At 71.9% G+C, this 57,671-nt stretch carries 51 protein-coding genes; 22 read left to right on the top strand and 29 right to left on the bottom strand.

Features of this window, described 5'->3' with window-relative positions:
• The coding region (locus KDL01_RS05675; RefSeq protein ID WP_212527266.1) for an SGNH/GDSL hydrolase family protein at window positions 1-679 on the top strand (679 nt) is incomplete at its 5' end.
• Window positions 680-798: 119 nt separating this feature from the next.
• Here the strand turns inward: KDL01_RS05675 and KDL01_RS05680 are convergent.
• The 3 genes from KDL01_RS05680 to KDL01_RS05690 all read right to left on the bottom strand — a co-directional run bounded on the left by KDL01_RS05680 (window position 799) and on the right by KDL01_RS05690 (window position 3,986).
• Window positions 799-1,626, bottom strand: a complete 828-nt coding sequence (locus KDL01_RS05680; RefSeq protein WP_212527267.1) for an enoyl-CoA hydratase/isomerase family protein — start codon at window positions 1,624-1,626, stop codon at window positions 799-801.
• Between the two features lie 290 nt (window positions 1,627-1,916).
• A complete protein-coding gene (locus KDL01_RS05685; protein WP_034269519.1) occupies window positions 1,917-2,135 on the bottom strand; it encodes a helix-turn-helix domain-containing protein in 219 nt (72 codons plus the stop codon).
• Between the two features lie 252 nt (window positions 2,136-2,387).
• A complete protein-coding gene (locus tag KDL01_RS05690) occupies window positions 2,388-3,986 on the bottom strand; it encodes an ABC-F family ATP-binding cassette domain-containing protein (protein ID WP_212527268.1) in 1,599 nt (532 codons plus the stop codon).
• Window positions 3,987-4,205: 219 nt separating this feature from the next.
• On the opposite strand from KDL01_RS05690, the gene KDL01_RS05695 reads away from it, so the two are divergent.
• Window positions 4,206-5,147, top strand: a complete 942-nt coding sequence (locus KDL01_RS05695; protein ID WP_212527269.1) for a terpene synthase family protein — start codon at window positions 4,206-4,208, stop codon at window positions 5,145-5,147.
• On the opposite strand, the gene KDL01_RS05700 is transcribed toward KDL01_RS05695, so the two are convergent.
• Window positions 5,134-6,567, bottom strand: a complete 1,434-nt coding sequence (locus KDL01_RS05700) for a cytochrome P450 (RefSeq protein WP_212527270.1) — start codon at window positions 6,565-6,567, stop codon at window positions 5,134-5,136. The genes KDL01_RS05695 and KDL01_RS05700 overlap by 14 nt on opposite strands.
• Before the next feature lie 176 nt (window positions 6,568-6,743).
• Here KDL01_RS05700 and KDL01_RS05705 point away from each other — a divergent pair, with 176 nt between their 5' ends.
• From KDL01_RS05705 to KDL01_RS05715, 3 genes are all read left to right on the top strand, one after another.
• Entirely contained in the window at window positions 6,744-8,435 is a 1,692-nt protein-coding gene (locus KDL01_RS05705) for a SpoIIE family protein phosphatase (protein WP_212527271.1), read from the top strand.
• Window positions 8,436-8,505: 70 nt separating this feature from the next.
• Entirely contained in the window at window positions 8,506-9,267 is a 762-nt protein-coding gene (locus KDL01_RS05710) for an SDR family NAD(P)-dependent oxidoreductase (RefSeq protein WP_212527272.1), read from the top strand.
• 47 nt (window positions 9,268-9,314) lie between these two features.
• The gene (locus KDL01_RS05715) at window positions 9,315-9,905 is read left to right on the top strand and encodes a pyridoxamine 5'-phosphate oxidase family protein (protein WP_212527273.1); all 591 of its coding nucleotides are present in this window, start codon (window positions 9,315-9,317) and stop codon (window positions 9,903-9,905) included.
• A gap of 44 nt (window positions 9,906-9,949) precedes the next feature.
• Here the strand turns inward: KDL01_RS05715 and KDL01_RS05720 are convergent, their stop codons facing one another.
• Window positions 9,950-10,447: a rhodanese-like domain-containing protein gene (locus tag KDL01_RS05720; RefSeq protein ID WP_212527274.1), complete on the bottom strand. Its 498-nt coding sequence runs from the start codon at window positions 10,445-10,447 to the stop codon at window positions 9,950-9,952.
• A 71-nt stretch (window positions 10,448-10,518) separates the two neighbouring features.
• Between KDL01_RS05720 and ftrA the strand changes: the two genes are divergently transcribed.
• Window positions 10,519-11,505, top strand: a complete 987-nt coding sequence (gene ftrA / locus KDL01_RS05725; RefSeq protein ID WP_212527275.1) for a transcriptional regulator FtrA — start codon at window positions 10,519-10,521, stop codon at window positions 11,503-11,505.
• A gap of 9 nt (window positions 11,506-11,514) precedes the next feature.
• Here the strand turns inward: ftrA and KDL01_RS05730 are convergent, their stop codons facing one another.
• Complete coding sequence (locus tag KDL01_RS05730) at window positions 11,515-12,039, bottom strand: GNAT family N-acetyltransferase (RefSeq protein WP_212527276.1); 525 nt, start codon at window positions 12,037-12,039, stop codon at window positions 11,515-11,517.
• A gap of 169 nt (window positions 12,040-12,208) precedes the next feature.
• Between KDL01_RS05730 and KDL01_RS05735 the strand changes: the two genes are divergently transcribed.
• Complete coding sequence (locus KDL01_RS05735; RefSeq protein ID WP_212527277.1) at window positions 12,209-13,486, top strand: glycosyltransferase 87 family protein; 1,278 nt, start codon at window positions 12,209-12,211, stop codon at window positions 13,484-13,486.
• Window positions 13,487-13,505: 19 nt separating this feature from the next.
• Here KDL01_RS05735 and KDL01_RS05740 read toward each other — a convergent pair whose 3' ends face one another.
• Genes KDL01_RS05740 through KDL01_RS05775 form a run of 8 tightly spaced genes read right to left on the bottom strand, consistent with a single transcriptional unit; the run spans window position 13,506 to window position 20,183 of the window.
• Window positions 13,506-13,856: a metal-sulfur cluster assembly factor gene (locus KDL01_RS05740; RefSeq protein WP_212527278.1), complete on the bottom strand. Its 351-nt coding sequence runs from the start codon at window positions 13,854-13,856 to the stop codon at window positions 13,506-13,508.
• Complete coding sequence (gene sufU, locus KDL01_RS05745) at window positions 13,853-14,332, bottom strand: Fe-S cluster assembly sulfur transfer protein SufU (protein ID WP_212527279.1); 480 nt, start codon at window positions 14,330-14,332, stop codon at window positions 13,853-13,855. The genes KDL01_RS05740 and sufU overlap by 4 nt, the downstream gene beginning before the upstream one ends.
• A gap of 26 nt (window positions 14,333-14,358) precedes the next feature.
• Window positions 14,359-15,642 (bottom strand): cysteine desulfurase, encoded by a 1,284-nt coding sequence (locus KDL01_RS05750; RefSeq protein ID WP_246576005.1) that lies wholly within the window; start codon window positions 15,640-15,642, stop codon window positions 14,359-14,361.
• A gap of 1 nt (window position 15,643) precedes the next feature.
• Complete coding sequence (gene sufC / locus KDL01_RS05755) at window positions 15,644-16,426, bottom strand: Fe-S cluster assembly ATPase SufC (protein WP_212527280.1); 783 nt, start codon at window positions 16,424-16,426, stop codon at window positions 15,644-15,646.
• A 3-nt stretch (window positions 16,427-16,429) separates the two neighbouring features.
• Window positions 16,430-16,783 carry a non-heme iron oxygenase ferredoxin subunit gene (locus KDL01_RS05760; protein ID WP_212527281.1) on the bottom strand — a complete coding sequence of 118 codons (354 nt, stop codon included), beginning with the start codon at window positions 16,781-16,783 and terminating at the stop codon, window positions 16,430-16,432.
• Entirely contained in the window at window positions 16,780-17,994 is a 1,215-nt protein-coding gene (gene sufD / locus KDL01_RS05765; RefSeq protein ID WP_212527282.1) for a Fe-S cluster assembly protein SufD, read from the bottom strand. The genes KDL01_RS05760 and sufD overlap by 4 nt, the downstream gene beginning before the upstream one ends.
• A 54-nt stretch (window positions 17,995-18,048) precedes the next feature.
• Complete coding sequence (sufB, locus tag KDL01_RS05770) at window positions 18,049-19,458, bottom strand: Fe-S cluster assembly protein SufB (protein ID WP_212527283.1); 1,410 nt, start codon at window positions 19,456-19,458, stop codon at window positions 18,049-18,051.
• Window positions 19,455-20,183, bottom strand: a complete 729-nt coding sequence (locus tag KDL01_RS05775; RefSeq protein ID WP_212527284.1) for a helix-turn-helix transcriptional regulator — start codon at window positions 20,181-20,183, stop codon at window positions 19,455-19,457. The genes sufB and KDL01_RS05775 overlap by 4 nt, the downstream gene beginning before the upstream one ends.
• A 153-nt stretch (window positions 20,184-20,336) precedes the next feature.
• On the opposite strand from KDL01_RS05775, the gene KDL01_RS05780 reads away from it, so the two are divergent.
• From KDL01_RS05780 to KDL01_RS05810, 7 genes are all read left to right on the top strand, one after another.
• A complete protein-coding gene (locus KDL01_RS05780) occupies window positions 20,337-21,266 on the top strand; it encodes an ABC transporter ATP-binding protein (RefSeq protein WP_212527285.1) in 930 nt (309 codons plus the stop codon).
• The gene (locus KDL01_RS05785; protein ID WP_212527286.1) at window positions 21,266-22,072 is read left to right on the top strand and encodes an ABC transporter permease; all 807 of its coding nucleotides are present in this window, start codon (window positions 21,266-21,268) and stop codon (window positions 22,070-22,072) included. Before KDL01_RS05780 ends, KDL01_RS05785 begins: the two co-directional genes overlap by 1 nt.
• Window positions 22,073-22,076: 4 nt before the next feature.
• On the top strand, window positions 22,077-23,063 hold the full coding sequence (locus tag KDL01_RS05790) for a COX15/CtaA family protein (RefSeq protein ID WP_212527287.1): 987 nt from the start codon (window positions 22,077-22,079) through the stop codon (window positions 23,061-23,063).
• A 23-nt stretch (window positions 23,064-23,086) separates the two neighbouring features.
• Window positions 23,087-23,257, top strand: coding sequence for a hypothetical protein (locus KDL01_RS05795; protein ID WP_212527288.1), 171 nt, complete (start codon window positions 23,087-23,089; stop codon window positions 23,255-23,257).
• A gap of 308 nt (window positions 23,258-23,565) precedes the next feature.
• The gene (locus KDL01_RS05800; RefSeq protein ID WP_212527289.1) at window positions 23,566-24,600 is read left to right on the top strand and encodes a hypothetical protein; all 1,035 of its coding nucleotides are present in this window, start codon (window positions 23,566-23,568) and stop codon (window positions 24,598-24,600) included.
• Window positions 24,597-26,441, top strand: a complete 1,845-nt coding sequence (locus tag KDL01_RS05805) for an HSP90 family protein (protein WP_307846123.1) — start codon at window positions 24,597-24,599, stop codon at window positions 26,439-26,441. The genes KDL01_RS05800 and KDL01_RS05805 overlap by 4 nt, the downstream gene beginning before the upstream one ends.
• Window positions 26,438-29,380 (top strand): tetratricopeptide repeat protein, encoded by a 2,943-nt coding sequence (locus KDL01_RS05810; protein WP_212527290.1) that lies wholly within the window; start codon window positions 26,438-26,440, stop codon window positions 29,378-29,380. Before KDL01_RS05805 ends, KDL01_RS05810 begins: the two co-directional genes overlap by 4 nt.
• Window positions 29,381-29,388: 8 nt before the next feature.
• On the opposite strand, the gene KDL01_RS05815 is transcribed toward KDL01_RS05810, so the two are convergent.
• Window positions 29,389-29,592 carry a hypothetical protein gene (locus KDL01_RS05815; RefSeq protein ID WP_212527291.1) on the bottom strand — a complete coding sequence of 68 codons (204 nt, stop codon included), beginning with the start codon at window positions 29,590-29,592 and terminating at the stop codon, window positions 29,389-29,391.
• A 125-nt stretch (window positions 29,593-29,717) separates the two neighbouring features.
• Here KDL01_RS05815 and KDL01_RS05820 point away from each other — a divergent pair, with 125 nt between their 5' ends.
• The gene (locus tag KDL01_RS05820; RefSeq protein WP_212527292.1) at window positions 29,718-32,552 is read left to right on the top strand and encodes a tetratricopeptide repeat protein; all 2,835 of its coding nucleotides are present in this window, start codon (window positions 29,718-29,720) and stop codon (window positions 32,550-32,552) included.
• On the opposite strand, the gene manA is transcribed toward KDL01_RS05820, so the two are convergent.
• On the bottom strand, window positions 32,549-33,757 hold the full coding sequence (gene manA / locus KDL01_RS05825; RefSeq protein WP_212527293.1) for a mannose-6-phosphate isomerase, class I: 1,209 nt from the start codon (window positions 33,755-33,757) through the stop codon (window positions 32,549-32,551). The genes KDL01_RS05820 and manA overlap by 4 nt on opposite strands.
• A gap of 116 nt (window positions 33,758-33,873) precedes the next feature.
• Window positions 33,874-34,845 (bottom strand): heme o synthase, encoded by a 972-nt coding sequence (locus tag KDL01_RS05830; RefSeq protein WP_438801948.1) that lies wholly within the window; start codon window positions 34,843-34,845, stop codon window positions 33,874-33,876.
• A 346-nt stretch (window positions 34,846-35,191) separates the two neighbouring features.
• Between KDL01_RS05830 and tkt the strand changes: the two genes are divergently transcribed.
• From tkt to KDL01_RS05865, 7 genes are all read left to right on the top strand, one after another.
• Entirely contained in the window at window positions 35,192-37,297 is a 2,106-nt protein-coding gene (gene tkt / locus KDL01_RS05835) for a transketolase (RefSeq protein WP_212527294.1), read from the top strand.
• Window positions 37,298-37,323: 26 nt separating this feature from the next.
• A complete protein-coding gene (tal, locus tag KDL01_RS05840) occupies window positions 37,324-38,436 on the top strand; it encodes a transaldolase (protein ID WP_212527295.1) in 1,113 nt (370 codons plus the stop codon).
• Between the two features lie 53 nt (window positions 38,437-38,489).
• Window positions 38,490-40,037, top strand: a complete 1,548-nt coding sequence (gene zwf / locus KDL01_RS05845; protein ID WP_246576014.1) for a glucose-6-phosphate dehydrogenase — start codon at window positions 38,490-38,492, stop codon at window positions 40,035-40,037.
• On the top strand, window positions 40,034-41,143 hold the full coding sequence (gene opcA / locus KDL01_RS05850) for a glucose-6-phosphate dehydrogenase assembly protein OpcA (protein ID WP_212527296.1): 1,110 nt from the start codon (window positions 40,034-40,036) through the stop codon (window positions 41,141-41,143). The genes zwf and opcA overlap by 4 nt, the downstream gene beginning before the upstream one ends.
• Window positions 41,140-41,919, top strand: coding sequence for a 6-phosphogluconolactonase (gene pgl, locus KDL01_RS05855; RefSeq protein ID WP_246576006.1), 780 nt, complete (start codon window positions 41,140-41,142; stop codon window positions 41,917-41,919). Before opcA ends, pgl begins: the two co-directional genes overlap by 4 nt.
• Window positions 41,920-42,035: 116 nt before the next feature.
• Entirely contained in the window at window positions 42,036-42,290 is a 255-nt protein-coding gene (locus tag KDL01_RS05860; protein WP_212527297.1) for a type II toxin-antitoxin system Phd/YefM family antitoxin, read from the top strand.
• Complete coding sequence (locus tag KDL01_RS05865) at window positions 42,291-42,593, top strand: type II toxin-antitoxin system RelE/ParE family toxin (protein ID WP_212527298.1); 303 nt, start codon at window positions 42,291-42,293, stop codon at window positions 42,591-42,593.
• 87 nt (window positions 42,594-42,680) lie between these two features.
• Here KDL01_RS05865 and KDL01_RS05870 read toward each other — a convergent pair whose 3' ends face one another.
• From KDL01_RS05870 to uvrA, 12 genes are all read right to left on the bottom strand, one after another.
• Window positions 42,681-43,829 carry a DUF2332 domain-containing protein gene (locus tag KDL01_RS05870; protein WP_212527299.1) on the bottom strand — a complete coding sequence of 383 codons (1,149 nt, stop codon included), beginning with the start codon at window positions 43,827-43,829 and terminating at the stop codon, window positions 42,681-42,683.
• 168 nt (window positions 43,830-43,997) lie between these two features.
• The gene (locus tag KDL01_RS05875) at window positions 43,998-44,333 is read right to left on the bottom strand and encodes an RNA polymerase-binding protein RbpA (RefSeq protein ID WP_212527300.1); all 336 of its coding nucleotides are present in this window, start codon (window positions 44,331-44,333) and stop codon (window positions 43,998-44,000) included.
• Window positions 44,334-44,483: 150 nt separating this feature from the next.
• A complete protein-coding gene (secG, locus tag KDL01_RS05880; protein ID WP_307846128.1) occupies window positions 44,484-44,711 on the bottom strand; it encodes a preprotein translocase subunit SecG in 228 nt (75 codons plus the stop codon).
• A 178-nt stretch (window positions 44,712-44,889) separates the two neighbouring features.
• A complete protein-coding gene (gene tpiA / locus KDL01_RS05885) occupies window positions 44,890-45,681 on the bottom strand; it encodes a triose-phosphate isomerase (RefSeq protein ID WP_212527302.1) in 792 nt (263 codons plus the stop codon).
• A gap of 6 nt (window positions 45,682-45,687) precedes the next feature.
• A complete protein-coding gene (locus KDL01_RS05890) occupies window positions 45,688-46,884 on the bottom strand; it encodes a phosphoglycerate kinase (protein ID WP_212527303.1) in 1,197 nt (398 codons plus the stop codon).
• Window positions 46,885-46,992: 108 nt separating this feature from the next.
• Window positions 46,993-48,018 (bottom strand): type I glyceraldehyde-3-phosphate dehydrogenase, encoded by a 1,026-nt coding sequence (gap, locus tag KDL01_RS05895; protein WP_212527304.1) that lies wholly within the window; start codon window positions 48,016-48,018, stop codon window positions 46,993-46,995.
• Between the two features lie 372 nt (window positions 48,019-48,390).
• The gene (whiA, locus tag KDL01_RS05900) at window positions 48,391-49,386 is read right to left on the bottom strand and encodes a DNA-binding protein WhiA (protein ID WP_212527305.1); all 996 of its coding nucleotides are present in this window, start codon (window positions 49,384-49,386) and stop codon (window positions 48,391-48,393) included.
• Between the two features lie 325 nt (window positions 49,387-49,711).
• Window positions 49,712-50,626 (bottom strand): gluconeogenesis factor YvcK family protein, encoded by a 915-nt coding sequence (locus tag KDL01_RS05905; RefSeq protein ID WP_212527324.1) that lies wholly within the window; start codon window positions 50,624-50,626, stop codon window positions 49,712-49,714.
• A gap of 107 nt (window positions 50,627-50,733) precedes the next feature.
• Window positions 50,734-51,627, bottom strand: a complete 894-nt coding sequence (gene rapZ / locus KDL01_RS05910) for an RNase adapter RapZ (RefSeq protein ID WP_212527306.1) — start codon at window positions 51,625-51,627, stop codon at window positions 50,734-50,736.
• A gap of 135 nt (window positions 51,628-51,762) precedes the next feature.
• Window positions 51,763-53,844: an excinuclease ABC subunit UvrC gene (gene uvrC / locus KDL01_RS05915; protein WP_212527307.1), complete on the bottom strand. Its 2,082-nt coding sequence runs from the start codon at window positions 53,842-53,844 to the stop codon at window positions 51,763-51,765.
• 119 nt (window positions 53,845-53,963) lie between these two features.
• Entirely contained in the window at window positions 53,964-54,431 is a 468-nt protein-coding gene (locus KDL01_RS05920) for a Rieske (2Fe-2S) protein (protein WP_212527308.1), read from the bottom strand.
• A 293-nt stretch (window positions 54,432-54,724) separates the two neighbouring features.
• Window positions 54,725-57,595: an excinuclease ABC subunit UvrA gene (uvrA, locus tag KDL01_RS05925; RefSeq protein WP_307846126.1), complete on the bottom strand. Its 2,871-nt coding sequence runs from the start codon at window positions 57,593-57,595 to the stop codon at window positions 54,725-54,727.
• Window positions 57,596-57,671 lie beyond the last annotated feature (76 nt).

Genomic DNA, 57,671 nt, shown 5'->3' on the forward strand with positions numbered 1-57,671 from the left:
GGTGGCGCTGCGGCTGGCCGGGGGCGAGCCGGGGCTGCGGTATGCGAACCTGGCGGTGCGGGGCAAGCTGATCGGGCAGATCAGGGCCGACCAGCTGGCTCCGGCGGCGGCGATGCGGGCGGATCTGACCAGTTTGGCCGGGGGGCTCAACGACATCATGCGTCCGGGGTGCGACGTGGAGGCGGTGTGCGCGCACATCGCGCACTGCGCCTCGGTACTGGCCGGGGCGAGCGGGCGGCTGGTGCTGTTCCACCCCATCGACTTCCGCCGCCGGATGCCCTCGTCCGCGCGGCTGTGGCCGAAGGTGGAGCGGCTGATCGAGACGGCGGATCAGCTCGCTGAGAAGCACGGTGCGGCGCTGGTGCGGCTGGACGAAGAGCGGGTGTTCGACGACGCGCGGCTGTGGGCGGCCGACCGGATCCACCTGACCGGCGAGGGGCACCGGCGGGTGGCCGAGGCCGTGCTCGAGGCGCTGGGATACGAGCCCTCATTCGACTGGCGCGCACCGCTGCCGGCCCCGCTTTCGTCTTCGCCGCTGGCCCGCCGGGCGGCGAAGACGTGGTCCGATATACGTTGGCTGGTCGGCTTCCTGGCGCCGTGGATCAAGCGGCGGCTGACCGGGAAGTCCTCCGGGGACGGGATGACGCCGAAGCGGCCGGAGCTGGCGCCGGTCGACTGAGTGCGGCGGCACCACAGCGCCACAGCACTACGGGGCTACCGACAGGGCTCGTCGGCCGAGGGGGTCGACGAGCCCTGCTGCCGCACCGCGATCCGCTGCGGCGCACCGCGATCCGCGGCTCAGCGGCCGGCCAGGGCCCTGATACGACGTACCTGGGCGGCGCGCTCGGCGGCGCGCTGGGAGTCGTAGTCGCGCTCCACCGCGCCCTGCACCAGGGCCTTGGTCTCGATCAGCGCGTCGCGGTCGGCGGCGAGCAGTTCGCGGACGAACACCTCGGCGTCGATGGCCAGGTCGGCGGTGCGGCAGACGCGGTTGACCAGGCCGAGTCGCTCGGCCTCGGCCGCGTCCACCCAGCGGCCGGTGGCGCAGATCTCCAGCGCGCGGGCCGGGCCGACCAGGTCCACCAGCGGCTTGGAGCCGCCGAGGTCGGGCACCAGGCCGAGGGTGATCTCACGCATCGCGAACCGCGCGTCCTCGGCCGCCAGCCGCAGGTCGCAGGCCAGCGCGAGCTGGAATCCGGCGCCGACCGCGTGCCCCTGCACCGCCGCGACGGTGATCAGGTCGGGGTTGCGCCACCAGGTGAAGGCCTCCTGGAAGGCCTCGATGGTCATCTCGGCGTCGGCCTGCCCGGCGTGGGCCAGGTCGAGCAGCGTCTTGGCGCCGCCCTCGCCGCCGATCAGCACGGAGCGGTCGAGCCCGGCGCTGAAGGAGGGGCCCTCGGCCCGCAGCAGCACCGCGCGCACGCTGCCGGGCAGCGCGCGGCCGACCTCGGCCAGGTGCCACCAGGTGCTCGGGGTCATCGCGTTGCGCTTGTCCACCCGGTCCAGCACGACCGTGGCCAGTTCCCCGTCGATGTGCAGCCGCACCCCGGCCTTGGCCGCCGCGGCCGCCTTGGCCTCAGGCCACGCCTGCTCGCCCGCATCCGTCGCAGAGTTCGAACTGGTCATGGCTGCGCCCCTACTCGTTCCGATCCCACCGGCGCCTGCCGGCCGGTGTCACGGACTTTACCGCACGGTAGTGAAGGGTCCGCGGAGCAGGGAGTCCGTCCGGGCCCACCGCCCGGCCGGACTCCCGCCACCCGCCCGGCGGCCCCGGACGCGACCCCGTCCTCGCGGGTGCCGCGGCCGGGGCCGCCGATCACTTTCGTCCTTCGTACTGCTCGCAGTGTTACCTCGCGGCCACCGACGACCGTGGTTCGGACGGCCGTGATACCGTGGTCCGGCCAGGCACGTTCCGATTAAGCGGTACGCGCCTTGCCGCGGGTGGCGCCACCGCGCCCGCGGAGCGTGACACCGGACTCGCTCAGCATCCGGTGTACGAACCCGTACGAACGCCCGGTCTCCTGGGCGAGGGCGCGGATCGATTCTCCGGCCTCGTACTTGGTCTTCAGATCGCTCGCGAGCTGCTCTCTCGCGGTGCCGGTGACCCGGCTGCCCTTCTTCAGGGTCTCGGCCACTTGCGCCTCCTAGAGGGGGTGTGGGGTAACTCCCACCTTGCACAGGGAATGTGCGCTCTGGCCTCCCATGATCACCCCTCGGGGCCGAGTTGACCACTGCTTCGTCGGAGAAACTCAAGCGGTATTCCCGGGTCCCCTGTCTGATTCGTGCCGGAAAATCACGGCATGTCAGGATAAAACTTCCGCTCCGTTATCAGACTGTAACGGAGGGCAATCGACGTTCTGTCGGATACCGGGCACCGGCGCCCGTTCTCAGGCCAGTGCTACAAGGTCCCGGTAGCCCTCGTTCCACAGGTCCTCGACCCCGTCCGGCAGAAGGATCAGCCGTTCCGGGTTGAGCGCGTCCACGGCGCCCTCGTCGTGTGTGACGAGCACCACCGCACCCTCATAGCTACTCAACGCGCCGAGGATCTCCGCGCGGCTGGCCGGATCCAGGTTGTTCGTGGGCTCGTCGAGCAGCAGCACGTTCGCGCTGGAGACCACCAGCGTGGCCAGTGCGAGCCGGGTCTTCTCACCGCCGGAGAGCACGGCGACGGGCTTGTCCACGTCGTCGCCGGAGAACAGGAAGGAGCCGAGGGTCTTGCGCACCTCGACCAGGTCGAGGTCCGGGGCCGCGGTGCGCATGTTCTCCAGCACCGTGCGCTGCGGATCGAGCGTCTCGTGCTCCTGCGCGTAGTAGCCGAGCTTGAGCCCGTGGCCCGGCTCGACCGCGCCGGTGTCGGGCTTCTCGACGCCGCCGAGCAGGCGCAGCAGTGTGGTCTTGCCGGCGCCGTTGAGGCCGAGGATGACGACCCTGGATCCGCGGTCCACGGCCAGATCCACGTCGGTGAAGATCTCCAGCGAGCCGTAGGACTTGGACAGGCCGCTGGCCATCAGCGGGGTCTTGCCGCAGGGCGCGGGCTTGGGGAAGCGCAGCTTGGCCACCTTGTCCGAGGCGCGATGGGCCTCGAGGCCACTCAGCAGCTTCTCCGCCCGGCGGGCCATGTTCTGCGCGGCCACGGTCTTGGTGGCCTTGGCCCGCATCTTGTCCGCCTGGCTGAAGAGCGCGTCGGCCTTCTTCTCCGCGTTGGCCCGCTCGCGCTTGCGCCGCCGCTCGTCCGCCTCGCGCTGCTCCAGGTAGGCCTTCCAGCCGACGTTGTAGACGTCGATGACGCTGCGGTTGGCGTCGAGGTGGAAGACCTTGTTGACGCAGGACTCGACCAGGTGCACATCGTGCGAGATGACGATGAACCCGCCCTTGTAGTTCTTCAGGTAGTCGCGCAGCCACACGATCGAGTCGGCGTCGAGGTGGTTGGTGGGCTCGTCGAGCAGCAGCACCTCGTTGTCCCCGAACAGGATCCGGGCCAGCTCGATCCGGCGCCGCTGTCCGCCGGAGAGGGTGCCGATCGGCTGGTCGAGCACGCGGTCGGGCAGGCCGAGGCTGGCCGCGATCACGGCGGCCTCGGACTCGGCCGCGTAGCCGCCGGCCGCGAGGAACGCGGTCTCGGCGTTGGCGTAGCGGCGCATCGCCCGGTCGTGCTCGGCCGGGTCCGTGCTGCCCATGTTCTTCTCCGCGGCGCGCATCCGGCGCACGGCCTCGTCCAGGCCGCGGGCCGCCAGGACGCGGTCGCGCGCAATCACGTCGAGGTCGCCGGTGCGCGGGTCCTGCGGCAGGTAGCCGACCGGGCCCGACTTCGAGACCGAGCCCGAGGCCGGCTGCCCCTCGCCGGCCAGGATCTTGGTGAGCGTGGTCTTCCCGGCGCCGTTGCGCCCGACCAGACCGATCCGGTCGCCCGGGCCGACGCGGAAGGAGGCGTCCTCCAGCAGCACGCGGGCGCCGACGCGAACTTCGAGATGGGAAGCGGTGATCACCTCCCCATGGTACGGGACCGGGGCCCCGGGCTCCGACGGCATTTCGCCCGCCGGGATCCGCCGGCCCGGGCGGGGCCGGGCGCCGCGGAGCGCCGGACCGGCGCGCGAAGGCGCCCGAAGGGCGTGCGGAAGGGCACCCCGCGCGCCGTTCGGGCCCGTATCCAAGCGGAGAGGGGGCTACTAAAATCCTGATTCGAAGACCCTCAGGAGGGCAGCGCCATGACCGTCGCTCTACCTTCGATCGATCCCCCTTTCTCCGCGCGCCTGCATCCGCTCACCTCCGTCGCCTCGGCCGCCACCGCGAAATGGGCCGCGGAGTGGGGGCTGACCGAGCGCCCCGAACTCGCGCTGCGGCTGCGCGAGACCGATCCGGCCCGGCTGGCCGGCCGGGTCTGCCCCAGCGCCAGTCTCGAGGGCCTGACGCTCAACTCGGACTGGCAGGCCTGGCTGTTCCTGTTCGACGACGCGTACTGCGACGAGTCGGAGATAGGCTCCGACCCGGCCGCCACCACCGAGGTCACCATCTGGATGCTCGGCGCGCTCGAGGCCGGCGAGGCCGGACCGCACGACGTGTTCGCCGGTGCGCTGGCCGACCTGTGCGCGCGGCTGGACGCGATGGCCTCCCCGGTGCAGCGCACGCGCTTCCGGCAGGAGGTGACCGCGTACCTCTACTCCCTGGTGTGGGAGGCGGCCCGGCGGCGGCAGCGGATGCCGGCCCAGCTGGCCGAGTACATCAGGATGCGCCGACACTGCAGCGCGGTGCCGACCTGCCTGGCGCTGATCGACGTGGTCAACGGCTTCTCGCTGAGCCAGGAGCTGTGGTGCTCCCCGGCCGTGCGCGCCGCGGCCGACGCGGCCACCGACATCACCTGCTGGACCAACGACGTGCTGTCCCTGGCCAAGGAGGAGACGCGCTCGATCGAGCTGCTCAGCCTGCCCGCGGTGCTCAGCCGCCGGCAGGGGCTGAACCAGGCCGAGGCGCTGCGGGCGTGCACCGCCATGATCGACGCGCGCATCCGCGACTATCTCGAGGCCCAGCAGCCGCTGCTGGCCTCCGGCGACCCGGTGCTGGCCCGCTTCTGCGCGGACCTGCGGCACTGGATCGCCGGGAACCTGGCCTGGTCGCGCGAGACCGGGCGCTACCGGGTCACGGCCCGCTGATCCGGGTCACCCGCAGCGGCACCGTGTCCGGGTGCAGGGTCGTACGCGCGACCGGGCGCACCACGGTCCCGGGTACCGGTTCTATCCGGTACCCGGCCAGGATCGCGCACAGCGTGCAGAAGATCTCCGCCATGCCGTACGACTCGCCCAGGCACACCCGCGGCCCGCTGCCGAAGGGCAGGTAGTACGGGCCGGCCGCAGCCATGTCCATGCTCTTCCACCGGTCCGGGTCGAACGCGTCCGGGTCGGGGAACGCGCCGGGGTCGCGCTGCAGGGCGTAGAAGTTCACCAACACCTGGCTGCCGGCCGGTATCCGGGTCGCGCCGAGCCTCGTCTCCTGCACCGCGCGCCGTCCGACGAGCCAGCCCGGAGGATAGAGCCGGAGCACCTCCTTCACCACGCGCTCGGCGAGCTCGAGGCCCCGCAGGTCGGCCGGCTCGAGCCGCTTCCCGCCCGTCACCTCGGCGATCTCGAGGCGAAGCCGTTGCTGCAGCTCGGAATCGCGCGCCAGCACGTGCAGGCACCAGGCCAGCACCCCGGCGGTGGTCTCGGTCCCGGCCAACAGCAGGGTCATGATCTCGTCGTGCGCCTGCGCGTCGGTCATGCCCGCGCCCTCCTCGTCCACCGCGGCCAGCAGGGCGGCCAGCAACCCGGCGGAACCCGGCGATCCCTGCCGCGCGGCCCTGGCCCGCTCCCGGGCGACCATGTCGTCGGCCACCGCGTGCACCCGCCGCAGCGAGTGGTCGAAGCGCCGGTTGCCCGGCGTGGGCACCAGGTCGAGGGCGCGGATCGGCAGCAGGGCCCTGCGGCCGATGCCGGAGAGCAGGCCGGGCAGCGCGCGCATCACCTCGTCCGCGGCGAACTCGGAGCCGGACATGGAGCGGGTGATCAGGCGCATGGACAGCACGCGCATGTCCACCGCGGCGTCCACCGTGCGCGCACCGTCCGGCGCCGCATGCCCGCGCGGCGCCGAGGCCGGATCCCACTGGGCGCCGAGGAAGTGCTCGATCTGCGGCGTCATGTCCACCGCGTGCCCGCGCGAGGCGGTGCGGTCGAAGGCGGGGCGCAGCATGCGCTTGTTGCGCCGGTGCTTGGCCCCGCGCGAGGTGCCGACGCCGTCGCCGATCAGCCGCCGCAGCACGTCGAACTGGAAACCCTTGTCGTAGCCGGCCGCGTCGGTCACCAGCACCTGGTGGACCAGGTCGGGCCCGGTGACCACGTAGGCCGCCGCCGGGCCGAGGCGCACCCGGGTGAGCGGGGCCGCCCGCCCCGCCCGGACGAGCAGGGCCAGGGGGTCGCGCAGCAGCGCGGGCGCGTGTCCGAGCAGCGGCCATGCGCCCGGCAGGAGCGGTGCGGGAACGTCGACCTGCTCCTCCGGGGCGCCGCACTCGGCCGCGGAGAGCGTGGTGTGATCCGTCATCAGTTCTGGACGGTAGCGCGTCAGCCACGCTGCGCAAGGCGCTTCGGAAGCACGGCGAGCGGCTCCGTACGCCGCCCGATTTTCCACGGCCGCACCACATTTCTTCCCTAAAAACACCACCAGAGGGCGACGATACGACTACCGTATGGGTGTCGGCGGAAGGAATGGAGGCGTTCATGTCGCCATCCGTGCGTGTCTCCGGCGAGGCCGGGGCGCTCGCACCGCTCCCGGACGGAAGGCTGTGGCCGATGAGGAGTGAGGACAGGAACGGCGGCTGGGACGAGTTCGGTTTCACCCCCAGCGGTTTCGACGCGGACGCGGGCTTCTACAACTGGCTGCTGCCGACCAACGAAGTCATCTGCGACGATCGGACCTACCAGCTGCACGGGCTGATGCCGGACGCGGGCCTGCGGTTCGAGGCGTTCCTCGGACAGGTGCCGCCCGAGGACCTGCCGGACCTGCTCGAGGTGCTCGAGCCGCTGCTGGCGCGAGTGGGCGATTTCGCCATCGAGTACCGGATCAAGCGGCCGGACGGGCGGATGAGCACGCTCGAGACCCGCGGCCGGGTGGTGGCCGGGCCCGGCGGCACGCCGGAACGGGCCATGGGCATCATCATCGACGTCACCGAGCGGCGCGAGGCCGAGCTCGAGACGCTGCGCCGGGCCGCCGTGGCCGCCCGGATGCAGGAGCTGACGGCGGGTCTGGCCGCCGCCGGCACCCTCGGCGAGGTGCGCGACGCGGTCACCTCCTCGCTGCGCGCCCTCGGCGCCAGCGGGGTGCTGGTGGCCGACGCCGGGCAGTCCCCCGAGGTGCTGCTCGAGTGCGGGGACCTGGGCATGGCGGCCGGGCGGGTGCGGATCGGCACGGACGGCCCGGTGCGCACGGCCGCGGTGACCGGCGATCCGCTGTTCTTCCCGGAGACCTCGGAGCTGCGCCGGCGCTTCCCGCAGTCGGTGGAGGCGATGAAGGAGACCGGCGCGGTCGCGGTGGCGGTGATACCGATCGGCGGCGTGCCCCGGATGAGCGGGGTGTGCATGATCGGCTTCGACGGCCCGCGCGCTTTCGACGCGGCCGAGCGCGCCTTCCTGGTGCTCGCCGCGAGCGCGATCGGCCAGGCCGTGCACCGGGCCAGGATCCACGACGTGGAGTTCAACCTGGCCATGGCGCTGCAGGGCGGCATGCTCCCGCGCACCCTGCGGATCGGCACCGGCGTGGAGATCGCCCGGCGCTACGAGGCGGCCACCACCGGCATACAGGTCGGCGGCGACTGGTTCGACTCGGTGCAGCGCGCGGACGGCTCCACGCTGCTGATCATCGGCGACGTGGAGGGCCACAACGTGCAGGCCGCGGGCATGATGTACCGCGTGCGCACCACGCTGCTGGCGTACGCCAACCGCACCGCCGACGTGGCCGAGCTGCTCGCCCAGACCAACGCGTTCGTGTGCGAGGTCAACGAGGAGGCCGACAACCCGCTGTTCGCCACCTGCCTGCTCGCGCTGATCGACCCGGTCGCGCGCACCGTCACGTTCAGCCGGGCCGGGCACATCCCGCCGCTGCTCGCGCTGCCGGGCAAGCCCAGCGAGGTGCACCACCACGAGGTGGGCGTGCCGCTCGGCGTGGAGGACGAGTCGGCCTACCCGGTGTGGCAGCAGGCTTACACCCCCGGCACGGTACTGCTGCTGTGCACCGACGGGCTGCTCGAGTCGCTCGACAACGACCTGGACCGGGGCCTGATCCGGTGCCGCGGCGTGCTGGACGGGCAGCGGGACGAGAAGCTGGAGACGGTCGCCGACGACATCCTCTCCGCCAACCGTCCGCAGGGCCCGTGGAAGGACGACGTCGCGCTGCTGCTGGCCCGGCTGACCTGACCCGGCTGCCCGAGCCCGGCTAGAATATTCGAGGTCGGATATTCGTCGAGCAGAACAGCGGGGACGGGTGATGGCGAACACGCTCGAGGGCACCGTGGCGCTGGTGACCGGCGCCTCCAGCGGCATCGGCCGGGCCAGCGCGCTCGCGCTGGCCGCCGAGGGCGCGCGGGTGGCCGTGGTGGCGCGGCGCAAGGACCGGCTCGAGGAGCTGGTGGCCGCGATCGAGGCGGCGGGCGGCGAGGCGCTGGCGATCGAGGCCGACCTCGGCGTGGAGCAGGACGCCGTGGGCGCGGTCGCGCGCACCGTCGAGCACTTCGGCCGGCTGGACACCGTGCTCAACAACGCGGGCCTGATGCTGCTCGGCCCGACCGCCACCGCGAGCACCGCGGACTGGCGCCGGATGGTCGACGTCAATGTCATGGGTCTGCTCTACTGCGCCCACGCCGCGCTCCCGCACCTGCTGGCGGCGGCCGAGGACGGTGCGCGCCGGGTGGCCGACCTGGTCAACGTGAGCTCCATCGGCGGGCGCACGACCCGGCCGGGCAGCCAGGTTTACAACGCCACCAAGTGGGGCGTGGTGGGCCTGAGCGAGTCGATGCGCCAGGAGCTCGCGGGCCGGCACGTGCGCGTGTCCGTGGTCGAACCCGGTGCCGTGCGCACCGAACTGGCCGAGGCCAACCGGCCCGAGATCCGCGCGCAGATCCTCGGCCGGCAGGAGGGCGTCGAGGTGCTCGACCCCCAGGACGTCGCGGAGGCGATCGTCTTCCTGGTCACCCGCCCCCGCCATGTGAACATCAACGAGATCATGGTCCGGCCGACGGAGATCGCATAGCCGCAGCGGCAGCCGCCCTGGGAGCGGCCGCAGGAGCAGGAGGAGTCATGGCCAAGCGCTTCACCGAGATCACCCCGAGGATCCGCGCCTTCATCGCCAAGCAGCCGATGTTCTTCGTGGCCACCGCGCCCGTGGGCGAGGGCCGGGTGAACGTCTCGCCCAAGGGATACAAGGACACCTTCGAGGTCCTGGACGAGCACACCTTCGCCTACCTGGAGCTGTTCGGCAGCGGCATCGAGACCAAGGCCCATCTCGCCGTGGATCCGCGGATCACGATCATGTTCTGCTCCTTCGACCGCGAGTCCAACATCGTCCGGCTCTACGGCAGGGGCCGCCACCTGCGCCCGGACGACCCGGAGTTCGACGGCTTCGCCGAGCACTTCAACCTGGCCCACCCCAGCCCGCGCGGGATCGTGGTGGTGGACGTGGAGAGCACCCAGACCTCGTGCGGCTACTCGGTGCCCTATATGGAGCTGCGCGACGAGCGGCCGGTGCTCGACACACTGCACGGACGCCGCACGGATCAGGAGTGGGCGCAGCGGGTGGCCGAGGTCAACAACCGGAGCATCGACGGCCTGCCCGGCCTCGAACCGGACCACCCGCTGCCGACCACGGTGCGCAGGCTGCCTGCGGCCTGACCGTGTCGGCGGCGCGCCGCGGGCAGTGCGGGCGGGGTCGCGGCTCAGCACGCGCAGGCGGTGCCGTCCGCCGGGGCGGTGAGCGGGTCCGCCACGGGCTCGCGCCGACCCCAGGCCGTGTCGTACGCGAAGCCCTCGCGCACCCAGTACTCGAAGCCGCCGATCATCTCCTTGACCGGGTAGCCGAGCTTGGCGAACTCCAGGGCCGCGCGGGTGCCGCCGTTGCAGCCGGGCCCCCAGCAGTAGGTGACCACCGGTGTTCCGGCCGGGATCAGCGCGGCGGCCTCGGCGGCGATCCGGCGGGTGGGCAGGTGCACCGCGCCGGGGACGCGGCCCTGGTCCCAGGCCTGCTCGGACCGGCTGTCCACCAGCACGAAGCCGGGGGCCGCGGACGCGAACGCGGCGTGCACGTCCGAGACGTCGGTCTCGAAGGCCAGCTTGGCCGAGAAGTGCTCGATCGCCGTGCTCGGCTGCGGGGTCCCGGCCGCCGCGGTCATCGGGGTCGGCTGCGTCGTCTGCGTCGGCTGCGTCGTCTGCGTCATGGCACGAGCATGCCGGGGCGGGCCCGCCCGCCGACAGTGGCGAGAACGCCACGGTTCGCTAAGATCACGCCATGCTGCTGCTCGATCCGCCGCGCCGCCGCGAGGAGGCGCGACCGACCGTCGCGGTCTACCTCTTCGACGGGATATCCGTGTTCGAAGTCGGCTGCGCCACCGAGGTCTTCGCGCTGCCGCGGCCGGAGCTCGACGTGCCCTGGTACGAGTTCAAGGCCTGCGCCGAGACGCCCGGGCCGATGCGCGCGATGGGCGGGATCGGCCTGACCGCGGAGCACGGCATGGACGCGTTCGCGGCCGCCGACACCGTGATGGTCACCGCGGTGCCGAACGTGCGCGGGGAGGTCTCGCCCAAGCTGGTCGAGGCTCTGCGCGCGGCGTATGACCGGGGTGCGCGGGTGGTGTCCATCTGCTCCGGGGCGTTCGCGCTGGCCGAGGCCGGGCTGCTGGACGGGCGCCGCGCCACCACGCACTGGCGGTACGCGGAGCTGTTCGCGGCGCGCTACCCGAAGGTGCGGGTGGACCCGGACGTGCTCTACGTCGACGAGGGGCAGGTGCTCACCAGCGCCGGGAGCGCGGCGGGGCTGGATCTGTGTCTGCACCTGGTCCGCCGGGACCACGGTTCGGCCGTCGCCAACACCGTGGCGCGCCGGCTGGTGCTGCCGCCGCACCGGGAGGGCGGGCAGGCGCAGTTCATCGAGGCGGCGGTGCGTCCGGTGCCGCAGGACGACGGCGTGGCCCGCTCGCTGGACTGGGCCCTCGACCATCTCGCGGACCCGATCTCCGTGTCGCAGATGGCTGCGATCGCGCGGATGTCCACCCGCAGCTACATGCGCCACTTCGCCCGCACCACCGGCACCTCGCCGCTGCGTTGGCTGGTCAACCAGCGCCTGGCCGCGGCCCGGGCCATGCTCGAGACCGGCGACGGGTCGATCGAGCAGGTCGGCGCCGCCGTGGGCTTCGCCGACCCGGCCACCTTCCGCCACCACTTCACCCGCGCCGTCGGCACCGCGCCCTCGGCCTACCGCCGCACCTTCCGCGGATAGGTCGCGTCGTCAGACCTCGGCCGCGCCGCCGGTGCGCAGTCGGTAGTAGCAGTGGTCAGGGCCCTGCTTCACCAGCCGGCCGCCGCACTTCTCGATCACCCGGCGCGAGCCGTGGTTGTCCGGGTCCGTGGTCAGCAGCGCGTCGTCGATCCCGACCGCGTAGGCCAGCGGCAGCACGGCGCGCAGCAGGGCGGTCGCGTGGCCCTTGCCCTGGGCGCCGGGCCGGATCGCGTAGCCGATGTGGCCGCCCATGACCTCGAGCCGCTCGTTGAGCCGGTGCCGGACCGCTATCCGGCCCAGGAATTCCTCGCCCTCGATCCAGAACAGGGTCGACTCCGGCACGGACCGCTCCGCACTGGCGACGCGCCGCAGGTCCAGATCCCGGACATACGCGGCGAATCCCTCCTGACCGCGCACCGCCTCGTAGTCGACGTGGGCGGCCCAGTCGGAGAGTGGACCGGCCGCGCGGAACTCCTCGATCGCGGAAAGGAAGGAGGCGTGGAAACGGGGGTGCGGCGGGATCAGTTGCGGCATACCGGGATCCTCGCAGCCCGGCTCGGTGTGATCAACATATCCGCACGGGCGCACCATACGTCGGCACCCGGCACGCGGGTAACGGTTACACACCAGCACACGACACGTGTCGGTTACATGCGCACCCGTTGAAGTCGCGGTGTCGGCGGCCCGGGATACGCTGCCCGTTATGACCGACGTGACCGCCTCTGGCACTCGTATCCCGTCAGCCCGGCCCGCGCCGAGCGCGGAGTCGGGGCCACGGGCGCCACGGCGGATCCCGGTGCCCCGGCTGCCCGTCGCCGCCGCGCTGTACGCGGTCTCGATGCTGGTGCTGTTCCTGACACCGATGGGGCACCACTGGAATTTCGTGGACATCTTCGTCTACCGCCAGGGCGGCCTGGCGGTGGTGCACGGCCAGGGGCTCTACGTCGCGTCGTTCAACCACGGCCAGCTGCCCTTCACCTATCCCCCGGCCGCCGCGCTGCTGTTCACCGGGCTCGGCCTGCTGTCGAACTATCTCGCGCAGATCCTCGCGACCGTGTGCAGCCTCTGCCTGCTCCCGCTGGCGCTGCGTTTCGCCCTGCGGCTGACGCCGTTCTGCCAGTGGTTCGACGCCGGCGAGGCGACGCGGCTCGCGCTGGCCTGCGCGGCCGGAGCGCTGTGGTTCGAGCCGGTGTGGACGACGCTGCGCTACGGCCAGATCAACGTGCTGATCGCGGCGCTGATCCTGTTCGACCTCGGCCGGGCTGAGGGGCGCCGGACCAAGGGCATGGGCATCGGCATCGCGGCCGGGCTGAAGGTGACGCCGCTCATCTTCGTGGTCTACCTCGCCGCCACCGGCCGGCTGCGCTCGGCCGCGACCGCCCTGGCCACGCTGGCCGGCACGATCGCGCTGTCCTTCGCCGTGGTGCCGCACGACGCGTGGACGTACTGGGTGCACGACGTGCTCGACTCGGGCCGGCCCGGCAAGGTGGAGAACGCGGCGGACCAGAACCTGCGCGGCGCGCTCTCCCGGATCCTGCACACCGAGCAGGTCGAGGGCGTCTGGATCGTGGCCGCCCTGGTCACGGCGGCGGTCGGGCTCACGCTCGCGGTGCGGGCCTGGCGGCGTGGGAACGACGAGGCGGGCGGATACGCCCTGTGCTCGCTGACCGGCCTGCTCGTCTCGCCGATCTCGTGGACGCACCACTGGGTCGAGGCGGTGCCGGCGCTGATGCTCGTGCTGCTGCGCGCCTACCGCCACCGCAGGACGGCGGTGCTGGTCGGCGGCGCGCTCGCGGCGGCGCTCGGGGTCTCGCAGATCACCTGGCGGGTGCCGGTGAGCGGATTCGCGGGCACCCTGGAGCTGCACGAGCACGGCGCGGCGTTGCTCGCCTCGAACGCGTACGTCATCGCGGGCGTGATCGCGCTCTGCTGGGCGGCTTATCCGCCCGAGCAGGCGCGACCCGTCCTCGCCCGCGAGTGAATCGGGGCCGGAGAGTGAATCAGACGTTGAAGCCGAGGGCGCGCAGCTGGTCCCGGCCGTCGTCGGTGATCTTGTCCGGGCCCCACGGCGGCATCCAGACCCAGTTCACCCGGAAGTCGCTGACCAGGGAGGAGGTGGCGGTGCGGATCTGGTCCTCGATGACGTCCTGGAGCGGGCAGGCCGCCGAGGTCAGCGTCATGTCGATGATCGCGACGTTGCCCTCGTCCACGGTCAGGCCGTAGATCAGGCCGAGGTCCACGACGTTGATCCCGAGTTCGGGGTCCACGACGTCGCGCAGGGCCTCCTCCACGTCCTCCACCGCGGCGGCCGCGCCCGTCGAACCCTGCTCGGTCGTCTGCTGCTCGCTCACTGCTCTGTCTCCTTCTGCGTGCTGCGCGCCAGCGCCTGCGCGGTGGCGTCCTTCAGGGCCATCCACGAAAGCAGCGCGCACTTGACCCGGGCCGGGAACTTCGAGACGCCGGCGAACGCGACGGCGTCCTCGAGCACGTCCTCGTCGCCCTGCGCCTCGCCCTTGGACTGCATCAGCTCGAGGAACGCCTCGTGCACCGCGAAGGCCTCGGCCACGTTCTTGCCGATCACCAGGTCGGTGAGCACGGAGGCCGAGGCCTGCGAGATCGAACAGCCCTGCGACTCGTACGAGACGTCCTTGATGATCGCCTGCTCGCCCTGGGACTCGTCGTCCAGGTGCACGCGGAGGGTCACCTCGTCGCCGCAGGTCGGGTTGATGTGGTGGACCTCGGCGCCGAACCCGTCGCGCAGGCCCTTGTGGTGCGGGCTGCGGTAGTGGTCCAGGATGATCTCCTGGTACATCGACTCCAGCTTCACGCCCTCATCCTCCTTTCCCTCTTCCGTCAGGCTCCGAAGAACCGCTTCACGTGTTCGAGCCCGTCGACCAGCGCGTCGATCTCGGCCCTGGTCGTGTAGACCGAGAACGAGGCCCGGGTGGTGGCGGGGATGCCGTAGCGCACACACACCGGCCGGGCACAGTGCTGGCCGACGCGTACCGCGATGCCCTGCTCGTCGAGGACCTGGCCGACGTCGTGGGGGTGGATCTCGCCGAGGCCCTCCACCGACAGGATGAACGAGATCGCGGCCCCGTGCTGTTCCGGCTCGGTCGGGCCGATGATGCGCAGCCCGTCCACGGCGCCGAGGCGCTCGAGCGCGTAGGAGACGATCTCGTGCTCGTGCCGGGCGACGTTGTCCATGCCCAGCGCGGTGAGGTAGTCCACCGCCGCGCCGAGCCCGACCGCCTCGGCGATCGGCATGGTGCCCGCCTCGTACTTGTGCGGGATCGGGGCGTAGGTGGAGCCCTCCATGTTCACCACGCCGACCATCTCGCCGCCGCCGAGGAACGGGGGCAGCTCGTTGAGCAGCTCGGCCCGGCCCCACAGCACGCCGATGCCGGTGGGCCCGAGCATCTTGTGGCCGGTGAAGGCGACGAAGTCGGCGCCCAGGGTCTGCACGTCCAGGGGCAGGTGCGGGGCGGACTGGGAGGCGTCCACCACCACCACGGCGCCGACGTCGTGGGCCCGGCGCACGATCACCTCGAGCGGGTTGACCGTGCCCAGGATGTTCGAGACGTGCACCACCGAGACGACCTTGGTGTGCTCGTTCACGACCTCGTCGAGGTTGGACAGGTCGAGCCGGCCGTCGTCGGTCAGGCCCAGCCAGGCCAGCTCGGAGCCGGTGCGCTGGGTGGTCAGCTGCCACGGGACGATGTTGGAGTGGTGCTCCATCTGGGTGATCACCACGCGGTCGCCCGGGCCGAGGCCGTAGGGCTCCCCGGCCCAGCCGAGCACGCTCGCGACCAGGTTGAGCGCCTCGGAGGAGTTCTTGGTGAAGATCACCTCGTTGCGGTCCGGCGCGTTGATGAACGCCGCGACCTTGTCCCGCGCGCCCTCGTACAGCGCGGTGGCCTCCTCCGCCAGCGCGTGCACGCCGCGGTGCACGTTGGAGTGGTGGTGCGCGTAGTAGTCGGACATCGCCTCGATGACCTGGCGCGGCTTCTGCGAGGAGGCGGCCGAGTCGAGGTAGACCAGCGGACGCCCTTCGCCGACCGTCCGCTCGAGGATCGGGAAGTCCTTGCGGACGCGCTCGACGTCGATCGCCGCGGTGCGGGTGAGCTCCGCCGTCATATCAGGCTCCTGCCTTGATGTCATCCTCGGCCTGCACCCCGGTGTACTTCTCGTAGCCCTCGTCCTCGAGCACCTGGGCCAGCTCGGCGCCGCCGGACTCGACGATGCGGCCGGCCGCGAACACGTGCACGAAGTCGGGCTTGATGTACTTGAGGATGCGGGTGTAGTGGGTGATCAGCAGGGTGCCGACCTCGCCGCTCTCGCGCACCCGGTTGACGCCCTCGGACACGACGCGCAGCGCGTCCACGTCCAGGCCGGAGTCGGTCTCGTCCAGCAGCGCGATCTTCGGCTTGAGCAGCTCGAGCTGCAGGATCTCGTGCCGCTTCTTCTCGCCGCCGGAGAAGCCCTCGTTCACCGAGCGCTCGGAGAAGGCCGGGTCCATCTGCAGCTGGGCCATCGCGGAGTTGACCTCCTTGACCCAGGTGCGCAGCTTCGGGGCCTCGCCGCGGATCGCGGTGGCGCTGGTGCGCAGGAAGTTGGCCACCGACACGCCGGGGACCTCGACCGGGTACTGCATGGCCAGGAACAGCCCGGCCCGAGCCCGCTCGTCCACGGTCATGGACAGCACGTCCTGGCCGTCGAGCAGCACCTGGCCGCCGGTGACGGTGTACTTCGGGTGTCCGGCGATGGAGTAGGCCAGCGTCGACTTCCCAGAGCCGTTCGGGCCCATGATCGCGTGCGTCTCGCCCTGGCGGACCGTCAGGTCGACGCCCTTGAGGATCTCCTTGGGCTCGCCCTCGGCGTCGACGGAGACGTGCAGGTCGCGGATTTCCAGAGTAGCCATGGGTTAGAGCTCCACACGCTTCGAGTTGTCACGGTCGGCGACGTACACGATGTCGCCTTCGATCTTGGTGGGGTAGACGGGCACGGGGTCGACCGCCGGGAGGCAGGACGGCTTGCCGGTGGTGAGGCTGAAGGTCGAGCCGTGCAGCCAGCACTCGATCTCGCCGTCGACGATCTCGCCCTCGGACAGCGGGACCTCGGCGTGCGAGCACATGTCGTGCAAGGCGTGGACCTCGCCGTCGGCGGTCTTGACGACCATGACGGTGATGTCCCCCAGCTCACACCTCTCGGGTTTGTCCTCTTCGAAGTCCGCGAGGCTCCCGACGGCGTGCCACTCGGGCTCGGAGTGACGCGTCATCGGGCCAGCTCCTGCTCGACCTTGGTCATCAGCGCCTGCTCGAGGTCCGGCACCCCGATCCGGCGCACCACGTCGGCGAAGAAGCCGCGCACGACCAGGCGGCGGGCCTCGTCCTCGGGGATGCCGCGGGCCTGGAGGTAGAACAGCTGCTCGTCGTCGAAGCGGCCGGTGGCCGAGGCGTGGCCGGCCCCGACGATCTCGCCGGTCTCGATCTCCAGGTTGGGCACCGAGTCGGCGCGGGCGCCGTCGGTCAGCAGCAGGTTGCGGTTGAGCTCGTAGGTGTCCGTGCCCTCGGCGGCCGCGCGGATCAGCACGTCGCCGACCCACACGGTGTGCGCCGCGTCGCCCTGCAGCGCGCCCTTGTAGGTCGCGCGCGAGCGGCAGTTGGGCACCGAATGGTCGGCGAAGAGCCGGTGCTCGAGGTGCTGGCCGTCGTCGGCGAAGTACAGGCCGAGCAGTTCGGCGTCGCCGCCCGGCGCGGTGTAGCGCACGTTCGGGGTGATCCGGACCAGGTCGCCGCCGAAGGTGACGTTCACCGACTTCACCGTGGCGTCCCGGCCGACCAGGGTGTTCTGCTGGGCCAGGTGGACCGCGTCGCGCTCCCAGTCCTGGACCGAGACGAAGGTCACCTTCGCGCCGTCGCCCACGATCAGGTCCACGTTCGCCGCGCGCACGCCGGTGCCGGTGTGCGCGAGCACGATCACGGCCTCGGCGAAGGGCTTGACGTCGAAGACCAGGTGCGCGTACGCCGTGCCGCCCTCGCCGTGCACGTCCACCCGGACCGGCTCGGTCAGCACCGACTCCTTGGCCACGGTGATGACCGTGGCCTGCTCGACCGCGGCGTACGCCAGGGCCGCGACCAGGTCGATCGGCGCGCCGGCCTTGGCGGTGCGCGGGTCGTCGTGGCCGACCTGCTCGGCCGTGACGCCCTCGGGCAGGCTCAGCTCGACCTTGTCGGTGCCGTCCGCGGGCACGCCCTGGTGCAGCTTGCCGATCCGCTTGAGCGGGGTGAAGCGCCAGTCCTCCTCGCGCCCGGTCAGGGCGGCGAAGTCGGCCGGGTCGTACGAGGTGGGCCGCTCGCCGCGGGAGGCGAGGACCTCGGAGTGGGTACGTCCGGTGCCGGGGCCGGCGAGCGGGGCACCGGCGCCCGGGCCCGCGACGGACACGGCCGCCGCGGTGGTCGCGCCCTTGGACTGCTCAGGCTGTGACATCTGTGATCTTTCTCGGAGCGAGAGGGGCCGGGGAGCTGGGATGCGGGTCGGGGCTCAGCCGACCGCGCCTTCCATCTGCATCTCGATCAGCCGGTTGAGCTCCAGGGCGTACTCCATCGGCAGTTCCTTGGCGATCGGCTCGACGAAGCCGCGCACGATCATCGCCATCGCCTCGTCCTCGGTCAGGCCGCGGCTCATCAGGTAGAACAGCTGGTCCTCGGAGACCTTCGAGACGGTGGCCTCGTGGCCCATGGTCACGTCGTCCTCGCGCACGTCCACGTAGGGGTACGTGTCGGACCGGGAGATCGTGTCGACCAGCAGCGCGTCGCACTTCACGCTCGACTTGGAGCGGTGCGCGCCCTCCTGGATCTGCACCAGGCCGCGGTAGGAGGTGCGGCCGCCGCCGCGCGCCACCGACTTCGAGACGATGTTGGAGGAGGTGTTCGGCGCGGCGTGCACCATCTTGGACCCGGCGTCCTGGTGCTGGCCGGGGCCGGCGAACGCGATCGAGAGGGTCTCGCCCTTGGCGTGCTCGCCGAGCAGCCAGACGGCCGGGTACTTCATGGTGACCTTGGACCCGAGGTTGCCGTCGATCCACTCCATGGTCGCGCCCTCGTGCGCCGCGGCGCGCTTGGTGACCAGGTTGTAGACGTTGTTCGACCAGTTCTGGATGGTCGTGTAGCGGGCCCGGGCGCCCTTCTTCACGATGATCTCGACCACGGCGGAGTGCAGCGAGTCCGAGCTGTAGATCGGCGCGGTACAGCCCTCGAGGTAGTGCACGTAGGAGCCCTCGTCCGCGATGATCAGCGTCCGCTCGAACTGGCCCATGTTCTCGGTGTTGATCCGGAAGTAGGCCTGCAGCGGGATCTCCACGTGCACGCCCTTGGGGACGTAGATGAAGGACCCGCCGGACCACACGGCCGAGTTGAGCGCGGAGAACTTGTTGTCGCCGGACGGGATCACGGTGGCGAAGTGCTCGCGGAACAGGTCCTCGTGCTCCTTCAGGGCCGTGTCGGTGTCCAGGAAGATCACGCCCTGGCGCTCGAGGTCGGCGTTGATGGAGTGGTAGACCGTCTCCGACTCGTACTGCGCGGCCACGCCCGAGAGCAGGCGCTGCTTCTCGGCCTCGGGGATGCCGAGCTTGTCGTAGGTGTTCTTGATGTCCGCAGGCAGGTCGTCCCAGGAGGTGACCTGCTTGTCCGTGGCGCGCACGAAGTACTTGATGTTGTCGAAGTGGATGCCGCTCAGGTCCGCGCCCCAGTTGGGCATGGGCTTGCGCTCGAACAGGCGCAGCGCCTTGAGCCGGAACTCGAGCATCCACTCCGGCTCGTTCTTCAGGGCCGAGATCTCCCGGACCACGTCCTCGCTCAGCCCGCGCTTCGCGGTGGCGCCGGCAACGTCCGGGTCGGCCCAGCCGAACTCGTAGTTGCCGAGACCGGCGAGCTCATCGTGCGTGGTGGTCATGCGGAGGCATCTCCTTCGGACTGGGTCGGCTCCGGCTCGTGCGTACGCTGGCGCGCAACGGCGGGCGTCGGGATGAACGTGGTGCAGACGCCGTCGCCGTGGGCGATCGTGGCCAGGCGCTGGACGTGGGTGCCGAGCAGTTCGGCGAAGACCTGCGTCTCCGCCTCGCACAGCTGCGGGAACTGCTCGGCGACGTGTTGGACGGGACAGTGGTGCTGGCACAGCTGCTCGCCGGCGATGGCGTCCTGTTCCCGGGTGGAGGCGGCGTAGCCGTCGGCGGTGAGCGCCTCGGCCAGCAGCCGGGAGCGCTCGCCCGGGTCGGCGGCCGCGACCGCCTGCTGGTAGCGGGCGGCGAGGCCGGCGAAGCGGCGGCGGGCGAAGTCGGCCACGGCCTGCTCGCCCGCGGTCTCGGCGACGAAGCGCAGGGCGTCGACGGCGAGCACGTCGTAGTCGTGGTGGAACACGGCCCGGCCCGCGTCGGTCAGCGCGAACACCTTGGCCGGGCGGCCGCGGCCGCGGTGGCCGTAGACCCGCTGCTCCCTGGCCTCGACCAGGCCCTCGGCCAGCAGCGCGTCGAGGTGGCGGCGGATGCCCGCCGGGGTCAGGCCCAGGCTGGCGGACAGCTCGGCCGCGGTGCGCGGACCCTCGGACAGGATCGAACGGGCCACCCGGTTGCGAGTGGCCTGCCTCTCTTCCTGCTCGTCGAGGACACGCACGTTTTTCACAACACCATAGTGAGCTTATTCCTTCCGCAGGGCAACTAAGGCTAGCCTTAGCCGCGCCGCGCGCGTGACCTGCGGCGGCCTCCGTAGGGCCGCGCCGCGCAAACCGGCGCCCGGGTGCGGGCGCGCTCAGGCCGCCCACGTAGACTCGCGGCCATGCACGAGTCCGATCCCGCCGTCCAGATCGCGGGCCTGGTGAAGCGGTACGGGGACAAGACCGCCGTTCAGGGCCTCGACCTGATCGTCGACCACGGTACTCTCACCGCGGTCCTCGGCCCGAACGGGGCCGGCAAGACCTCCACCATCGAGTGCTGTGAGGGATATCGCAGGCCCGACGGGGGCACCGTGCGCGTGCTGGGCCTCGACCCGGTCGCCGACGCGGCCCGCCTGCGCCCGCGCATCGGGGTGATGTTGCAGTCCGGCGGCATCTATCAGTCCGTTCGGGCGATGGAGATGCTCCGGCACGTGGCCGGCCTCTACGCGAATCCGCTGAACGTGGACGAGCTCGCCGCCCGGCTCGGGCTCGACTCCTGCGGCAAGACGACCTTCCGGCGGCTCTCCGGCGGCCAGCAGCAGCGGCTCTCGCTCGCGCTCGCCGTGGTCGGCCGGCCCGAGCTGATCTTCCTGGACGAGCCGACCGCGGGCCTCGACGTGCAGGCCAGGCACGCGACCTGGGAGCTGATCGAGCAGCTGCGCGCGGACGGGGTGACCATCGTGCTCACCACGCACCTGCTGGACGAGGCCGAGCGGCTGGCCGACAAGGTCGCGATCATCGACCAGGGCCGGGTGATCGCCTACGACAGCCCGCAGCGGCTGGCCGACACCTCGCGGGAGCAGGACGCGATCCGCTTCGAGGCCCCGGCCGGGCTCGACCTGACCGCGCTGTCCATCGCGGTCGCGCCCGCGGCGAAGGCCTCGGAGCCGACCGCGGGCAGCTATCACGTCACCGGGGAGATCACCCCGGACACGCTGGCCGCGACCACCGCGTGGTGTGCCAGCCTCGGGTTGATGCCGCGTAACCTGCAGATCGAGCAGCGCAGCCTGGAGGACGTCTTCCTCGATCTGACCGGAAGGGAGCTGCGCTGATGAGCGAGCTCGCGAGCCCGTCGGTCCGGCCGCTCTCGGCGCCCGGCACGTTCCGGCCCGACCCGCGCCCGGCGCCGGCGGTGCGGATGGTGCTGGCCCAGGCCCGCTTCGAGACGCGGCTGCTGCTGCGCAACGGCGAGCAGGTGCTGCTGGCGATCGTGATCCCGGCGCTGATGCTGATCGCGTTCTCGGCCGAGCCGATCGGCACCATCAGCGGCGGCGGGAGCCGGATCGACTACTACGCGCCCGGCATCATCGGCGCGGCGGTGCTCTCCACCGCGTTCACCAGCCAGGCCATCGCCACCGGCTTCGAGCGGCGCTACAGCGTGCTCAAACGGCTCGGCGCCACGCCGCTGCCGCGCTGGGGGCTGCTGGCCGGCAAGTCGCTGAGCATCCTGATGGTCGAGTGCGTGCAGATGATGCTGCTGATCGGGATCGCGCTGGCGATGGGCTGGTCCCCGCACGGCGACCCGCTCGCGGTCCTGCTGCTGCTGGCCCTGGGCACGGCCGCGTTCAGCGGCCTGGCGCTGTGGCTGGCCGGCTCGCTGCGGGCGGAGGCGACGCTGGCGGTGGCCAACTTCGTCTTCCTGATCTTCATCGGGGTCGGCGGCGTGGTCGTGCCGCTGGACAAGTTCGGGCACGGGGCGCAGGAGTCGCTGCAGTTCCTGCCGATCAGTGCCCTGACGGACGGGCTGCGGGACGTGCTCCAGCACGGCTCGGCGATGCCCTGGGGGCCGCTGGGCATCCTGGCGGCCTGGACGCTGGTGGCGGTCGCGGGCGCGGCCCGGTCCTTCAAGTGGGAGTGACAGCGTGACGCAGCAGGACACCGGCATCCCGACGGCCCGCGCGGCGAGCGAGCACCCGAGCGCTCAACCGGTCGTGCGGGCAAGCCCGGCCGGCACCGGTCGGCGCCGGCGCGACTGGACGCCGACGCCGCGGCAGGTCGAGCTGGCCTGCCTGATCGCGCTGGTGGCCAACACGCTGATCGTGGTGACCGGCGGCGCGGTGCGGCTGACCAACTCGGGCCTCGGCTGCCCGACCTGGCCGGAGTGCACCGGCGGTTCGCTGGTGCCGGTCTCCACCCTCGGCTACCACTCGGTGATCGAGTTCACGAACCGGATGCTGACCTACGCGGTCTCGGCCGGCGTGGGCCTGGCCATCCTGGCCTCGATGTTCCAGAAGCCGCGCCGGCCGGTGCTGGTGAAGCTGTCCTGGGGACTGTTCCTCGGGGTCGTGCTGCAGGCCGTGATCGGCGGGATCACGGTGCTCACCAAGCTGGCGCCGGAGTGGGTCGCGGTGCACATGTGCGTGTCCATGGGCATGATCGCGGTCTCGTTCGTGCTCTGGCACCGCTCGCGCGAGGGCGACGGGCCGGTGCGGCTGCTGACCCGGCGCGAACTGCTCTGGCTCGGCCGGCTGCTGGTGATCGCCACCGGCGCGGTGGTCGCCGCGGGCACGCTGGTGACCGGCACCGACCCGCACGCGGGCGCCGAGGACGCGAGCAAGCGGCTGCCGTTCAAGGCCATGGACATCACCCAGGTGCACGCCGACCTGGTGTTCATCGTGGTCGGGCTGACGGCGGCGCTGTGGCTGGCGCTCAAGGCCACCGACGCGCGGCCGCGGGCGCTGCGCGGGGTGCGCGACATGTTCGCGGTACTGCTGCTGCAGGCCGCGATCGGCTACACGCAGTACTTCACCGGCCTGCCCGCCTGGATGGTGCTGCTGCACATGACCGGCGCGTGCCTGACCTGGCTGGCCGCCTGGCGGGTGCTGATGTCGCTGCGCGAGCGGGCCTGACCGGTCCGGAGGGAGCAACGGCCTTGGCGAACACCACGGGGTATCGCAGGTATCTGCTGTACGTGCTGTACGCGCTGCTGCCGGCCGGGGCGGTGGTGGCGCTCGCCGCCTCGACCGCGGTCGGCACGATCATGCTGGTCGCGGCCGTGCTCGGGCTGGTCGGGGTGTCCGTGACAGGCCGCTCGGACGGCTAGACGGCTGATTCGGGGGTAGGCCGGTAACCCGGGCACGCTGGAACGTGTGGAGACGCGTGGAGTCTCGGGGCTGGGCAAAACGGCTCAGCGGCAAGTCCGGGCGTGCGCCGGGCCCGTCCTCATGCTTGGTCGCCTGTGGACGGGCCCGGCGTGCGGCCGGGCGCCGCCGATCGGCCGTTTCGCCCCGGCATACCCCCGAATCAGCCGTCTAGGCACACGGAGCGGACGTCGCACGGCGCTGTCAGCCGATTGCTGTACGGTGGGGCCCTCGACAGGATCAGGCGATCGTGTGGTGGAGGGGATGCCCCATGCCGATGTTCGGGCTGGGCAAGAAGAAGAGCGCCGCGACGCCGGTGCAGACCCCGTCGTCGGCACCCCGCCCCTCGCCCGCGCCCGACCTCGCGACCATACGCGGCCTGCCCAAGGCCCACACCCTCGCCGACCACGGCGATCCGGTCCTGGCCGAGCTGCTCGGCCTCGCCGAGGCGCACGACTGGACCGCGCTGCGGGCGAACCTGGCCGGGTACGACGGCCATGATCTCAGCTCCCTGGTCTCGAACGTCTGCGCCCAGACGCGCGACGTCGGGCAGTGGGTGCCCGCGGACGCGGCCGACCCGCTGGCCCAGGCCGTGCTCGGCGCGGACGCGATCGAGCGCGGCTGGGAGGTGCGCACCTCGATGCGGGCGCAGCACGTCTCGCAGGACCAGTTCCAGGAGTTCCACCGGATGCTGCGGGTGGCCGAGGACCACCTCTACGCCGCGGTGGAGCTCGATCCCGAACTCGCGGCCCCGTGGTACTCGCTGATGATCACCTCACGCGGCCTGCAGTACGACCTCGACGTCAAGTGGCGCCGCTTCGACGCCCTGCTCCGGCGCGCCCCCGGCCACCTCGGCGGGCACCGGCAGATGCTGCAGAACCTGTGCGCGAAGTGGTCCGGCTCGCACGAGCAGATGCACGCCTTCGCCGCCGAGGCGATGAGCGGCGAGCACGGCGGACAGCTCGCGGAACTGGTGGCGGACGGCCACATCGAGCACTGGCTCCACCTCGGCGACCGCAAGGGCGGCCGGGAGTACATGCAGCAGCCCGAGGTCCGGGCCGAACTCCAGAAGGCGGCCGAGCTGACCGTCTTCCGGCCCGGATACAGCTCGCCGCGCACGCCCTACCTGGCACCGAACCTGTTCGCCATGGCCTTCGGCCTCGCCGGCCTGTGGACGCAGTCCGTGCGGGCCTTCGAGGCCAGCGCGGGCGTGGTGACCGGGCGCTGGATCTACATGAGCGGCAAGGAACCGGAGAAGTTCTACACGAACTGGCGCAACCACGTCATCCAGAAGGCAAGCCCGTGACCGAACCCGAAGCCTCGCACACCTTCCAGGTCGACCTGCGCGGCATGGTCGACCTGCTCTCCCACCACCTGTACTCCAGCCCCCGGGTGTTCATCCGGGAACTGATGCAGAACGCCGTCGACGCCCTCACCGCCCGGCGCAGGCTCGACCCGGCGGCGCCCGCGACCGTGACCATCCGCACCGGCGCGCAGCTGACCGTCACCGACACCGGCGTGGGCCTGACCGAGGACGAGGTGCACCGCTTCCTCGCCACCATCGGCCGCAGCTCCAAGCGGGACGAGGCCGGGCTGATCCAGACCAGGTCCGACTTCGTCGGCCAGTTCGGGATCGGGCTGCTCGCCTGCTTCGTGGTCGCCGACGAGATCACGGTCCTGACGCGCTCGGCCCGCGACCCGCACAGCCCGGCGGTGCGGTGGCACGGCTACGCGGACGGCCGGTACGCGATCAGGACCCTGCCGGGGCTTGAGATACCCTTCGGCACCACCGTGACGCTGGTGCCGCGCGCGGGCTCCGAGGAGTGGTTCGAGCAGGCCAGGCTGACCGAGCTCGCCCGCCACTACGGCAGCCTGCTGCGCTACGAGGTGAGCCTGGCCGGGCCGGACGGCACGCCGGTGCGGATCACCGACACCCCGCCGGTGTGGGACCGGCCGTACGGCTCGCCGATCGCCCGGCGCCAGGCGCTGGTCGAGCACTGCGAGCGGCAGTTCGGCTTCCGCCCGCTGGACGTGATCGACCTCGACCTGCCGCTGGTCGGGCTGCGCGGCACGGCGTCCGTGCTGCCCACCTCGGTGCCGGCCAGCCGCCGCAGCGGCCACCGGGTGCACCTCAAGGGCATGCTGGTCTCGGACCAGGCGAGCGAGCTGCTGCCGGACTGGGCGTTCTTCGTGCGCTGCGTGGTGGACGCGGACGGGCTGCGGCCCACGGCCTCGCGCGAGGCGCTGTACGACGACGAGACGCTGGCGGCCGTGCGCGACGCGCTCGGCGAGACGCTGCGCTCCTGGCTCGCCGGGCTGGCCGCGAGCGATCCGGCGCTGCTCGGCCGGTTCCTGGCCGCGCACCACCTCGCGGTCAAGGCGCTGGCCGCGTACGACGACGAGCTGCTGCGGGCGCTGCTGCCGTGGCTGCCGTTCGAGACCACGGACGGCTCGGTCACCCTGGACGAGTTCTCCCGCAGCCACCCCACGATCCTGGTCACCCAGTCCGTGGAGGAGTTCCGGCAGGTCTCCTCGATCGCGGCGGCGGCCGGGCTCGGCGTGGTCAACGGCGGCTACACCTACGACAGGGACCTGATCCGCCGGCTGCCGCAGCTGCGCCCGGGCGTGTCCGTGCTCGATCTCGACCCGGACACCGTCACCGCCCACCTCGACAGCGTGGACCCGGCCGTCGAGCTCGCCGCGGCGCGCTTCCTGGAGCTGGCCCGCAAGGTGGTGGACCGCTACGGCTGCGACACCGCGCTGCGCAGCTTCCACCCGGTGACGGTGCCGGCGCTGCTGATCGACCACCGCGAGGCCCGGCACGAGCGCGGCCGGGCCGAGCAGGAGGCGGCGGCCGACGGGCTGTGGGCGGACATCCTCGGCGCGCTGCGCTCCTCGGCCCCGCGGGCGCAGCTGGTGCTCAACCACCAGTGCCCGCTGGTGCGCCGGATCGCCGTGATCGAGGACCCCGACCTGGCCGCCTCGGCGCTGGAGGGGATCTACGGGCAGGCCCTGCTGCTCACCCGCCGGCCGCTGCGCCCGGCCGAGCACGCCCAGCTCAACCGGGCCTTCCTCGGCCTGCTGGAATACGCCACCCACGACGGGCCCGCCGGCGCCGGCGCGGCCGCGCGGGAGGACGGACGATGAGCGAGCCGGACGACAGCTGGAGCGAGCCGGAGATCCGCCAGGCCCTGGGCCGGCTGCGCGAGGAGCCCCACGGCGCGGCGCGCTCGGCCCGGACCGAGGAGCTGGTGGCGGCGGCCGAGCGCGGCGAGTACGACCGCACCCTGGTCCGGGCGCTGTTCGAACTGCTCAGCGCCTACGAGTACGGCGCGGAGTCGCGCAAGGCGCCGGTGCTCTACAACAGGATCCTGACGCTCTACACGGACCGGCCCGAGCTGTTCGACGAGCGGGCCGAGCACCGTGTCTTCTGGTGCTCGAAGTGGGTCACCTCCTCGCTGCTGGCCATCCCGGACGTGCCGCTCGGCGCCGTCGAGGGCTGGATCGCGCAGATGCAGGAGCGCTTCCTGGCCGCGGACAAGCCGCTGCAGGCCGTGCGCACCTCGCGGTACAAGCTGGCCGCGCACACCGGGATCGGCATGGACCTGGCCTACGAGCTGTGGGCGACCAGGCCGCGGGACGAGTTCAGCGACTGCGAGGCCTGCGAAGCCCGGGACCGCGGCCGGCACTGGGCCGGGCGCGGCGACGACGCGCGGGCCCTGCGGGAGTGGGCCCCGGTGCTCGAGGGCGGGCTCAGCTGCGCCGAGGAGCCCGCCTCGACGATCGCGCTGGCCCTGGTCCCGCTGGTGCGCGCGGGCCGGGCGCAGGAGGCCGCCTCGCTGCACCGGGCCGGCTACCGGGCCACCCGGGGCAAGGTGTCGATGGACGACGCGGTGGCCCGGCACCTGGAGTTCCTCGCCCTCACCGGCAACAGCGCGCGCGGCCTCGAACTGCTGGCGGAGAACCGGTACCGGTTCGACTCCACCGCCACCGCCGAGACCCGGCTCTCCTTTCTGCGCGGTGTCAGGATCCTGCTCGCGCGGCTGACGGCCGAGGGCAACGGCCGCGCGCCGGTCCCGGCTCCGGACGGACGCGAGGCGACCGCGGCCGAACTGCTCGCGGAGGTGACGGCGCAGACCGAGGAGCTCGCCCGCCGCTTCGACGCCCGCAACGGCACGGACTATCAGAGCACGCAGTTGCAAGGCTGGTGCGCGTTGGAGCCGCTGACCGCCCGCCCCCTGGAACTCGGGCTGCGCGCCAAGCCGTTGCCGGTACCGCCGCCCCCAGCCGTGGCCGCGGCCGCCGCCGTCCCCGAGGATTTCAGCACCCTGCTGGCCGAGGCCCGCGCGGCGCTGCGCGACGGGCGCCCGGAAAACCGCGCGCTGTGGGCGGCGGTGGCCGAGCGGGTACGCGAGGAAGACCTCGACGACGTGCTGCGGGCCGAGCTCGCCGGGCGCGGGGGCTTCGCGCTGCTCGAGGCGCGCCGGTGGGAGCAGGCCGAGGAGCCGCTGCGGCGTTCCGCGCGGCTGTTCGAGCAGGCGGGCGAGCCCGGCCGGGCCGCCGCGGTGCACGCGCGCGCCGCCTGGTGTGTCTTCCAGCGGCAGGCCGACGCGGGCGAGGTCTCCTGGGACGAGCTCGACGCGATCCTCGCGTCCGCGGACGCGCTGCTGGCCGCGGACGCCATCACGGGCGAGGACTACTGCGTCGTCAAGCACTGCCGGGCCTCGGCCGCGTGGCGGCTGCTCGGCGTCTTCCCGGACGACGACGAGGACGGCGACGAGCCGTCGAACCCGGCGGAGGCGGACGCGGCGGAGACCGCCGGGCGGCCCGAGGCGCCGGAGCCCGACGAGCGCTCCCTGCGCCGCTTCGAGCAGGAGGTGGCCGAGCTCGCCCGCGCGGCGGCGGAGCACGACCTGCCGCAGCGCATGGCCACCGCCCTTTCCATGACCGCGGCGGCCGCGGAGGCCGAGGGCCGGCTCGAGGAAGCGTTGAAGTTCACCCTCGACGCGGTCGCGCTGGTCGAGCGGGCCGAGCGGACCTGGGCGCTGCCGCAGCTCTACGCCCGGCAGGGGCACCTGCTCAACCGGCTGCGCCGGCTCGACGAGGCCGCCACCAGCCTGCACCGGGCGGTGACCCTGGCGGCCGAGTGGCCCGATCCCGACTTCAACGACGCGAGCGCGCTGATGGAGCTGGCCTGGAACCGGCTCGAGGCCGACGACGCGGCCACCGCGGCGGGCCACCTGACCGTCGCGGCCACCCGGTTCGACCGCGCCCGCCGCCCCCGCTCGGCCGTGATGGCGCGGTGCATGCTCGGCCAGGCGCTGACCCGGCTCAAGCGGCTCCCGGACGCGATCGCGGTGTACGAGTCCATCCTCGACGACGAGGCCGAGACGCTGCTCGAGCCGGGCGAGCGGGCCCAGCTGCGGCTCGACCTCGGCCGGGCGCTGCGCCGCAGCGGCGAGTTCCGGCAGGCGGCCGAGGTCTTCCTGTGGCTCGCCGACTTCCTCGAGGACTGGCCCGAGCAGTCGGTGCGCACCATGGTCGTATGCGAACTCGCCTCGGCCCTGTTCGGCTCCGAGGTGCTCGACCAGGCCGAGGCCACCATGGCCAAGGCCTGGGAGCTGCACGCCCTGGCGCCGCACCCGGGCGCCGTGTGCGCGATGCTCCGGACCGCGGCGGGCAGCGCGATGGACGCCGAGGACGCGGCGGCGGCGCTGGCCCACCTGGACCGGGCCGACGCGGTGGTCGCGGCCGCCGAGGAGTCGCCCGGAGAGTTCCTGCGCTGGCCCGAACTCGGGCAGACCGCCGACCTGCGCACCCAGATCCTGAGCGCGGTCGAGCGCTACGACGAGGCACTGGCCGCGACCGAGGCGGCCGCGCAGTCCTGGGAGCGCGGCGGCTCGCGCACCGTGGACGCCTGGGCCGAGTCGATCCGCATCGCCGCGGTGATCGAGGGCTACCGGCTCGGCCGCCGCGCCGAGGCCCTGGCCCGCCTCACCCCGGCCGTCGAACGCGCCCGGCTGGCCGGCCGCAGCCACGCGGTCGAGATCCTGACCGAGCTGGCGAACAGCCTGCGCGAGGGCTGAGGTCACCGTCACCGCGCGAGAGTGGTCCAGGTCGCGACAAGCCCGGTGCCGAGGGTGAGGGTGGCCGCGAAGGCGGCGGCCGCCCTCGTGACCGCCTGCGGGTACGTGGCTCGATCACGCCGGGCGAGGTACCCGGCCGTCGCCGCGGCGGCCAGCGACGTGACGAGCGTCAACGTCGCCTCGAACAGAACCGTGATGACGTGGCTGGTCATGAGAATCCTCCTGCTGGTGACCGCGATATCGGATGGCGACGGCGAATATCGTCGAAGCGATGTCCGGCGTGGTTCAGCTGAACGAAAATGAACGAAGCCGGACGACGCCGCCACGGAGGGGGCCCGTGAACGAGGAAGCCGCTGCCGAACTGCGCGCTGAGCTCAGGCGCGGTCTCGCCCGCAAGGACATGGGCGTCGAGCAACTCAGAGTACGAACCCGGCTGAGCCGGACCACCGTCTCTCAAGCCTTGAACCGCACGGACGTCGTCGCCTCGGCCCAGACCACGGCGCGCCTGGCGAAGGCCTTGGGACTGGACGAGCAGCGGATGCTCGCGCTGCGTGAGGCCGCCCTGCGGGACGAACCTCGGACATCCGACGGCGTGGGTCGGCCGATTTCCGGCTACGACCCGCTCGACCTGGAAGTGCACGCGGCCGGGCTGGTTCGGGACGCGGCCAGGGCGTTACCCGGCTACGTGGGCCGTCCGCATGACGAGGTGGCGCGGGATCTGGTGCGCGAAGCGACGATCGGGCGCAGCGGGATGGCCGTCCTGGTCGGATGGTCCTCAACGGGCAAGACCCGCGCCTGGTGGGAAGCGGTCAAACCGCTGTCCGCACAGGGATGGCGGTTATGGCACCCGTATGAGCCCACGCACGCGCAAGCGTTGTTGGCCGGCATCGACCGTGTGCGGCCGCGCACGGTGGTCTGGCTCAACGACGCACAGCGGTACCTCGATGCCGGCGAGGAGGTGGCAGCCGCGTTGCACCGGTTGCTCTCCGATGCCGCGCGCGCACCGGTGTTGGTGCTCGCGAGCCTCTGGCCGGACGACAGCAGGAGATATGCCGAGCGTCCACCGCGCGGCCAGGCCGACCGCTTCGCCAGGACGCGGGAACTTCTGGCCGGCCGCACCATCGACGTGCCGATGGAGTTCCTCGGCACCGAACTGCGCGAAGGCGCCGCGCTGGCCGCCGCGGGCGATCGGTTGTGGGCCGAGGTCCTCCAGCTCACACACCACGGCCGGGTCGCCCAGCAGCTGGCCGGCGGTCCGGACCTGATACGGCGTTACGGGGAGCTCTCCGCGCCGGCCAAGGCCCTGGTCCGGGTCGCGATGGACGCGAGCCGCTTCGGCGCCGACCCCCGACTCGAGCTGACCTTCCTGGCTCAGGCCGCGCAGGACTATCTGCATGACGACGACCTGCACGCCTTGGAGGACGAGGCCTGGCTCGATCGGGCGCTGGCGGAACTGGCGCACCCCGTGCACGGCGACCTGGTGCCGCTGCGGCACGTACCGGCCCGCCTCCGACGAAGCCGTTCCGAGTACCGCCTGGCGGACTATCTGGAGGAGCACGGGCGCCGTGAACGGGCTCTGATCTGCCCGCCCTCGTCCTTCTGGCGCGCCGCCGCCGCTTTGTTGAGCGACCCGGGCGATCTCGCGAATCTCGGGAGCGCCGCCGAGGTTCGCCACCGTCTGTCCTGGGCCGCGACCTTGTACGAACGCTCCGCGCACGGCGGGAACATGTTCGCGCTCGGCCGACTCGCCGTGATCAGGGACCTCGGTGGCGATCACGGCGACGCCGCCGCGATGGCCGAACGCGCGGCGGAGAACGGCCATGTCAGTGCCCTCACCGTGCTGATCGGACGACGCACCACGACCGGCGAGCTTCGAGAAGCGGTCCGGCTGGCCCAGGCCGCGGCCAAGGCCGGCGATCCGACCTGGTTCGTCGACGCGACGGAGGCGTATGAGCAGGCCGGAGACCCTGAACAAGCCGAACTGACGGCTCGCCTCGGCGCCGACGCCGGTGACGAGGGATCCGCGTTCCAGGACCTGGCCGAGTTGCGTGAGCGCAGCGGCGACGAGGAGTCGGCCGCACGGATGCGCCGAGCGGCGGCGGACGCCGGAAATCCTTCGGCTCTGTGCCACATCGCGCGCATGCACGAATCGGTCGGCGAGATCGAGGCGGCCGACGTGATGTTTCGGCGTGCCCTCGAGGCCGGCAGCGACGAGGCCCTTTACGGGTACCCCGTGATCCTGGCGGCCCGAGGAGACTTCGAGGAGGCCGAGCACCTCGCCGAACGCGCCGCGCAAGCCGGCAATCCGACGGTTCTGCGACACCTCGCACGCATGCGCGCCGAGGCCGGCGACGAGCAGGCCGCACGGCGCCTGGACGAGAGCGCGGAGCAACGGTACCCCTCGTTCGACGATCGGTTCCTCCTGCTGTGCTGGTCGCGGCCGGACAGCGGACGGGTCCGTGTCGCCGAGGACGGAGACATCGACGTCCTGGGGCAGATCATCTCCGAGGATTTCCCGCGGCCCGGCGCACAGGCCAGGGTGGCGATTCCGGGACTGGCCGCCGAAATCGGATCCCCCGGCGCCTTCCTTCTGCTCGGGGTGCTCGCCGAGCTCGCCGGAGACGACGGTACGGCTGAAGACTTGTACCGACGCGCCATCGAGTCCGGAAACAGACTGGCGGCCGGGCGGCTCGCGGTGATGAGAGAGCGGGCAGGCAGGCATGGGGAAGCCGAGGTGACGGCCGTTTTTTCGCACCCAGGACGAGCTGGCACTCGTGCGCCTGTCCCGGATCCGCGAAGCGGCCGGGGATCTCGAGGGAGCGGAGCGGCTGGCCTTGTCCGCCTTCGCGAGCGGTCAGGACTTCGGCCGCCTCCACGAACTCGTCATGCTGCGCGAGAAGGCCGGGGAGCACGAGGCGGCGGAGCGCCTGGCGGTCCGGGCGGGCGGAAGGTATCGCGCCCTCGCCCTGATCGAACTGGCCACGATGTGGGAGGCGGCCGGCCACCGCGCAGGGGCCGAACGCCTGATCGTGCAGGCTCTCGACGCGGGCTCCACGCTGGCGCTGGGCAGTCTCGCCGAACTGCGCCCGGGCGAGGCACTGTGGCCGTTCGGGCTCGAACCGGACGGCTCGCCCTCGCCCGGCCCCGCCTGAACGGGCTCGAGCCGGGCTAAAGCCCCGTCTCGGCCAGGAAGTAGGTGCCCGCGCCGGTGAGCGTGACGTGCATGTCGCGCGCGCCGAGGAAGCAGGACTGGCCGCGGGTGAGCAGCAGCCGGGCGGCCGGCTCGGTGCCGCAGCCGACCGAGGCTTCGCCCTCGACGCACAGCAGCACCCGCGGGCCGCCGTCGCCGGGCACCACGAGCACGGCGCCGTCGGCCAGGGTCAGCCGGCTCAGCCGGAACTCGGGCACGTCGGTGTCGAAGACCTCGACGCCCGCGGCGGCCTGACGGGGCGTGAGAACCGGGACCTCGACCTCGGGGTCGAGCACCCGGAGCAGTTCGGGGACATCGATGTGCTTGGGCGTCAGACCCGCGCGGATGACGTTGTCCGAGTTGGCCAGCAGCTCGATCCCGACGCCGCGGATGTAGGCGTGCACGCCGCCCGCGCCCATGAACAGCGCCTGACCCGGCTCGAGCACCAGGTGGTTGAGCAGCAGCGAGCCGACCAGTCCGATGTCGCCGGGGTGGTCGGCGTTCATCCGCACCACCGCGTCGTACGCGGCCGCGTACGGGCCGCCCTGCGCACGGTGCGCCGCCGCGGCATCGACCACGCCCGCCACCAGCCCGGCGCGTCCGGCCTCTGGCCACTCCAGCAGCGTGGCCAGGGCGCGCCCGACCGTCTTGGCCGAGGGGTCCTCGCGCAGCAGGGCGGTGAGGTCCTTGAGCTCCGGCACGCCGAGGCCGTCGATCACCTCGGCCGCCTGCGCCGCGGGCCGCAGCCCGGCCAGCACCTCGAAGGGCTCGAGCGCGCACAGGATCTCCGGCTTGGGCCAGTTGTCCACGTACACCCGCTCGCGGGCGTCGAGCGGCACGCCGGCCGCGTTCTCCCTGGCATAGCCCTGCTCCGCCTGCTCCCGGTTCGGGTGCAGCTGGACCGAGAGCGCCTTCTGCGCGGCCAGCACCTTCAGCAGGAACGGCAGCCGGCCGCCGAAGCGCGCGTTGACCTCCGCGCCGAGTTCCTGGGCGGGCGCGGCGTCGATCGCGGTCTGCAGCGTCGCGGCGCGGCCGGCCCGGGTAAGTACCGAGGGGGCGTTGGGGTGGGCACCCATCCACAGTTCGGCCTGCGGCCCGGGCGTGGGCGACGGCTCGCCGAGCAGGTCGGCTATGGCCGTGTGCGAGCCCCAGGCGTAGGGCTGGACGGTGTTGCCCAACAGATCCACGGCGGGGGGCCTCCTCGTGACTGGCGCGTCTCAATCATCGGACACCAACGATGTGCACGTTGCACGGTCACTCTAACGTCCGAATCTGAGCGGACGCTGCACCCTCCGCCGGAGTTTCAGCGCACCAGCGGATCGATGGCGACGAGGACGAACAACAGGGCGAGGTAGGTGTTGGAGAAGTGGAACATGCGCATCGGCTTGAGCGCTACGCCCTCCACCCCCCGGCGCGCGGCGCCGTGCAACCGGTGCGCCTCGATCAGGAACGCCGCGCCCAGCACGGCCGCGCCGATCGGGTAGAGCAAGCCGGTGTGCGCCACCGGCCACAGCAGCAGCGAGCAGGCCACCGTCGCCCAGGTGTAGAGCATCATCTGCCACGCCACGTGCCGCTCCGGGGCCACGCACGGGAGCATCGGCACGTTCGCCGCGGCGTAGTCCTCGCGGTAACGCATCGCCAGCGCCCAGAAGTGCGGCGGCGTCCACAGGAACACCACCAGGAACAGCACCAGCGGCGACCAGGCCAGGTGGTCGGTGACCGAGGTCCAGCCGATCACGGTGGGGAAGCAGCCGGCCGCCCCGCCCCAGACGATGTTCTGCGAGGTGCGCCGCTTGAGGATCATCGAGTAGACGACCACGTAGAACACGTTCGCGGCCAGCGCCAGCAGCGAGGAGAGCCAGTTGACGGCGAATCCCAGCCAGAGCGTGGAGAGCACGCCGAGCGCGAGGCCGAAGACCACCGCGGCCCGCGGGGTGACGGTGTGCGTGGCCAGCGGCCGGCGGCGGGTGCGGCGCATCTCGGTGTCGATGTCGCGGTCCACCCAGCAGTTGAGCGCGTTCGCGCTGCCCGCGGACAGATAGCCGCCGATGGTCACCGCGACCACCGTCCACAGGTTCGGCACGCCGCCCTTGGCCAGGAACATCACCGGAATGGTGGTGATGATCAGCAGCTCGATGATGCGCGGCTTGGTCAGCGCGACATAAGCCCTGACGGTGTCGGCCGGGGACCCGTGGACGCGCATGCCGGCCCCGGTGCTCTCCGGCGTCGCCGTGCCCGTGACCGGTGCCGCCGGAAGGGATTCCACCGCAGTCACCCGCGCACACCCCTGATCTCGTTCTCGTCGCCTGCCCAGTGAAGACAGACAGACTCTAGACCCCGCGTCGCGCGGGCCCGCGCCCGGGTCGGGTGAAACGCCGGGAACCGCACCGATACGACACCGCGCGGACCCCCTGCGCGACCCTCGCCGAGCCCCGTTCCAGGGCCGGTTCCCGAACAGAGCACAGCGCATGATTGATAGCTCTGAGCGGGGTAGGGTGGTGCTCGACTAACAGATTTCACAGCCTCCGCCGCGCGGGGAGGGCCCGGGCAACACGGCCCGGTGGGCAGCGTCGCCTCCGACCCCGAGACGACGGCTCCGTACCCTAGAGAGGACGCGCGCGTTGAGCACGCCGACGTCATTTGAGTGGACCGCGCTGGACCGCCGAACCGTGGACACCGTCCGGGTACTGGCGATGGACGCCGTGCAGAAGGTCGGCAACGGGCACCCCGGTACCGCGATGTCGCTGGCCCCGGCCGCGACCCTGCTCTTCCAGAAGCACCTGAAGCACGACCCGGCCGATGCGAAGTGGGCCGGCCGCGACCGTTTCGTGCTCTCCCCCGGACACTCCAGCCTCACGCTCTACATCCAGCTCTACCTCTCCGGCTACGGCCTGGAGCTGTCGGACCTGCAGGCCTTCCGCACCTGGGGCTCGCTCACGCCCGGCCACCCGGAGCACGGCCACACCACCGGTGTGGAGACCACCACCGGACCGCTCGGCCAGGGCCTGGCCAACGCGGTCGGCATGGCCATGGCGGCCCGCTACGAGCGCGGCCTGTTCGACCCGGAGGCCGCCCCCGGCGAGTCCCCGTTCGACCACCACATCTACTGCCTCGCCTCCGACGGAGACCTGGAGGAGGGCGTCACCTCCGAGGCGTCCTCGATCGCCGGCGTGCAGAAGCTCGGCAACCTGGTCGTCATCTACGACGACAACCACATCTCGATCGAGGGCGACACCAAGGTCGCCTTCACCGAGGACGTGCTCAAGCGCTACGAGGCCTACGGCTGGCACACCCAGTCGGTGGAGTTCACCACCGCCGACGGCGACGGCTACGCCGAGGACGTCGAGGCGCTGCACCGCGCGGTCCTGGCCGCCGAGGCCGAGACCGGCCGGCCCTCGATCATCCGGCTGCGCACGATCATCGGCTGGCCCGCGCCGACCCTGCAGAACACCGGCAAGGCGCACGGCTCCGCGCTCGGCGAGGCCGAGGTGGCCGCCACCAAGAAGATCCTGGGCTTCGACCCGGAGCAGCACTTCGAGATCGCCGACGAGGTGCTCGCGCACGCCCGCGAGGTCGGCGCCCGCGGCAGCGCGGCGCACGAGTCCTGGAACGCCGGCTACGAGGCCTGGCGCGCGGCCAACCCGCAGCGCGCCGCGGACTTCGACCGGATCTCCCGGGGCGAGCTGCCGACCGGCTGGGACGCCAAGCTGCCCACGTTCGCCGCCGGCACCGAGGTCGCCACCCGCAAGGCCTCAGAGGCCGCGATCCAGGCCATCGCCGAGCAGCTGCCCGAGTTCTGGGGCGGCAGCGCGGACCTGGCCGAGTCCAACAACACCACCATCAAGGGCGGCCTGTCCTTCCTGCCCTACAACGAGGACGGCGGCGAGTTCGGCGGTTCCTCGCCGTACGGCCGGATCCTGCACTTCGGCATCCGCGAGCACGCCATGGGCTCGATCCTCAACGGCATCGTGCTGCACGGCAACACCCGCCCGTTCGGCGGCACCTTCCTGGTGTTCTCCGACTACATGCGCCCGGCGGTGCGCCTGGCCTCGCTCATGCACCTGCCGGTCACCTACGTCTGGACGCACGACTCGATCGGCCTCGGCGAGGACGGCCCGACCCACCAGCCGGTCGAGCACTACGCCGCGCTGCGGGCGATCCCGGGCTTCCAGTTCGTGCGCCCGGCCGACGCCAACGAGACCGTCGCGGCCTGGAAGGCCACCGTCGAGCAGGACGGCCCGGTGGGCCTGGCCCTGAGCCGGCAGAACCTGCCGGTGTTCGACCGGGACGCGCTCGGCACCCCGGTCTCGGTGAACGAGGGCGTCAAGCGCGGCGGCTACGTGCTGGCCGACGCCTCCGACGGCGCGCCGCAGGTCATCCTGATCGGCACCGGCTCCGAGGTGCAGCTGGCCGTCGCCGCCCGCGAGGCGCTCGAGGCCTCCGGCGTGCCGACCCGCGTGGTCTCGATGCCGTGCGTCGAATGGTTCGACGCGCAGGACGCGGGGTACCGGGAGTCGGTCCTGCCCGCCGCGGTGAAGGCGCGGGTTGCGGTCGAGGCGGGCGTGGCCCAGTCCTGGTACCGGTACACCGGCACCGACGGGCGGATCGTCTCGCTCGAGCACTTCGGCGCCTCCGCCGCCTTCAAGACGCTGTACACCGAGTTCGGCATCACCGCCGAGGCCGTCGAAGCCGCCGCGCGCGACTCGCTGGCCGCGGTCGCGGGCTGAAAATCCAAGGGGAGAGAAGGACGACCATGTACGAGAACCTCAAGAAGCTGTCGACGGACGGCGTCTCCATCTGGCTCGACGACCTGTCCCGGGACCGCATCCGCACCGGGAACCTGGCCGAGCTGATCCGGGACAAGCACGTCACCGGCGTCACCACCAACCCGACCATCTTCCAGAAGGCCATCTCCGGCTCCGACACCTACCAGGACCAGATCCGGGAACTGTCGGTCCGGCGCGTCTCGGTGGACGAGGCCATCCGGATGATCACCACCCGCGACGTACGCGACGCCGCGGACGTGCTGCGCCCGGTGTACGACCGGACCGGCGGCGTGGACGGCCGCGTCTCGATCGAGGTGGACCCGCGTCTGGCGCACCAGACCGAGGCCAGCATCGCCGAGGCCAAGCAGCTGGCGTGGCTGGTGGACCGCGACAACGTGCTGATCAAGATCCCGGCCACCAAGGCGGGCCTGCCGGCCATCACCGCGGTGCTGGCCGAGGGCATCAGCGTGAACGTCACGCTGATCTTCTCGCTCGAGCGCTACCGCGCGGTGATGGACGCGTTCGTCTCCGGCATCGAGCAGGCCAAGGCCAACGGGCACGACGTGTCCAAGATCCAGTCGGTGGCCTCGTTCTTCGTCTCGCGGGTGGACACCGAGATCGACAAGCGGCTCAGGGCGATCGGCTCGGACGAGGCCAAGGGCCTGCTGGGCAAGGCCGCGGTGGCCAACGCGCGACTGGCCTTCGAGGCGTTCGAGGAGGTCTTCTCCTCGGAGCGCTGGGCTCCGCTCAAGGCCGCCGGCGCCACCGCGCAGCGTCCGCTGTGGGCCTCGACCGGCGTGAAGGACCCGTCGTACAAGGACACCCTGTACGTCGACGACCTGATCGTGGCCGGCACCGTCAACACCATGCCGGAGGCCACGCTCGACGCCGAGGCCGACCACGGCTCCCCCAGCGGCGACGCGGTGCGCGGCACCTACGCGCAGGCCAAGCAGGTCATCGTGGACATCGAGGCCCTGGGCATCTCCTACGACGAGGTCGTGCAGGTGCTCGAGGACGAGGGCGTGGAGAAGTTCGAGGCCTCCTGGAACGAGCTGCTCACCGCGCTGAAGGCGGAGCTGGAGAAGGAGAGCGGCGCGTGAGCCGAAACGGGAAGAAGGACGCAGACGCCTTCGGTCCGTCCATCACGCACCGGCTGCTCGACGAGCTCGAGCACGGGAGCAACCTCTCCAACCCGCTGCGCGACGCGCAGGACCGGCGGCTGCCGCGGATCGCCGGGCCCTGCGGCCTGGTCATCTTCGGCGTCACCGGCGACCTGAGCCGCAAGAAGCTGATGCCGGCGATCTACGACCTGGCGAACCGGGGGCTGCTGCCCCCGGGCTTCGCCCTGGTCGGGTTCGCCCGGCGGGACTGGGCCGACCAGGACTTCGAGCAGGTGGTCTACGAGTCGGTCAAGGAGCACTCCCGGACCCCGTTCCGGGAGGAGGTGTGGAACCAGCTGTCCCAGGGCTTCCGCTTCGTCCCCGGCGAGTTCGGCGACCCGGAGGCGTTCGAGCAGCTCAAGTCGACGATCGACGAGCTCGACCGGCTGCGCGGGACCAACGGCAACCACGCCTTCTACCTGTCGGTACCGCCGAAGTTCTTCCCGAACGTGGTCAAGCAGCTCAAGGAGTCTGGTCTGTCCGACGGCGGCCCCGAGTCCTGGCGCCGGGTGGTCATCGAGAAGCCCTTCGGGCACGACCTGGCCAGCGCCAAGGAGCTCAACCGGGTGGTGGGCGAGGTCTTCTCGCCCAAGTCGGTCTTCCGGATCGACCACTACCTGGGCAAGGAGACGGTGCAGAACATCCTGGCGCTGCGTTTCGCCAACACGATGTTCGAGCCGATCTGGAACCGCAACTACGTCGACCACGTGCAGATCACCATGGCCGAGGACATCGGCATCGGTGGGCGCGCGGGGTACTACGACGGCATCGGCGCGGCCCGCGACGTCATCCAGAACCACCTGCTGCAGCTGCTCGCGCTGACCGCGATGGAGGAGCCCGGCTCCTTCGAGGCCGACTCGGTCTTCGCCGAGAAGGTCAAGGTGCTCTCGGCCGTGCAGCTGCCGGAGGACCTGGGCAAGCACAGCGTGCGCGGCCAGTACTCGGGCGGATGGCAGGGCGGCGAGAAGGTGCTCGGCTTCCTCGAGGAAGACGGCATCAACCCGAACTCCATCACCGACACCTACGCGGCGGTCAAGCTGGAGATCGACACCCGCCGCTGGGCCGGCGTGCCGTTCTACCTGCGCACCGGCAAGCGCCTCGGCCGGCGCGTGACGGAGATCGCGGTGGTCTTCCAGCGCGCTCCGCACCTGCCGTTCACCGACACCATGACCGAGGAGCTGGGCCAGAACGCGCTGGTCATCCGGGTACAGCCGGACGAGGGCGTGACGGTGCGGTTCGGCTCCAAGGTGCCGGGCACCTCGATGGAGGTGCGCGACGTGTCGATGGACTTCCAGTACGGCGAGGCGTTCACCGAGTCCTCCCCCGAGGCCTATGAGCGGCTCATCCTGGACGTCCTGCTCGGCGACCCGCCGCTGTTCCCGCGCAACGAGGAGGTCGAGCTCGGCTGGGAGATCCTCGACCCGATCGAGCAGTACTGGGCTTCCAACGGCAAGCCGGCCCAGTACGGCGCGGGCACCTGGGGACCGGCGGAGGCGGACGAGATGCTCGCCCTCGACGGACGTGTTTGGAGAAGGCCGTGATCATCGATCTGACCGATACGACCTCAGGCAAGATCGCCTCGACCCTGGTCGCGGCCCGGCACCGCAGCGGCACCCCGACCACCGGCGCCGTGCTCACCCTGGTCGTCTCGACCGAGGAGCGGCACCACTACGACGCGATGAAGGCGGCCGGACGCGCCGCCCGGGAGCACCCGGCCCGCATCATCATCGTGATCGGCCGCCCGGACACCGCGCGCACCCGGCTGGACGCCGAGGTGCGGGTGGGCGACGAGAACGGCCCGGGCGAGGTCATCGTGCTGCGCCTGTACGGCGAGCTGTCCGCGCACGCCGACTCGGTGGTGGTCCCGCTGCTGCTGCCGGACGTGCCGGTGGTGACCTGGTGGCCGGACGAGGGTCCGGACGCCCCGTCGAAGGACCCGCTCGGCGCCCTGGCGCAGCGGCGGATCACCGACGCGGCCGAGTACTACAAGCCGATGACCAAGCTCACCGCGCGGGCGGACGCGTACCAGTCCGGGGACACCGACCTGGCCTGGACCCGGCTGACCCCGTGGCGCTCCATGCTGGCCGCGGCGCTGGACCAGTTCCCGCGCCCGGTGAGCGCGGTGGCGGTCTCCGGCGAGGAGGGCAACCCCTCGGTGCGGGTGCTCGCGGTCTGGCTGCGCCAGCGCCTCGGCGTCCCGGTCACCCGGACCGCGGACGAGGGTCCCGGCATCACCTCGGTGGAGCTGATGACCCCGGACGGCCCGATCCGCCTGGACCGCCCGGACGGCGAACTGGCCACGCTCGCCATCCCCGGCCAGCCGGACCGCCCGGTGGCGCTCAAGCGCCGCGAGACGGCCGAGCTGATCGCGGAGGAGCTGCGCCGGCTGGACCAGGACGACGTCTACGCGCGGATGCTGGCCGAGGTCGCCGAGCCGTTCACCCAGCCGCTGCAGGTGGCCGGGCCGACGGTGGAGGCGGCCAGGAAGGCGGCCAAGGAGGCGCAGAAGCTGGGCGAGCCCGCCCCGGTGGTGGTCTCCGAGCAGGCCGAGGCCGAGGCCGGGGAGCTCGCCGAGCCGGCCGCCGCCGCGGACGAGGCCGCCCCGGCGAAGCCCGCGGCCAAGGCGCCGAAGGGGGAGTCGGCTTGACTGCCCCGGACGGTGGCCGCGGAGCCGGAACCCGCCGCATCCTCGTCCACCCGGACGGGCCGGTCCTGGCTCAGGCCGCGGCGGCGCGGCTGGTGACCAAGCTGGTCGACGTGCTCGCCGAGCGGGACGAGGCACACCTCGTGCTGACCGGCGGCACGATCGGCATCGGCATGCTGGCCGCGCTCGGCGGGCTGCCGCTGCGCGAGGCGGTGGACTGGAGCCGGGTGCACCTGTGGTGGGGCGACGAGCGCTTCCTGCCCACCGGCGACCCGGACCGCAACGACACCCAGGCCGTCGACGCGCTGCTGCGGCTGCTGCCGCTCGAGCCTGGCCGGGTGCACACGATGCCCGCCACCGACGGCCCGGACGGCGAGGACGCCGAGGCGGCGGCCGCGCGGTACGCCGGAGAGCTCGCCCGGTTCGCCCCGGCGGGCGCGGACGCCCCGGCGTTCGACGTGCTGCTGCTCGGCATGGGTCCGGACGGCCACATCGCCTCGCTCTTCCCGGAGCACCCGGGCACGCGCGAGACGGGCCCGTCGGCGATCGCGGTGCACAACTCCCCCAAGCCGCCGCCGAACCGGATCTCGCTGACCTTCCGGGTGATCCAGCAGGCGCGCGAGGTGTGGGTGATCGCGTCCGGCGCGGAGAAGGCCAAGCCCGCGGCCCTGGCCCTGTCCGGCACCGTCGACCAGACGGTGATCCCGGCGACCGGCGCCCACGGCACCGAGGCCACGCTCTGGCTGCTCGACCGGGCCGGCGCGGCGGAGCTCGGCTGAGCCGGTCCCCCGCGTCGCCCCCGAGACGAGCAATCCCCCGTCGCGCCACCCGGCGCACGGGGGATTTCCCGCGTGCGCCCTAGACGGCAAAGTTTGCCAAGTGTACATTTTTCGGTATGGCAGAGACAGTGACACTCACCGACGCACGCACCCGCCTCGGAAACCTCGTCGCCAAGTCGCACCACGGCGGCGAGATCATCACCATCACCCAGCACGGCACCCCCGTCGCCGCGATCGTGCCCTACGAGGTACTCGAGTACTTCCGCCGCAGGGAGGACGAGGCCGACGTCGCCCTGGCCGAGCAGATACTGGCCGAGGACGACAAGACCGTTCCGCACGACGAGGTGGCCAAGCTGCTGGGTGAGGTCTAGGTGCCGCGTCACAAAGATCGGGAATCCGACGAGGAACAGCGCAAGACGTACTGGATCGACTGGAAGCCGGCCGCGATCGACGCCGCGACCATGCTGCATCAGGAGGACAAGCTCGGCGCGCAGCTCGTCCTCGCCGCCGTGTACGAGCTCGGCGACAACCCGCGCCCCGGCAACAGCGCCAACCTGGGCCGAGGCGGGCTGCGCAGGCTTCTGCTCGGCTACTACCGGGTGCTCTACAAGGTCTCGGACAAGAACAGCACCGTGACGGTCATCATGGTGGCCAAGGCGCCGCACCCGCAGTGATCACCCGGCCCGTCGGCGAACTGACGACGCGTCGGCGACGGGGCCGTGCGCACGTTCGGGTGACGCGGCGCCGCCCCGGGCCAGGACTCAGGCCGCTGCGAGCGGCTTGGGCTCCCACTCGAGCCAGGCGCCGTGCATCCCGGCCGCGCCGAGCCGGTAGAGCCGCTCGCGCCCGCCGAGGTAGACGACCGCGCCGAGCACCTCGTGCACGTCGTGGCCCGGCTCCACGGCCGGATCGGGGGCGCCGCTGAACAGGCCGAGCCCGATCCGGAAGTTCTCCTTGACCACGAACACCAGGTCGCGGCGCGAGCCGAGCTCGCGGATCAGCGTGACCAGCTCCGCCCGTCCCTCCGGGGACCAGTGCGGCAGGCTGTTGGAGACGAACACGCACGGCACCGCGTTGTCCGCCACCGATTCCACCGCGTCGCCGAGGATGCGCAGCGCATCGCCCTTGCGCAGCCGCACCGGCCGCCGGGCCGCGTGCTCGAGCGCCGCGTCCAGCCGTTCCCTGCGCTCGAGGTGCTCGGGCCACAGCAGTGCCCGCAGCCAGGCGCGCGCCTGCGGATCGTCCGGGTTGAGCGGGTTGAGGTCGAGACCGACCCGCGAGGAGACCCGCAGTTCCTTGGCCACGAACGGCGCGAGCTGCTCCGGCCGGCACGCACCGCGCATCTCGCAGTGCAGCGGCGGGACGCCGTCGGCCTCGGCCGCGCCGCCCGGCACCACCGTGCCGTCGGCGAACTCGTAGCGGTAGTCGTACCGGTCCGCGTGCAGCAGCAGCCCCGCGCTCGGCCCGATCTCGATCAGTCCGAGCGGACGGCGGGTGGCCGCGCGCACCCAGCCGAAGGCCGGGAACAGCTGCGCGCTGCGCCGTACCTCATTGGTCTGCGTCTCGCCGGTGGCCAGCAGCGGGTCGATCTCGGCGCGATGGGCCGTGACGAACCGCGCGAAGGTCTCGGTCAGCGCCTCGTCGGGCACGCGCGTGCCGCCGAGCGAGGGGTAGTACGCGGCGAGCGGATCCTCGGGGTGGTCGAACAGCACCCGCTGCACCGAGGCGAAAAGCAGGTTGGGGATGCGCTGGCGCACCGGAGCCTGGGCGAGCACGTCGGTGAAGGCACCACCGGCGGCGACGTCGTCGGAGACGTACTGGGACAGGACGGTGTAGAGCGGGGAGCTCTCGCGCACCTCGCGGTCAACGAAGATCTCGAACCTGCGCGACGTCACGTCCCAATCCGTCATGGGCTGATCCTATCCGGCGGCGCCGCGCCGCCGGCCCGAGCTCGCATCCGTGAGCGGCCCGTATCGCCCGCATTGCCCGTGCGCGCGCCCTGAAACCTTCGCGACGGCAGCACGAATACCGCCCGCGCGAGCGCACGGGCGGTACGGGAGGGGTGAATCAGGGCCGGATCAGACCTCGCCGCGCAGCTTGGCCAGCGCCTCGGCCAGAATGGCCTCGCCGTCCTCGTTGCTGCGGCGCTCGCGCACGTAGGCCAGGTGCGTCTTGTAGGGCTCGGTGCGCGGCGGCGCCGGCGGGTTGTCGCGGTCCGGGCCTGCCGGGAAACCGCAGCGCGGGCAGTCCCAGTTCTCCGGGATCGCCGCATCGCTGGCGAAGCTCGGCCGGGTCTCGTGCCCGTTGCAGCAGTAGAAGGTGATCCAGACGCGCGGCGCGGTGTCGCCCCGCTCGGCCTCGCCCATCGGGCCCGCGCCGACCCGGCTGCCGCGAATCGCGTTGCCACTAGCCACTTTTATCCGTCTCCCTGCCGCTTGCGCACCACATGGTCCCACCGCGCCCGTACAAGGCGCGATGCACCAGTGTACGAGCGATAGGTCAGACGCGGGTGCGCATCCCCCCGGTTCCCCCCGTCGCCGGTATCAGACAAAACGAACATCTGCCTACTTGTAGGCGATTCCGATGCCGACGATGCAGGCCAGCCAGATGATCGAAAGCACGATCGTGATGCGGTCGAGGTTCTTCTCCACCACCGAGGATCCGCCGTGCTGGGAGGTGAAGCCGCCGCCGAACATGTCCGAAAGGCCGCCGCCCTTGCCCTTGTGCAGCAGGATGAACAGGATCAGCAGCAGGCTGGTGAGACCCAGGACGATCTCAAGACCGAGGACCACGGGGTTCTTCTCTCTCGACATGCATGACTGCGGACGGTGACGCTCACGAGCGCGTAGCCCAGAAGGGCGGCCCGCACCCAGTGAGCGCGGACCGCCCCAGCCTACCGGGCCGGACGGCTCGCGACCAGTGGCGGTCGGGAGCCGGGCCGCGGCGGGCCGGGAAGCGGTCCGGGGGGACTCAGACGGACTTGGCCTGCTCGCGGAAGCGGACGATGCGCACGAAGTCCTCCGGGTCCAGCGAGGCACCGCCGATCAGCGCGCCGTCGATGTCCTTCTCCGCCATGATCCCGGCGGCGTTCGAGCCCTTGACCGAACCGCCGTACAGGATGCGGGTGGCCTCGGCGGTCTCGCCGTCGTAGAGCTCGCCGAGCAGCTCGCGGATGGCGCCGATGACCTCCTGCGCGTCGGCCGGGGTGGCCACCTCGCCGGTGCCGATCGCCCAGACCGGCTCGTAGGCCAGCACGCTCGCGCGCACCTCGGCCGCGGTCAGGCCGGCCAGCGAGCCGCGCACCTGGTCCAGCACGTACGCGACGTGCCGGCCCTCCTTGCGGATCTCCAGGGCCTCGCCGATGCACACGATCGGCGCGATGCCGCGCTTGAGCGCCGCCTTGGCCTTCGCCGCCACCAGCGCGTCGTCCTCGCCGTGGTACTGGCGCCGCTCGGAGTGCCCCACCGCGACGAACGCGCACTTGAGCGTGCTGAGCATGGCCGCGGACACCTCGCCGGTGTACGCGCCCGACTCGTGCACCGAGACGTCCTGCGCGCCGAACTTGACCGCCAGCTTCTCGCCGTCGATCAGGGTCTGGACCGAGCGCAGGTCGGTGAACGGCACGAGCACCGCCACCTCGACCGCGGCGAAGTCCTTCTCGTTCAGGCCGTAGGCGATCTTCTGGACGTGGGCGATGGCCTCGAGGTGGTTGAGGTTCATCTTCCAGTTGCCCGCCATCAACGGGGTGCGCGAACTAGACATGTGCTTTCAGCCTTCCAGAACGGTGATACCGGGCAGAGCCTTGCCCTCGAGGTACTCGAGCGACGCGCCGCCGCCGGTGGAGATGTGGCCGAACGCGTTCTCGTCGAAGCCGAGCGCGCGCACCGCCGCGGCCGAGTCGCCGCCGCCGACCACGGTGAAGCCGGGCGAGTCGAGCAGGCCCTGGGCCACGGCCCGGGTGCCGGCCGCGTACGGCTCCATCTCGAACACGCCCATCGGGCCGTTCCAGAAGACGGTGCGCGCGTCGGCCAGCTTGGCCGCGAACAGCTTGCCGGACTCCGGGCCGATGTCCAGGCCGAGCCGGTCGGCCGGGATCGCGTCGGCCGCGACCACGTCGTGCTCGGCGTCCGCGGCGAACGCGGTGGCCGCGACGATGTCCACCGGCAGCACGATCTCGACGCCGCTGTCCTTGGCCCGCTCCAGGTAGCCCACGACCGTCTCGAGCTGGTCCGCCTCGAGCAGGGACTTGCCGACCTCGTGGCCCTGGGCCTTGAGGAAGGTGAAGACCATGCCGCCGCCGATCAGGATCCGGTCGGCCTTGTCGAGCAGGTTGTCGATGACCCCGAGCTTGTCCGAGACCTTGGAGCCGCCGAGCACGACCACGTACGGGCGCTCCACCTCCTCGGTCAGCTTCTTGAGCACGCCGAGCTCGGTGGAGATCAGGTAGCCGGCCGCGTTCGGCAGGTCCTCGGCCACGTCGTAGACCGAGGCGTGCCGGCGGTGCACCGCGCCGAAGCCGTCCGAGACGAACAGGTCGGCGAAGGCCGCGAGCTGGTCCGCGAACCGGCCGCGCTCCACCGCGTCCTTGCTGGTCTCGGCCGGGTTGAACCGGACGTTCTCGAGCAGCGCGATCTCGCCCTCGCCGAGCGCGGCGACGGTGGCCTTGGCCGAGTCCCCGATGGTGTCGGTGGCGAAGGCGACCGGCTTGCCGAGCAGCTCGCCGAGCCGCGCGGCGACCGGGGCGAGCGAGTACTTGGCGTCGGCCTCGGGGTCCACGCCCTTGGGCCGGCCGAGGTGGGCGGTCACGATGACCTTGGCGCCGCGCTCGAGCAGGGCCTTGAGCGTGGGCACCGAGGCGCGGATGCGTCCGTCGTCGGTGATGCGGGTGCCGTCGAGCGGCACGTTGAGGTCGGCGCGCACGAGCACGCGCTTGCCGGCGACGTCGAGGTCGTCAATGGTCTTCATTCATGCCTTCTTCAGGGGTCTGCCGGATGAAGAGTGCTGAACCAGACGCAGGCCCGCACGACGCGGTACGTCGTACGGGCCTGTGGTGCTGCATCAGCGGGCGCTGCTTCAGAGCGAGGCGCCGACGAGCGTGATGAGGTCGATGAGGCGGTTGGAGTAGCCCCACTCGTTGTCGTACCAGCCGACGACCTTGACCTGGTCGCCCTGGGCGATGGTCAGGGTGGAGTCGAAGATGCAGGAGGACGGGTCGGTGACGATGTCCGAAGAGACGATCTCGTCCTCGTTGTACTTCAGGAAGCCCTTGAGCGGGCCCTCGGCCGCGGCCTTCTTGAACGCGGCGTTGACCTCGTCCTTGGTGACCTCGCGGGAGAGGCTCACGGTCAGGTCGGTGATCGAGCCGGTGGGCACCGGCACGCGCAGCGCGAAGCCGTCCAGCTTGCCCTTGACCTCCGGGATGACCAGCGAGATGGCCTTGGCGGCACCGGTGGAGGCCGGGATCACCGAGAGGTTCGCGGCCCGGGCGCGGCGCAGGTCGATGGTGCCCTTGCGGGTCAGCGCGATCTGGTCCTGCAGCTGCTGCTCGGTGGTGTAGGCGTGGACCGTGGTCATCAGGCCCTTTTCGATGCCGAACTCGTCCAGCAGCACCTTGACCAGCGGGGCCAGGCAGTTGGTGGTGCAGGAGGCGTTGGACAGCACGTGCTGGGTGGCCGCGTCGTACTCGCCCTCGTTGACGCCCATCACGATGGTCTTGGCGTCACCGGTGGCCGGGGCCGAGATGATGACCTTCTTGGCGCCCGCCTCGAGGTGCTTGGCGGCGTCGTCGGCGTTGGTGAAGAGGCCGGTGGACTCGACGACGACGTCGACCGCCAGCTCCTTCCACGGCAGGGCGGCCGGGTCGCGCTCGGCGATGACCTTGATGGCCTTGCCGTTGATGACCAGCGAGTCTTCCGTGGCCTCGACGGAGCCCGGGAAGCGGCCGAGCACCGAGTCGTACTTCAGGAAGTGGGCCAGGATCTTCGGGCTGGCGAGGTCGTTGATGCCGACGATCTCGATGTCGGCGCCCGAGGCCACGGTGGCCCGGAAGAAGTTGCGGCCGATCCGGCCGAAGCCGTTGATGCCAACGCGGACAGTCACGAAGGTCTCCTCGCTCAAGCACCACCCCGCTGGCGGCGTCACCGCCTGGTGGTGCGGGTGAATCCAACTCCAGGATGCTCTCTCAACCTACAGGTCCCCCGTGGCGCGGGGCCAACCGGCCCGGTATGTGGAACTACCCGTCGGTAGCCGTGCGGCGGTGCGTGACGGCCGCCGAGACCATACGAGGTTTGGTATCCACATATGTCCGACAGGGACACGCGGACCTGCGCCGACGTCGCCGATCGCGGGCACCGCCGCGCGGACCGGACCCGCGCCGGCCGATACCGGGTCAGGTACCGATCAGAGCCCGGATATACCCGGGGCGGTGCGTCCGGCCGGGCGCGCCGCCACCTCACCGCCTCGCCGCCCGCGCTACTCCGCCACGCCCGCCGCGGCGAACAGCTCCGGCGTCAGGCACGCCTCCGTCCCCGGCACGCCGATGTCGGCGGCCCGGCGGTCGGCCAGGGCGAGCAGGCGCCGGATCCGGCCGGCCACCGCGTCCTTGGTCAGCGGCGGCTCGGCCAGCGCGCCGAGCTCCTCCAGCGAGGCCTGCCGGTGCTCCAGGCGCAGCCGCCCGGCCAGGGCCAGGTGCTCCGGCGCGGACTCGCCCAGGATCTCCAGCGCCCGGCCCACCCGCGCGCCGGCGGCCACCGCGGCCCGGGCCGAGCGGCGCAGGTTCGCGTCGTCGAAGTTGGCCAGCCGGTTCGCCGTGGCCCGCACCTCGCGGCGCATCCGGCGCTCCTCCCAGGCCAGCACCGAGTCGTGCGCGCCGAGCCGGGTGAGCAGCGCGCCGATGGCGTCGCCGTCGCGCACCACGACCCGCTCCACCCCGCGCACCTCGCGGTTCTTCGCGCTCACCCCGAGTCTGCGGGCCGCGCCGACCAGGGCGAGCGCGGCCTCCTGCCCGGGACAGGTGATCTCCAGCGCGCTCGAGCGCCCCGGCTCGGTGAGCGAGCCGTGGGCCAGGAACGCGCCGCGCCAGGCGGACTCGGCGTCGCACACGGAGCCGGCCACCACCTGCGGCGGCAGCCCGCGCACGGGGTGCCCGCGCCCGTCCACCAGGCCGGTCTGGCGGGCCAGCGCCTCGCCGTCGCGCACCACCCGCACCACGTAGCGGCTCGCCCGGCGCAGGCCGCCCGGGGCGATCACCCCGAGCTCCGAGGCGTGCCCGTAGATCTCGGCGACGTTCTTGCGCAGCCGGCGGGCCGCGGCCGCGGCGTCGAGCTCCGCTTCGATCACGATCCGCCCCTGTACCAGGTGGATCGAACCGGCGAGCCGGAGCAGGGTCGCGGTCTCCGCCTTGCGGCAGCAGGGCTTGACCACCGTGAGTCTGCTCAGCTCGTCTTTGACCGCCGCGGTCATCGCCATGGGAACGCGGCCTCCTTCGATGCGGATCGGGCGCGGGACGGGGTTGTAACGGATTGCGCAACAGGTTGCGCCTGTCCAGGTTAACCGCCGGTGACGGCCCGTGGCCGCCGTTACGCCGCCGGATCACCGCCAGGGATGACCCTCGGACGGGTCATTGGGCCGAGGACGGGTCCCAGACCCGCCCTGGCGTACCTTGGCGTAGGCGCCGCCGGCCCGGCTCGGGACGGTGCGGGCCGATGTCGCGGCGCAGGTCACGGGTCGGCGCGGAACGTACCCCGGCGGCTTGCGGCGGGGCGTGCCACACCGCCGCGGACGCGGTCGCGGATCAGCCGCGTTCGTCGATGATGCTCGAGATGGCCCGGGCGAGGCGCACCGGGTCGTGGAACGGCAGATCGCCGTCCGCCGCCACCGCCGCCGTGTGCACGCGGGCGCCGACCAGCGCGGCGACCTCCTCGAGCTTGCGGGCCTCGTGGGCGCCGCGGACCGAGGTCGGGTCCACCAGGACCGCGTCCAGCCGCAGCCCGGGGGCGTGCGCGGCGAGTACCTCGACGTGGTCGGCCGGAGTGAACCCGTCCGTCTCCCCCGCCTGCGGCACCAGGTTGAGCACCAGCATCCGCCGGGCGTCGGTGCGCAGCAGCGCGGAGGCCAGCTCGGGCACCAGCAGGTGCGGCAGCACGCTGGTGAACCACGAGCCGGGCCCGAGTATGGCCCAGTCCGCCGCGTCGATCGCGGCCACCGCCTCGGGCACGGCCGGCGGGGACTGCGGCAGCAGCCGGACCGAGAGCACCTCGCCCGGGGTCTTGGCCAGCGAGTGCTGCCCGCGCACGGTGCTCAGCTCCAGCGGCCGGCCCGGGTCCACCCCGCGCACCACCGCCTCGATCTCCAGCGGCACCCCGGCCATCGGCAGCACCCGTCCGCGGGCGCCGAGCAGCCGGGCCACCCAGTCCAGCGCCGCGACCGGCTCGCCGAGCTCCTCCCACAGCGCCGTGATCAGCAGGTTGCCCAGGGCGTGCCCGGACAGGTTCCCGTTGCCGCCGAAGCGGTGCTGCAGCGCGCGGGCCCAGGTGCGGCCCCACTCGTCGTCCCCGCACAGCGCGGCCAGCGCCATCCGCAGGTCCCCGGGCGGCAGGCCGCCGAGCTCGCTGCGGATCCGGCCGCTCGAGCCGCCGTCGTCGGCCACGGTGACGATCGCGGTGAGCCGATCGGTCAGCCGCCGCAGCGCGGACAGGCAGGCGTGCATGCCGTGGCCGCCGCCGAAGGCCACCACCCGCCTGCCGGTCTCGCCCTCCCCGGCGTCCCGCTGCGTGTGCTCGTGGGCCTTACCGGTCCCGCCGTCTCGCTGTGCGCTCACTCACGTCCTACGTCCCGGTGGACCACGGTCGTGTCCACGCCATCGCCGATCAGCCGCGCCGCGAACTGCTCGGCCATCGCGACGCTGCGGTGCTTCCCGCCGGTGCACCCTACCGCAAGGGTGACGTACCGTTTGCCCTCTTTGCGGTACCCCGTGGTGATGATCCGCAGGGTCTCGCCGAAGGACTCGAGCAGCTCTTTCGCCCCCGGCTGGGCCAGCACGTACGCGCTCACGTCCGGGTCGAGGCCGGTGTGCGGCCGCAGCTCCGGCACCCAGTGGGGGTTGGGCAGGAAGCGTACGTCGAGTACGAGGTCTGCGTCCACCGGCAGCCCGTACTTGAAGCCGAAGGACATCACCGTCGCCCGCAGCTCGCCCTCGCCGCCCTCGCGCCCGAAGGTGCGCTCCAGGGCCGCGCGCAGCTCGTGCACGTTGCGGCTGGAGGTGTCGATGACCAGGTCGGCCTCGCCGCGCAGCTCGCGCAGCAGCTCCCGCTCCCGGTCGATGCCGTCGGTGATCCGCCCCTCGCCCTGCAGCGGGTGCGGCCGTCGCACGTTCTCGAACCTGCGCACCAGCACGTCGTCGGCCGACTCCAGGAAGACGATGCGGTGGCGCAGCCCGGTGGCCTCTATGTGTGCCAGCGCCTCGTGCAGGTGCTCGAAGAACGAGCGCCCGCGCACGTCCACGACCACCGCGATCCGCGGCACCGAGCCCTGGGTGCGCGCCGCGAGGTCGACCATGGTGGCGATCAGGCTGGGCGGGAGGTTGTCCACCACGAACCAGCCGAGGTCCTCGAGTACCTTGGCCGCGGTCGAGCGCCCGGCTCCGGACATGCCCGAGATCACCACGAGCTCGGGCGGTTCGGGCGCCGCCTCGCTCTCCGGAACGCTCATGTGGTCCGCCTTTCCCCCTGGACGACTGCCGACTGCCGGCTGCTCGCCGGGGCGGTCGCGCACCGGCCGGTCACGAGTCTATGTCCCTTTCGATTCACTTTCCGCCATCTTCGCGAAGACCCCGTTTCGTCGTTCTCAGTTTCCGTCATCTTCCACAAGCTCCCCCGTCGCGGTGTTGACCGCGGCCGGCCGGCTCGACGTACGCGCCCGCGCGGCGATCGCCTCGTGCAGCGACTTCGCCGTGCCCAGGCCGAGACCGGGCACCTCGGCCAGCTGCTCCACCGAGGCCGCGCGCACCGCCTTGACCGAGCCGAAGTGCTTGAGCAGGGCCTTGCGACGCACGTCGCCGAGCCCTGGGATGCCCTCGAGCAGGCTGCCGCCGGTCATCGCCTTCGAGCGGCGCTGGCGGTGGAAGGTGATGGCGAAGCGGTGGGCCTCGTCGCGCACCCGCTGGAGCAGGTAGAGGGCCTCGCTGGTGCGCGGCAGGATGACCGGGTCGTCCTGGCCGGGCAGCCAGATCTCCTCCATCCGCTTGGCCATGCCGGCCACCGCCACGTCCTCGATGCCGAGCTCGGCCAGCGCCCGCGCGGCCGCCGCCACCTGCGGCGCACCGCCGTCGACGAGCACGAGCTGGGGCGGGTAGGCGCTGCGGCTGAGCGGCTTGTCCACGCCCGCGGCCTCGTCCTCCTCGGTCAACGTGTCCGCGACCGGGCCGGCCGCCGCGCGGGCGAGGCGTGCGTGCGCCGTCGCGGTCCGCGCGACTTCGCCTTCGCCGTCCCCGTCTCCGCCGCCGGGCAGCAGGGCTTCGCCGGACCTGGAGGCCTCGGCCAGGTAGCGCTTGAACCGGCGGCTGATCACCTCGTGCATGGAGCGCACGTCGTCCTGGCCCTGCACCGTCTTGATGGTGAAGCGGCGGTACTCGGACTTGCGCGGCAGGGCGTCTTCGAACACGACCATGGACGCGACCACCTCGGCGCCCTGGGTGTGCGAGATGTCGTAGCACTCGATCCGCAGCGGCGCCTGGTCCATCTCGAGGGCTTCGGCGATGTCCTCGAGCGCCTGCCCACGGGTCGTCAGGTCCGAGGCCCGCTTGGTCTTGTGCAGCGCCAGGGACTGCTTCGCGTTGCGCTCCACCGTCTCCATCAGGGTCCGCTTGTCCCCGCGCTGCGGCACCCGCAGCTCGACGCCGTGGCCGCGCAGGGTGCCGAGCCAGGCCTGGACCGTCGCGGAGTCCTCCGGCAGCGCCGGGACCAGGATCTCGCGGGGCACGGCCTCGGGCTCCTGGTCGCCGTAGAGCTGCTGCAGGAACTGTCCGACCAGGCCGCCGGTGTCGATGTCCTCGACCTTCTCCACCACCCAGCCGCGCTGCCCGCGCACCCGCCCGTCGCGCACGTGGAAGACCTGCACCGCCGCCTCGAGCTCGTCCTCGCAGATCCCGACCACGTCCGCGTCGGTCCCGTCGCCGAGCACGATCGCGTTGCGCTCCATCGCCCGCTGCAGCGCGCCGAGGTCGTCGCGCAGCCGGGCCGCCTTCTCGAACTCGAGGTCCGCCGCGGCCTGCTTCATCTCCCGCTCGAGCCGCCGGGTGAACGCGGCCGTCTGCCCGGCCATGAAGGAGCAGAAGTCCTGCGCGATCTGCCGGTGCTCCTCGGGGCTCACCCGTCCGACGCAGGGCGCGGAGCACTTGCCGATGTAGCCGAGCAGGCAGGGCCGGTCCGAGAGCTGCGCCCGGCGGAAGACGCCCTGGGAGCAGCTGCGCATGGGGAAGACCCGCAGCAGGGCGTCGACCGTCTCGCGGATCGCCCAGGCGTGCGCGTACGGCCCGAAGTAGCGCACGCCCTTCTTCTTGGGCCCGCGCATCACCTGCACCCGCGGGAACTGCTCGTTGAGCGTGACCGCGAGGCTCGGGTAGGACTTGTCGTCCCGGTAGCGCACGTTGAACCGGGGGTCGAACTCCTTGATCCAGGAGTACTCGAGGGCGAGCGCCTCGACCTCGTTCGCCACCACCGTCCACTCGACGCTCGAGGCCGTGGTGACCATGGTCTGGGTGCGCGGGTGCAGCGAGGTGAGCGGCTGGAAGTAGTTGGCCAGGCGCGCGCGCAGGTTCTTGGCCTTGCCCACGTAGACGACGCGGCCGTACGGGTCGCGGAACCTGTAGACACCCGGCTGGGTCGGGATGGACCCCGTCGCCGGGCGATAGCTCGTCGGATCGCTCACGCCGTCAGCCTACGGCGTAGCACCGACAGCGGGTCCGGGCGGGCGGCGGGGCCGGTTCGGCGCTCCGGGCGGGCGGTCGCCGCCCAGGCGGCAGCGCGGCCCGCCCGGAACGCGCGATCTCAGGACTCGAGGATGATGTCCGATCCGCTCACGGTGATGTTCTTGGCGGCCAGCGCCTGGGTGGCCGGGCCGGTGATGACCGAGCCGTCCTTGGCGCTGTACTGCGAACCGTGGCAGGGGCACTGGATGACGTTGTTGGTCACCGAGGTGACCGGGCAGCCCTGGTGGGTACAGATGGAGCTGAACGCCTTGTACGTGCCGGACTCGGGCTGGGTGACCACGACGCTGGCGTCGGTGTCGATGAAGCCGCCGCCCACCGGCACCTTCGCGGTGGTGGTGAGGGTGGATCCGGCGCTCGCGGTGTCGGCGGCGGTCACATTCTGTGCGCCGGCCCCCTGCGCCATGCTGTTGCTGCTGGCGCAGGCGGCGGCGGTGACGCCGACGCCGGCCACGGCGACCCCGAGGGCGGTGGCGCGCAGCATCGTGCGCCGGTCTGCGGTCGGGGCGGGCTTGGTCTCTTCGGCCATCGGTGAGGGCTCCTCGTCCGTGGGTGCGCGCCGAGTGCCCGGGCGGGTCCGGACGGTCCGGGCGGCACACGTTGTACGACGCGTCAGGCTACCCGCCCCGGCTGAAGAGGGTTCGAACCGGGTCCCGGGCGGGCACCGTCGACGTCAGGTCGCCTCTCACACGGACGGGCCCGCCGCGCGGTTCAATGCGCGCGGCGGGCACGTCCGCGGACGGGTCCGTATTCCCCCGCTGTGCTCCGTTCTGCCCGCTTCCTGATCGTTCCCTGATCGCTCCCCGTCCGGTTCTCGCCGGCTCAGCCGAGCAGTTCCTTGAGGAACTTTCCGGTGTAGGACTCCGGGTGCTGCGCGACCTCCTCGGGCGTGCCCTCGGCCACCACCAGGCCGCCGCCCCGGCCGCCCTCCGGGCCCATGTCCACCAGCCAGTCGGCGGTCTTGATCACGTCCAGGTTGTGCTCGATCACGATCACCGAGTTGCCCGCGTCGACCAGCCGTCCGAGCACGCCGAGGAGCTTGCGGATGTCCTCGAAGTGCAGGCCGGTGGTCGGCTCGTCCAGCACGTACACGGTGCGGCCGGTGGAGCGGCGCTGGAGCTCGGCGGCGAGCTTGACCCGCTGCGCCTCGCCGCCGGACAGGGTGGTCGCGCTCTGGCCCAGCCGGACGTAGCCGAGGCCGACGTCGTCGAGGGTGCGCAGGTGCCGGGCGATGCCGGGGATGGCCTCGAAGAACTCGACCGCCTCGGCCACCGGCATGCTCAGCACGTCGGCGATGGTCTTGCCCTTGTAGTGCACCTCGAGCGTCTGCTCGTTGTAGCGGCGGCCGTGGCAGACCTCGCAGGGCACGTACACGTCCGGCAGGAAGTTCATCTCGATCTTGATCGTGCCGTCGCCCTGGCAGTTCTCGCAGCGCCCGCCCTTGACGTTGAAGGAGAAGCGCCCGGGCAGGTACCCGCGCACCTTCGCCTCGCTGGTCTCCGCGAACAGCCGGCGGACGTGGTCGAACACGCCGGTGTAGGTGGCCGGGTTGGACCGCGGGGTGCGCCCGATCGGGGACTGGTCGACGTGCACCACCTTGTCGAGGTGCTCGACCCCGTCCACCCGGGTGTGCCGGCCCGGGACCTTGCGCGCGCCGTTGAGCTCGCGCGCGAGGTGGGTGTAGAGGATGTCGTTGACCAGGGTGGACTTGCCGGATCCGGAGACGCCGGTGACCGCGACGAAGCAGCCGAGCGGGAAGCTGACGTCCACGTCCCTGAGGTTGTGCTCGCGCGCGCCGTGCACGGTGAGCACCCGCTTGCGGTCCACCGGGCGGCGCTGGGCCGGGACCTCGATCCGCATCCGGCCGGAGAGGTAGGCGCCGGTGAGCGAGTCCTCGGACTCGAGCAGGTCCGAGACCGGGCCGGAGACCACCACGTGGCCGCCGTGCTCGCCCGCGCCAGGGCCGATGTCCACCACCCAGTCGGCGATCTTGATGGTGTCCTCGTCGTGTTCGACCACGATCAGGGTGTTGCCGAGGTTGCGCAGCCGCACCAGGGTCTCGATGAGCCGGTGGTTGTCGCGCTGGTGCAGGCCGATGGACGGCTCGTCCAGCACGTAGAGCACGCCGACCAGTCCCGAGCCGATCTGGGTGGCCAGCCGGATGCGCTGCGCCTCACCGCCGGCCAGGGTGGCCGAGGCGCGGTCCAGCGAGAGGTAGTCGAGGCCCACGTCGACGAGGAACTGCAGCCGCTCGTTGACCTCCTTGAGCACCCGCGCCGCGATCTGCGCCTCGCGCTTGCCCAGCTTGAGCTCGCGCAGCCAGGTGGCGCACTCGCCGACCGGGAGCCCGGCCACCTCGGCGATGGACTTGCCGCCCTCGGTGTACTCGCCCTTGGTGTGTCCGCCGAGGGTGGCGGCGAGCACGAGCGGCTTGAGCCGGGTGCCGTTGCAGGCCGGGCAGGGCGCCTCGCGCATGTAGCCGGCGTACTTCTCCCGCGAGCTGTCCGACTCGGCCTCGGTGTGGCGGCGCTCGATCCACGGGATGACGCCCTCGAAGCCGGTCGAGTAGCTGCGGGTGCGGCCGAAGCGGTTGGTGTAGCTGACCGTGACCTTGTGCTTGTGGCCGTGCAGGATGGCCTTGCGGGCCTTGGCCGGGAGCTTGTTGAACGGGGCGTCGAGGTCGAAGCCGAGTTCGCCGGCGAGCCCCTCGAGCAGGTGCCCGAAGTAGTCGGCGGCCTGGCCGGTGGAGGACCAGGGCGCGATCGCGCCGCCGGCCACGCTCAGCTCCGGGTCCGGGATGATCAGCTCTTCGTCCACCTCCATCCGGATGCCGAGGCCGGTGCACTCCGGGCAGGCGCCGAAGGGGGAGTTGAAGGAGAACGAGCGCGGCTCGAGCTCCTCGAAGGACAGGTCGTCGTACGGGCAGTACAGGTGCTCGGAGTACATCCGCTCGCGGTGCGGGTCGTCCTCGGCCAGGTCCACGAAGTCGAGCGTGATCATGCCGCCGGCCAGCCGCAGCGCCGTCTCGATCGAGTCGGTCAGCCGGCGCTTGGCCGAGCTCTTGACCGCGAGCCGGTCGATCACGACCTCGACGGTGTGCTTCTCCTGCTTCTTGAGCGTCGGCGGCTCGGTGAGCTGGATGAGCACCCCGTCCACCCGGGCCCGGCTGTAGCCCTTGGTCTGCAGCTCGCTGAACAGCTCGGCGTACTCGCCCTTACGCTCGCGCACCACCGGCGCCAGGATCTGGAACCGGGTGCCCTCCTCGAGCTCGAGCACCCGCTCGACGATCTGCTGCGGACTCTGCCGGGAGATGATCCGCTTGCACTCGGGACAGTGCGCCTTGCCCGCGCGGGCGTAGAGCAGCCGCAGGTAGTCGTAGACCTCGGTGATGGTGCCCACGGTCGAGCGCGGGTTCTTCGAGGTGGACTTCTGGTCGATGGACACCGCCGGGGACAGTCCCTCGATGAAGTCCACGTCGGGCTTGTCCATCTGGCCGAGGAACTGGCGCGCGTAGGCCGAGAGCGACTCGACGTAGCGGCGCTGGCCCTCGGCGAAGATCGTGTCGAAGGCGAGCGAGGACTTGCCCGAGCCGGACAGGCCGGTGAAGACGATCAGGGCGTCCCTCGGCAGGTCGAGCGAGACGTCTTTGAGGTTGTGCTCGCGCGCACCTCGGACGATCAACTTGTCCGCCACTGCTCTGCTCCCTGGATTCGACTGGTCTGACCTGCGACGTCGCCCGCTGCCTCGAACCCCGGTGGAAGGCGGCGCC

Origin of the sequence: Actinospica durhamensis (genome assembly GCF_018139695.1) — a bacterium.
In the GTDB taxonomy this organism is placed as follows: domain Bacteria; phylum Actinomycetota; class Actinomycetes; order Streptomycetales; family Catenulisporaceae; genus Actinospica; species Actinospica durhamensis.

Excerpts from the sequence above, each read along its gene's own strand:
- KDL01_RS05680 (WP_212527267.1), bottom strand. The coding sequence starts at position 1,626 with ATGACCAGTTCGAACTCTGCGACGGATGCGGGCGAGCAGGCGTGGCCT.
- KDL01_RS05695 (WP_212527269.1), top strand. The coding sequence starts at position 4,206 with ATGACCGTCGCTCTACCTTCGATCGATCCCCCTTTCTCCGCGCGCCTG.
- KDL01_RS05700 (WP_212527270.1), bottom strand. The coding sequence starts at position 6,567 with ATGACGGATCACACCACGCTCTCCGCGGCCGAGTGCGGCGCCCCGGAG.
- KDL01_RS05705 (WP_212527271.1), top strand. The coding sequence starts at position 6,744 with ATGTCGCCATCCGTGCGTGTCTCCGGCGAGGCCGGGGCGCTCGCACCG.
- KDL01_RS05710 (WP_212527272.1), top strand. The coding sequence starts at position 8,506 with ATGGCGAACACGCTCGAGGGCACCGTGGCGCTGGTGACCGGCGCCTCC.
- KDL01_RS05715 (WP_212527273.1), top strand. The coding sequence starts at position 9,315 with ATGGCCAAGCGCTTCACCGAGATCACCCCGAGGATCCGCGCCTTCATC.
- KDL01_RS05720 (WP_212527274.1), bottom strand. The coding sequence starts at position 10,447 with ATGACGCAGACGACGCAGCCGACGCAGACGACGCAGCCGACCCCGATG.
- ftrA (WP_212527275.1), top strand. The coding sequence starts at position 10,519 with ATGCTGCTGCTCGATCCGCCGCGCCGCCGCGAGGAGGCGCGACCGACC.
- KDL01_RS05730 (WP_212527276.1), bottom strand. The coding sequence starts at position 12,039 with ATGCCGCAACTGATCCCGCCGCACCCCCGTTTCCACGCCTCCTTCCTT.
- KDL01_RS05735 (WP_212527277.1), top strand. The coding sequence starts at position 12,209 with ATGACCGACGTGACCGCCTCTGGCACTCGTATCCCGTCAGCCCGGCCC.
- KDL01_RS05750 (WP_246576005.1), bottom strand. The coding sequence starts at position 15,642 with ATGACGGCGGAGCTCACCCGCACCGCGGCGATCGACGTCGAGCGCGTC.
- sufC (WP_212527280.1), bottom strand. The coding sequence starts at position 16,426 with ATGGCTACTCTGGAAATCCGCGACCTGCACGTCTCCGTCGACGCCGAG.
- KDL01_RS05760 (WP_212527281.1), bottom strand. The coding sequence starts at position 16,783 with ATGACGCGTCACTCCGAGCCCGAGTGGCACGCCGTCGGGAGCCTCGCG.
- sufD (WP_212527282.1), bottom strand. The coding sequence starts at position 17,994 with ATGTCACAGCCTGAGCAGTCCAAGGGCGCGACCACCGCGGCGGCCGTG.
- sufB (WP_212527283.1), bottom strand. The coding sequence starts at position 19,458 with ATGACCACCACGCACGATGAGCTCGCCGGTCTCGGCAACTACGAGTTC.
- KDL01_RS05780 (WP_212527285.1), top strand. The coding sequence starts at position 20,337 with ATGCACGAGTCCGATCCCGCCGTCCAGATCGCGGGCCTGGTGAAGCGG.
- KDL01_RS05785 (WP_212527286.1), top strand. The coding sequence starts at position 21,266 with ATGAGCGAGCTCGCGAGCCCGTCGGTCCGGCCGCTCTCGGCGCCCGGC.
- KDL01_RS05800 (WP_212527289.1), top strand. The coding sequence starts at position 23,566 with ATGCCGATGTTCGGGCTGGGCAAGAAGAAGAGCGCCGCGACGCCGGTG.
- KDL01_RS05810 (WP_212527290.1), top strand. The coding sequence starts at position 26,438 with ATGAGCGAGCCGGACGACAGCTGGAGCGAGCCGGAGATCCGCCAGGCC.
- KDL01_RS05815 (WP_212527291.1), bottom strand. The coding sequence starts at position 29,592 with ATGACCAGCCACGTCATCACGGTTCTGTTCGAGGCGACGTTGACGCTC.
- tal (WP_212527295.1), top strand. The coding sequence starts at position 37,324 with ATGTACGAGAACCTCAAGAAGCTGTCGACGGACGGCGTCTCCATCTGG.
- KDL01_RS05860 (WP_212527297.1), top strand. The coding sequence starts at position 42,036 with ATGGCAGAGACAGTGACACTCACCGACGCACGCACCCGCCTCGGAAAC.
- KDL01_RS05870 (WP_212527299.1), bottom strand. The coding sequence starts at position 43,829 with ATGACGGATTGGGACGTGACGTCGCGCAGGTTCGAGATCTTCGTTGAC.
- tpiA (WP_212527302.1), bottom strand. The coding sequence starts at position 45,681 with ATGTCTAGTTCGCGCACCCCGTTGATGGCGGGCAACTGGAAGATGAAC.
- KDL01_RS05890 (WP_212527303.1), bottom strand. The coding sequence starts at position 46,884 with ATGAAGACCATTGACGACCTCGACGTCGCCGGCAAGCGCGTGCTCGTG.
- whiA (WP_212527305.1), bottom strand. The coding sequence starts at position 49,386 with ATGGCGATGACCGCGGCGGTCAAAGACGAGCTGAGCAGACTCACGGTG.
- KDL01_RS05905 (WP_212527324.1), bottom strand. The coding sequence starts at position 50,626 with ATGCACGCCTGCCTGTCCGCGCTGCGGCGGCTGACCGATCGGCTCACC.
- rapZ (WP_212527306.1), bottom strand. The coding sequence starts at position 51,627 with ATGAGCGTTCCGGAGAGCGAGGCGGCGCCCGAACCGCCCGAGCTCGTG.
- KDL01_RS05920 (WP_212527308.1), bottom strand. The coding sequence starts at position 54,431 with ATGGCCGAAGAGACCAAGCCCGCCCCGACCGCAGACCGGCGCACGATG.